Genomic DNA, 57,671 nt, shown 5'->3' with positions numbered 1-57,671 from the left:
GCTCGTCCGCGCGTACCCACCTCGTTTGATGATCTGATCGCTCAGCTCGCGGATCTCGCAGCGCAGGCGGCGGACGGCCGGCCTTTTGTCCTGGTCGGACGGTCGAGTGGCGGTCAGCTGGCGCACGCGGTGACGGCCCTGCTGGAGCGACGGGATCTGCGTCCGGCGGGGCTGGTGCTGCTCGACACCTACGAGAACGACCTGGGTGCGGTCACCCGCGAGGAGTGGCTGGCGTCCCTGCTGGCGTCGGGGCTGAGCCGGCTGCGGGACCGTCTCGACCCGGCCGCGGAGCAGGCCGCGCTACTCGCCGCGGGTGCCTATCTGCGGCTGATGCGTGGCTGGCACCCGGCACCGCTGAGCACGCCCAGCCTGCTCGTCGGCGTCGCATCACCCGTCGCGGGCATGCCGGCGGGCTGGAAGACGTCACGGTCGGGGCCGCACACCCGCGTCGAGGTGCCGGGTGATCACCTCACCATGCTCGACGAGCAGGCGGCAGCTACCGCAGCGGCCGTCCGAGCGTGGCTACTGGATCCAGACCACGATGCCGGTGAGGTTGTTCAGGACGGCGGCGACGCCGGCGCGGACGGCGGCTGAGCAGCGGTCCGCGGTGAAGGACGCCGGGTCGTAGGTCGAGGCCGAGCCGAGCCCTTCGCCGCGGAACGACGCGCCGGACCAGTCGACCGACGTGACGTTGCCGGTCGGTTCGGCGAGTTCCGCGCCGACCACCAGGAACTGCTGGCCCAGGTGGCTCGGGGTCACGAGCGCGAGCGGGTCGACCAGGCTGTTGCCCGCGGTGACGATGAGGTCCGGTTTCATGTCGAGCGCCTTGACCGTGCTCGCAACGTGGTCGCTGGTGGAAACCACAGTCCGCAGGTCGACGTCCTCGGCCTCGGCCCAGGCCTCGACCGCTTTCACCAGCGCCTTTGTCGGGGCGTCCTCCCCGGCGGTGAGCAGCACGACCCGATAACCCTTCGACGGGTGGACCCCGTCCCACGATCCCGGCGCCGGGGTGACGGTCGCCTCCGGGGTAGGAGTGGTCGACGGGTCGACAAATCCCGGGCCGAGGGTGCCGATCGCGCTCGGTGCCGCGTGCGGTTGCGACCAGTCGCTCCCGGAGCCGCATCCGGTGATCAGCGTGGCGGCCGCGGTCAGCACGACTGCGGCCTTCAGCATGGGGCGCAAGGCTTTTCCTCTTGGGTGGTGATGGGTGCGGGCTCTTTCCTATCCCAGTTCCGGCCCATCGCAAGCGTCTGGATGATCTTGTTGCCATCGGTTCGTCCGCGGGCCCCTCGCCGTTAACCCGGATCCTGCACCGTGACATCATGCCGCGCCGCGTCCATTATGTTGTTTTTATTGCTATTGCTGCGGCATTCGCCGTTCTGAACTCCGCCGGATCCGCCCTGGCCCACGGCTTCTCGTCGGTGGTCTACGCCGATGTCGCCGGCGCAGGTCAAGGCCACGTCCGGACCTCGCTGGGGCTTGAATACGACCTCTTCATCGTCTCCGTCGCCGATTCCGAAAAGGACGATCCGCTCTTCCGCACCGGAACGGATGCCTTCGAGTCGGGCGATTTCGCGGCTCAGGCCGCTGCCCTGAACGCTCACAAGGAATCGGCGCTCAAATACGTTTCCACCCGATTCTCCATAGCCACGTGTACGCCCACCCAGATCGGCGACTACACGGTCGCCGAGCGGGACGGCGTTCCGTACGCGACCCTGCTGCTCGACTGGAACTGCCCCGATGCCCGCGGCGAGCACACGGTGACCAGCTCGCTGTTCCCCGACGGTGAGGGCTACGTCAAGGGCACGAAGACGATCGTCACGTACAAGCTCGACGCCCGCGAGGGCAGCGCCGCGCTCGACGCGAGCCGCCCGTCGTTCTCCACCGGCCAGGCCTGGTACCAGCGGTTCTGGGAGTTCTTCCAGCTCGGCGCCGAGCACCTGCTGGGCGGCATCGACCACATCCTGTTCCTGCTGGCACTGATCGCCGGCTCCCGGCGACTGCGCGAGATCGTGCTCGCGGCCACGAGCTTCACCCTGGCCCACTCGGTGACCTTCATGCTCGCCGCGCTCGGCCTGGTCGAGGTCCCCGCCCGGGTCGTCGAACCGATCATCGCGCTGTCGATCGCCGTGGTCGCCGCCTGGTACCTCTACCGGCTGTGGCGCCGCGGCTCGCACGCCACCGACCTGCCCGACCGCGGCCTGGACCGGGCCGGTTGGACGCGGCTGGCCGTGGTCTTCTGCTTCGGCCTGGTGCACGGCCTCGGATTCGCGGGCGCCCTCGGCATCGACGAGGCGTTCTCCTGGACGTTGCTCTGGTCCCTGCTCGTGTTCAACATCGGCATCGAGGTCGTCCAGTTGTCGATCATCGCCGTCGTCTTCCCGCTCCTGATCGTGCTGCGGCGGCGCTCGCCGAAGGCCGGTCTCTGGGTCACCGGCCTTCTCGCCGCCGGCGTGACGGTCATGGGAGTGGTGTGGTTCATAGAACGGCTGGTCGGAGCCTGATTCTGCGGAGGTCTTCCGGGAGGCGCCACCAATCGGATCGACGTAGTTCATCGTCGGTTCATCGGACGGCGACAGCTTGATCTTGCTTCGCACCTCCTCTCATAGGGACGAAAATCTTGAGCACCTCAACGCAGGCCTACGGGCTTGTGCGGCGCCGCGTGGCCGCAGGGGCCACCGCGGCAGTACTGGGCCTGGGCGCGGTCCTCATCGTCGGACCGGCGACCCCCGCCAGTGCCGTCCTGGGTGCCGCACCCAGCAGCCTCATCCTCGGTGTGGGCGCCAACGAGACCCAGCGCATCGTGTCCTGGTACTCCTCGGTGGACACCGCACAGCAGATCCAGCTCGCGCCGACCACGTCCGTGGTCAACGGCGTGTTCCCCGCGAACTCCGCCACGTTCGCCGCGCTCGGCGCCGCGAACATCGCCACCAGCGGCGGCTTCAACCGGCACGCGACGATCACGGGGCTGCAGGAGAACACGGCGTACTCGTACCGTGCCGGCTCCGAGGGCAACTGGTCGACGGCGTACAACTTCAAGACGCAGGACTTCGAAGGCGACTACGACTTCCTGTTCTACGGTGACCCGCAGATCGGCGCCTCCGGCAACGTCGCCAAGGACCAGGCCGGCTGGCAGGACACGCTGGACGTCTCGCTGGCGGCCAACCCCGACGCCGAGCTCCTCGTGTCGGGTGGCGACCAGGTCGAGACCGCCAACACCGAATCGCAGTGGGACGCGTTCCTCGCGTCCGACAAGCTGCGCCAGTACCCGTGGGCCGCGACGATCGGTAACCACGACGTCGGCGGCAAGGCGTACGAGCAGCACCTCTACACGCCGAACACCGACCGCTCGGGTGCCTACTACTCGAACGGTGACCCGGCCTCCAACACGTCGGGCGGCGACTACTGGTACATCTACAAGGACACGCTGTTCATCGACCTGAACAGCAACTCCTACGCCACCAGCCAGGGTGGCGGCGGTGACGCGGCACACGTCGCGTATGTCACCGACATCATCAACAAGCACGGCTCCGAGGCCAAGTGGAAGGTGCTCGTCTACCACCACTCGATCTACTCGGCCGCCTCGCACGCCAAGGACGCCGACAACAAGGTCCGCCGCGTCGATTTCCCGACCACGTTCTCCAAGCTCGGCGTCGACCTGGTCCTGCAGGGCCACGACCACGTCTACACCCGTAGCTACGAGATCAAGAACGGCGCCAAGGCCAACCCGGATGAGAAGCCGGGCGACGCCGACGTGTTCACCGGTCCCGGTGGCGTCATCTACATGACGGCGAACTCCTCGTCGGGCTCGAAGTACTACGACATCACCGCCCCCGACAACAGCGGCACCAGCGGAGCCGGCAACGGCGCCGACCCGCTGAAGCCGGAGGACTACTGGTACAACTCGGTGCAGAACCAGGAGCACGTCCGCTCGTACGTCAAGGTGCAGGTCCGCAGCGACAAGCTGGTCCTGTCCAACGTCCGCAGCGGCACCTGCGCAGCCCCGAACTCCTCGGTCGAGGGCGGCCTGTCCTGCACCAACACCGCGGACGGCCAGCCCGTCGGCTCCATCGTCGACAAGGTGACGGTCCACCCGTACACCGCTGACGGCCAGGAGATCCAGGTCAACGTGCCGAACGCCGCCCCGGGCGAGTTCGGCTGGACGATCGACGGCTACAACGGCCTGGTCGACCTCGGTACCGCGCAGGACCACAACGGCGAGTACTTCGGTGCCACCGGCAAAATCAACCCGATCCTTGTCTCCGACACCCGTCGTACGCTCTCGCCCTGGTCGCTCTCGGCCAGCGTGGGTGACTTCAAGGACGCCGACAAGACGTTCTCCGGCTCGTACCTCGGCTGGACGCCGCAGGTGCTCACCGCCGGCGCCGGCGCGAAGGCCGGCTCGCCGGTCAAGTCCGCCTACGACGACGGTGGCCAGGGCCTCGCCGTCGCCCGCAGCCTCGCGGCGGGCGACCAGGGTCACCCCAAGGGCACTGCCCGCCTCGGCGCCGACCTGGATCTGAAGATCCCGGGCACGGTCGACAAGGGCAGCTACCGCGGCACCCTGACGATCACCGCACTGAGCAGCTGACCTTTCAGGAAATCGGTGGGGGCGGGCTCCGGCCCGCCCCCACCCCAGCTTTAGGACTCATAGATGTACGCCTTCGTCAGAAAATCCGCCCTGGCCCTGCTCGCCGTCGTCGCAGTCGTCGGCTCGGCGGCCGGCCCCGCCCTGGCGGACGAGGGCGACGTCACCTGGACGGTCCGGACCGCCTCGAACAACTTCGGCGAGGCCCGCTCCAGCTACACCTACTCCGTGAACCCCGGCGCCCCCACCAAGGACGCGATGGTCGTCGCCAACCGCGGCAAGGACCCGCTGACCCTCACGGTGTACGCCGCTGACGGGTTCACCACCGACACCGGGCAGCTCGATCTGCGTACCAAGGATCAGAAGCCGGTCGGCATCGGTGCCTGGCTGAAAACCGACCGGGCCACCATCTCACTCGCCCCCGGCAAGACCACCGAGGTCCCTTTCACGGTCACGGTCCCGGCCAACGCCACCCCCGGCGACTACGTGGGCGGCATCATCACCTCGCTGACCCAGCCCAGCGACCAGCCCGGCATCAACGTCGAGCGCCGCCTCGGCATCCGGGTGAAGCTGCGCGTCGGCGGAGACCTCGCCCCCAGCCTCGCGATCGAGAACTTCAACCTCGACTACAACGGCACGTTCAACCCGTTCGCCAAGGGCAACGCCACCGTCAGCTACACGATCCACAACACCGGCAACGCGGTCATGTCGACCCAGCAGTCGGTCTCCGTCGCGGGCCCCTTCGGCTGGTTCCGCACCTCCCCGGCCACACTGGCGATGCCCCCGGAGCTCCTCCCCGGCGAAAGCTGGAAGGTCACGGCCCCCGTCGAAGGCGTCACCCCCGCGATCTGGCTGGCCGCAACCGCCGACCTCTCCCCGGTGATCACCGACGCCTCCGGCTCAACCACCACGCTGAAAAAGGTCACCGCCACCGCCCACGGCTGGGCCATCCCCTGGACGCTCCTCGCCGTGCTGGTCCTCCTGATCGCCGCGGCCATCATCACCCGCATCGCCCTGCGCCGCCGCCGCGCCCAGCGCAAACTGCGCGAGGACGCCCGCGTCGAGGAAGCCGTCAAGCAGGCGCTGCTATCCCATGAGCCGGCCTAAATTCGTAAGGCTGCTGATCAGGGCCGTCGTATAACCGAGGATCCGGGCCGCCCATTTCACGACCGCAGATGCGATCTGGGCGGCCACCACCGGAATCGTCACCACCAGCAACGACTCGGCGGCCCACACAATCACCCTGGCCACCAGATCGGCAATCAGATCCCGCACGATCTCCCGGGTGAACTGAACAAGGTTGCCGGCCGCTTGCGTAGCCGACGCCATCGCATAGGAAAGCACCCCGAGCCCGTCCAACGCATCAACATTGTTGGCCATCAAGCTCTTGTACGACTCGGCCGCCGCCCCTTGCCAGTCAGGCAGATCAGCGGCGAGCGACGACTCCAGCCCGGCAGCCATGGATTGCAGCCTGCCGGCCATGTTCTCCCAGGTCGCGGCGTGCGAGGCGACCCGGTCCGGAATCCCGGCCAGCTGATCGAGAACCTGCCGCAACGGCTCAAAATACTCCATCGCCCAGCCGAGCCCATTGGACAGCAACGCGCTGAACGGGTCGAGAACGGTCGCCGCGGCCTCAACCGCGAAAGCCCCACCGGCAAGCGCCTGATCAACCCAGCTGCCGCTGTCCACAGCCTGATAGAGCCCCTGAAAACCCTCCGCCAGCGAAGCACCCGTCCACGCCGTCCGGGTCGACGTCACCGGAGCCACCAGATCGGACATCAGGACCGCCCGGAACTGCGGATCTGCTCCGCCGCAGCCTCGTCGATCTGGTCATACTCACGCCCGGTCCGCACCAGAGCATCACTGACCAACCGCAAATTCTCCTCAACGTACGCAATCAGCTCGTCCTGCCGCCGATGCCGCTCCTCGAGAATCCCGGAAACCCACCCACACAACAGCCCATAAGCAGCGTCATCCTGAGCAATCGCCGCACTGGCCCCCTTGACGTCCCCGAACTGCTGAGCCACCGCATCCACCCGCGTCGCATGCGCCCGAATCTGCTGCGCATCAACGGCAAAGCCCTCAGCCATCGCTCAGCCCTCCCCGCAGCTGCTGCTCCACCCGCGCGGTAATCGCCTGCGCCGCCACAGACTCACTGCCCATGGTGTCGGTAATAATCTGCCGAGACCGCTCAGCGGCCTTCACCTTCGCAGCCTTCAAAGCCGCCATCAACGCCCGAGAAACCACATCCGGCGCAACCCGCTGAATCCGCTCGCCGAACCGAGCATCAACCAGCACCCCACTGGAATCAACGGTGACCTCGACAAGCCCACCCTCATCCTCAGCCCTGACCCGCAACTCCCCGAGCCGATCACTCATCGCCTGCGTATCCGCAGCCACCCGATCAATCCGACTCTTCCACCCCCGCAGGTAGGCCAACGACTCATCCGGATCAAGAAACCCACCCACGCCGGCCATCAGCACCCCACCCCCGCAATGACCTCCATCAATCCCAAAATCCTAACCCGCTTCCGCCTTCCCGATCACCTCACGGATCACCCGAGCCAGTTCACCAAACGCGTCCGTAGCAGCTCAGGTAGGTCGGATTCCATGAATCTGACCTAACTAGCGAGATTCCGTCTGCTCAATCACGGCTCGAACCATGCCGGCAAGCTCGTGAAGGAACACAGCAGCCCCGGCATCTGTCGGATCGTGGTCAAGGTCCCAACCGCCATGTCCCGCAACGAGGCGGAGCAGCGTGCCCTCCGGTTGCGGCTCGACCAGGATGGCGTCGATGGCGGCCAGCGCGGTGTGCAGGGATCGGGTGCTGTAGTCCGCCGTTTGCTGAAGCCCGGTGCGTACCTCGTCAAGGCCCGAGGTGTCCGCAACGAAACCCTCGATGAAGTCACGAACGGTCTCCCACGTTGAGCGCGCGGCTTGCTGCTCCATACGCGCCCGAAGTGGTTCGGGAAGGCTCGACGTGTCCATGGTCCCTACATTAACCCGGACGGAAACGCGGTGAGAATGAAGGGCTCCACGGGATCGGAACCCGGCACTACCCTGATGACGAGCCTGACGTAACTGGTCGCCGCATACTGGGCCTGCCGCGGCCCGACGCCGTACGCACCGTTGTTGTAGTACCCCTCACCGACACGGTGCCCAGCATCAAAAGTGGCCTTGTACCAACCATCCATCGCGAGGTTGCTCCGGATGGTGTCCCAGTTGGCTCGCACGTGTTCATTGATCTCGCGATTCATGACCGTGTGGTTGTCCCACTTATACGACCAGTTCTCCGTCTTCCCTCCCCAGTCGCCATCCCCGTAGATCCGTCCTTCCACGGTCCGGTCGACAGTCAGGTCACGCTGCAGTGGAATATCCGGCCCGTGCCGTTGCACGGTATGCGCATTGCTGTTGCCGTATCTCGCGTCATTGGCAGCGAGATTGAAGGTCGGCGGCTCGTCGCCGAGCTGGTGATATTTCGCCATGATCGCGGCCATGGGATCGGGACTGGTGGGATCGGGTGCAAAGGATCCGGAGTTCGTCCCGCTGGGACCGCCGCTGGATGCGCCCTGTTCCGGACGGCCGAGTTGCGCGACCTGACCGGTCGTCGCCTGCGCCGCCCTGATGCTGTCTGCGGGAACCCCACGACGATGGCCGGCGCTCGGAGATGAGCCGCCGTCGTTCGGAGGCGTGCCCCCGTCATCGCCGCCGCGTGGTCCCCTCGGTCGCCCCGTCACCGTCTATCCGTTCGGCCGCGTCGCGAGCCGACCACCCACGACAAGTCGCCGCAGCGTAACAACTAAAGTCCATCGACATCACTCGAAGGCGACGGCACGGCGGTCGACTCGGTCAACCCCGCAACCGGCATCGGCAAGCTCACGGGCGGGTCAGCCGACGGACGAGGACTGACCGCCGAACTCGCGGTCGGAGTCGGGCTTGGACTGACCGCAGGGCTCACGATCGGAGTCGGGCCCAGCGTTTCTGGCGCGGCCGAAGGTCCAACGCTCGGAGTTACCCGCAATGGCGTGGTCACGCTCCCGACCGTCACCGTCGCACCAATCCCAGGCGCAGAAGCCCAGTTGTCCCCCACAACCGCAACAACGCCATAAACCCACCGCCCCTCAGGCACGCCACGCTCAACACACCGCGTCCCGGCAACAACCCCAAAACACCCCGCAACACTCTCGCCAGTAGCCGCGTCAATCCGAACGACCCGATACCCCCGCACCGGCAACCCCACAGCAGCAGCCCACCGCACGCTAACCACAGACCCGCGCACAGTCACCGTCGGCACAGGACCGACAGGCAGCACCACAGCCCGCACCCCCGCAGCAGCACCCGCACCCGCCGCCGACGCACCCGTATCCCAAGCAGCAAGCGCACCCCCCGGCGTGGCCAGCACCGCAACCGCGGCAATCCCCGCACCAGCCAACCCGTAAGCCATACGTCCCATAGCTGCGCTCCAGAAAATACGAATGGCGAGGCGCAGGTGTCGCTGCGCCCCGCCATCCGAGCCATCCGAAAAGGTGGATTACTTCGCGGCGCTGGCGCCGGTGACCTTGACGGGGATGCTGAAGGTGGCGCCCTGGCAGCCGTCCTCCGAGTTGTTGATCATGCGTACGGAGTCGGTGAGCTTGAAGGTCTTGGTCTCGCCGGCGCCGAGCTGGAGGGCGAGGCCGGAGAGCAGCCCGTCGCTGCCGATGGTGCCGGTGCTGAAGTCGCCGAAGTAGATGCCGGTGTTGATGCAGGTGGAGCCGCTGAGCGGGGTGGCGGTGACGCCGTCCGACTGGGTCCACTTGATGGTGTTGATCTCGACCGGGTAGCTGTTCGGGTTCTTGATTTTGATGACCGAGTCGCCGGTGGCGCCGGGGTAGAGCGTGGCGGCGGTGGTGGCTTCGGTGATTTTCAGGTCCTGCGCCTGGCCGGCCTTGGCGTACGCGTTGCCTTCGCCCTTGGCGATCCAGGCGGCGTAGGCGGCGGTGCCGGCGACGCCCACGACGGCGGCCGTGGCGGTGATGGCGATGGCCCGCTTCACAGACTTGCGCATTTGCTACTCCTCCAGAGGACAGGAAAAGCAGGCGCCGGTTTCGCTACTGACTCCCCGCCGGACTGGAGCGACCATCTTCATCGCCCAGCGGATCTTCGTCTCGCCCCAGCCCCCCGCGGGGCTGGCATAACTATGCGTGACTTGCCCGGCTTACCCCAATAGACCTTATTACCCAGAGTGATGGCGATTGGGTGGCAGGTCGGTAGCCATTCGGTTGACTCGGCCCGTTGACTTCCGCGACACATATCTGAAACCTTGAATGTCCCCCGATGAAAGAACTCAGCAGACTCAACGAAATTTCCATGGAGTCGGCTGAAAGACTGCGCGCAGAAGAGGGCGTCATGAGAAGACGAAGACTGATCAGCGGCATCCTGGCGGCGGGCCTCGTCGCCGCCGGGATCTCCCCGGGCATCGCGCACGCGGCCGGCGGCGCCAACCTGGCTCTCGGCAAGACCGTCACGGCGAGCGGCGTCAACGGCCCCTACCCCGCCTCGAATGTGAACGATGGCAACGCCGACTCCTACTGGGAGAGCCCGAGCAACGCCTTCCCTCAGTGGGTGCAGGTGGACCTGGGCAGCAGCACCGCGATCGACCAGGCGAAACTGAAGCTGCCGCCCGCGAGCGCGTGGTCCGCGCGTACCGAGAACATCGCTCTTCAAGGCAGCACCAACGGCACTTCCTGGACCGATCTGTCCGCGTCAGCGGGCCGGCTCTTCGATCCGGCGACCGCCAACACCGTCACGATCAACTTCACCGCCGCTACGGTCCACTATGTGCGCGCGACGGTCACCAGTAACACCGGATGGCCCGCTGCGCAGCTGTCGGAGCTGGAGATCTATGGCGTCGCGGGTCAGAATCCGGACCCAGATCCGCCAACCGGCACCAACCTCGCGGCCGGCAAGACGCTTGAGGCCTCGTCCGCGGCGTTCAACTTCGTCGCCGCCAACGCCAACGACGGCAACCTCGCCACCTACTGGGAGTCCAACGGCTTCCCGGCGACGCTGACCGCACGGCTGGGCTCCGACGCCGACCTCACCGGCGTCGTGGTCAAGCTCAACCCCGATCAGGCGTGGGGTACGCGTACGCAGAGCATCCAGGTCCTCGGACGCACCCAGGGCGCCACCGCATACACCTCGCTGAAGGCCCGGACCGACTACGTCTTCAACCCGTCAGCCAACCAGAACACGGTGACGATCCCGATCAGCGGGCGCGCCGCGGACCTGCAGTTGCAGGTTTTCAGCAACACCGGCGCGCCGGGTGCGCAGATCGCCGAGCTGCAGGTTCTCGGCTCGTGGGCGCCCAATCCCGACCTGGTGGTCACCGGCCTGACCTGGTCCCCGGCCACCCCCGACGAGGCCACCGCGGTCACCGTCTCGGCCACGGTCCGCAACGCGGGCACGGCCGCATCGACTGCAACCACCATTGATGTACGCCTTGGCGGCACAGTTGCCGGAAGCGCCCCGGTCGGCGCGCTGGCAGCCGGTGCCTCGACCACCGTCACAGTCAACGCCGGCCAGCGCGCGCAGGGCAGCTATCAGGTGGCGGCGACGGTCGATCCGGCCAACACCGTCCCCGAGCAGAACAACGACAACAACAGCTTCACCGCGGCCTCCCCGCTGGTCGTGGGCCAGGCACCGGGCCCGGACCTGCAGGTCCTCAGCATCACGTCAACCCCGGCGAATCCCGCGGTGGGTGCGCCGGTCACGTTCACGGTCGCAATCAATAACAGGGGTACGTCCACCGCGCCGGCCTCCGTCACCAGAGTCGTCGCCGGCAGCACGACCCTCTCCGCGAACACCGCAGCGATCGCGGCGGGTGCCACGCTCAACGTGACCCTGGGAACGTGGACCGCCACCAGCGGAGGCGCCACCATCACCGCCACCGCCGACGCCACGAACGTCGTGGCGGAGACGAACGAGAGCAACAATGGGCGTACGCAATCGATCGTGGTCGGTCGTGGCGCCGCCCTGCCCTACGTCTCGTACGAAGCGGAAGCCGCCAACTACCAGGGCTCCCTCGTGCAGGCCGACTCCCTGCGCACCTTCGGGCACACCAACTTCGGCACCGAGTCGTCCGGTCGCGCGTCGGTCCGGCTCGCGAGCACCGGCCAGTTCGTCGAGTTCACCTCGGTCAACGCCTCGAACTCCATCGTCGTCCGCAACTCGATCCCCGACGCACCGGGTGGCGGCGGGATCAACGCCACAATCAGCCTCTACATCAACGACCAGTTCGCCCAGAAGCTGACGTTGTCGTCGCGCAACAGCTGGCTCTACGGCACGTCGGACGACACGGAATCGCTGTCCAACACGCCCTCCGCGGACGCCCGCCGGCTGTTCGACGAGTCGCACGCGCTGCTGGCCCAGTCGTACCCGGCCGGCACCCGCTTCAAGCTGCAACGCGACGCCGCCGACTCGGCATCGTTCTACGTCATCGACCTGGTCGACCTCGAGCAGGTGGCCCCGGCGGCAACCCAACCGGCGGGCTGCACCTCGATCACCACGTACGGCGCGGTCCCCAACGACGGCATCGACGACACGGCCGCCATCCAGCGCGCGGTCACCGACGACGAGAACGGCGTGATCAGCTGCGTCTGGATCCCGGCCGGCCAGTGGCGCCAGGAGCAGAAGATCCTCTCCCCGGACCCGGCCCGCGGCCAGTACAACCAGAAGGGCATCCGCAACGTCGTGATCCGCGGGGCCGGCATGTGGCACACGCAGCTCTACACGAACACCGAGCCGCAGAACGTCGTCGGCAACATCAACCACCCGCATGAGGGCAACGTCGGTTTCGACATCGACGACAACACCCAGATCTCCGACCTGGCCATCTTCGGCATGACCACCAACCGCGCCAACCGCGGCCACGGCATCAACGGCCGCCTGGGCAAGAACACCAGCATCAGCAACGTCTGGATCGAACACGTCAACGTGGGTGCGTGGGTCGGCCGCGACTACTCCGACACCCCCGCCTACTGGAACCCGGGCGACAACGTCCAGTTCACCGGCATGCGCATCCGTGACACCTACGCGGACGGCATCAACTTCAGCAACGGTACGCGCAACTCACGCGTCTTCAACTCCTCGTTCCGCACCACCGGCGACGACTCCCTCGCGGTCTGGGCCAACCCCCGGGTCAAGGACACCTCGGTCGACATCGCCTCGAACAACCACTTCGTCAACAACACCGTCCAGCTCCCGTGGCGAGCCAACGGCATCGCCATCTACGGCGGCTTCAGCAACTCCATCGAGAACAACATCGTCTCCGACACGATGAACTACCCCGGCATCATGCTGGCCACCGACCACGACCCGTTGCCCTTCACAGGAACAACGCTGATCGCCAACAACGCCCTCTACCGAGCAGGCGGCGTCTTCTGGAACGAAGACCAGGAATTCGGCGCCATCACCCTCTTCCCCTCCTCCAAGGACATCGTCGGCGTCACCATCCGAGACACCGACATCATCGACTCCACCTACGACGGCATCCAATTCAAAACCGGCGGCGGCAACATGCCCAACGTCGCCGTCACCAACGTCCGAATCGACAAATCCAACAACGGAGCCGGCATCCTCGCCATGAGCGGCGCCCGAGGCAACGCCACCCTCTCCAACGTCACCATCACCAACTCCGCCGACGGCAACATCGTCATCCAACCCGGCTCCCAGTTCGTCATCACCGGCAGCTGACCTGTCTTCGAAGCGGTGCCCCGGCTCTCCTGCCGGGGCACCGCTTGTGTCAGTCGAGCAGGCCGCGGATATCAGCCGCGGTCAGTTGGGCCGACGCGAATTCGCCGCCGTCGAGGACGCTGCTGAACAACTCGGCCTTTCGGGCCTGGAGCGCCATCACCTTCTGCTCGATGGTGTCTTTGGCGACAAGGCGGTAGACCATGACTTTCCGGGTCTGGCCGATGCGGTGCACCCGGTCCACGGCTTGCGCTTCCGTCGCGGGATTCCACCAGGGGTCGAGCAGGATGCAGTAATCGGCCTCGGTCAGGTTCAATCCGAAGCCGCCCGATTTCAGGCTGACGAGGAAGACCGGCGCAGTGCCGTTCTTGAACTCGGCGATGACCTTCGCGCGTTGCCGCGTCTTGCCGTCGAGATAGCAACAGGCGATGCCGGCGTCATCGAGTCGTTGCCGTGCGGCGCCCAGGAATCGGGTGAACTGGCTGAAGACGAGAACCCGATGCCCCTCCGCTGCGAGGTCGGTGAGACGTTCGGTCAGGGCGTCGAGCTTCGTGGACGCGATCCCGTGATGTTTCGGATCGACAAGGCTCAGATCGAGGCTTGCCTGGCGGAGCAACGTCAGAGAACGGAAGATCTCAAAACGGTTCTTCTGCAGGTCACCGAGGAGACCCAGGACCTTCTGCCGTTCCCGCTGCAGGTAGGTCTGGTACATCTTGCGATGCCGGGGATTGAGATCCAGCTCGATGATCTGTTCCTGCTTGACCGGGAGTTCCGTGACGACCTCGGCCTTGCGACGCCGCAGCATGAGCGGCCGGATCCGTCGGCGCAGCTGGTCGAGCCGAGCCTCGTCGTGATCCCTCTCGATCGGCTTGCGATAGTAGTCGGTGAAACGGTCGAGTCGGGGAAGCAGCCCGGGTGCCGAAATGGACAGCAGTGCCCAGAGTTCGGCCAGGTTGTTCTCCATCGGAGTGCCGGTTATGGCCAGCTTGAACGCTACCGGCAACCGCTTCGCACACTGGTAGCTCTGCGACTGCGCGTTCTTGACAAATTGGGCCTCGTCCAGCACCAACCCCGCCCACGGCAGGGCGGCATATTCGTCGTACTCCAGCCGGAACAACGTGTAGGACGTCACCACGATGTGCGATCCCGCGACAGCCTCGCCCAGAGTCTCGAGCCGTCGCGCACCGGTCTGCACGATGGCGGTGACGGTGAGACCAGGCGCGAAGCGGGCCGCCTCATGGGCCCAGTTGCTGACAACGCTCGCGGGTGCCACCACCAGGAACGGCGCCTCGGCTCGAGACTGCTCGAAGGCGTGACAGATCAGGGCGAGTGTCTGCAGCGTCTTGCCCAGACCCATGTCGTCGGCCAGCACACCGCCGAGCTCATGCCGGTAGAGCGCGGCAAGCCATTGGAATCCGTCCAGCTGGTATGGCCGCAGGTCGGCGACCAGCCCGGCCGGCGCTGCCTCGTGATAGTTCACATCGGCTGCGTCCAGCGTGCGTACGGCCTCTTGCCACGCTGCGGCCTGACCGGTGACCTCACCCAGCTCGGACAGCTCGTTCCACAGTCCCGCCTGAAAACGACCGACCCGCAGCACACCCGCCGGGGCGTCCTGCAGTTCGCGGGCTTCGGCGATCAGGTCCCGCAGCTGGCGGAACTCGGCCTGATCGAGCCGGAAGTACCGGCCGCTCGGCAGGATCATGAATTCCTGCTCGCCCGCCAACGCGACGAACAGGTCCTCGAAGCCCACGTCCTCGCCGCCGACCGACACCTGCACCGACAGGTCGTACCAGTCCGAGGGGCCTGCGGACGCCTCGTTGGCCGAGCCGGCGAACGACAGGATCGGAGCGGCGTCCTCCTCGATGTACTCCGGCACGTCGTCGTCCATCCGGACAACCAGATCAATGCCGGGTGCCTCGATGACGCGCGGAAACACGTCACGCACGATTCGCAGCATGGCGTCACCGGCGACGGAGGCGTGACCCAGCAGGCGCGGTCCACCCGGAGCCGGCTCCGTCAATCCGTACGCTGGATCCGCCACCAGTTCCGTCACCAGTCGCAGCGTCCTTGCGCGGTCGTCGTTGCGGCCGGCGCCGGAGTGCAGCGGCTCTCGATAGGTCTCTTCTCCGATGGTGGCGAGCCACTCCCAGGTCAACGACATGCGGTGTCCCGGCAAGCGCTGTGCGGTCAACGTCAGGGTGGCCGGCTGGACAGCCGGCAGCGCCGCTGACCCGTCGAGCGACACCACTTCGGCCCGGCGAACCAGCCCCGGGTAGTACTGGCTCAGGAAACGCGGCTCGTCGGCAGCGGGAATGACGATCTCCGGAGCGGTCAGGGCCGCCAGAGCCTGCGCGCTCATCGGCCCGGCCAGGGGCGCGAGGCGCAGTGACACCGGATCGCCGGAGCTCCCCTGACCAGCTACACCCGGCCAAGCGACCCCGTGGGCCGGTTTCCCGATCACGATCAACCCGGTCGGGCTGATCTCCTCGGTACCGTTCACCAGGACCGGCCGCAGCCGCAGATCCGTACCTTCCCGGTCGGCTCGCACCGAATACCGCACGGGCTGCGCCGCGACCGTGACCAGCGACGCCAGCCGGCCGCTCTGCACAAGGGGAAGCCCCGCATCCTGTGCCTCAGCCAGGAGGTCCCACACCCGGCGGCTGCGGAATTCATCAAGGTAGATGACCCGCTGTCCTGAGCCGTAGTAGCCATAACTGTAGGAGGCAAGATCTCCGGTCCGGGCCAGCGAGTGCAGTTCATGCAGAAGGCTCAGATGATGCTTGCCCCGCGAGGTCGAGGGACGGTAGGCGTAGTCCAGCGATCCCCATGAGATGCCTCCGCGAACCCAGCCTCTCCTCCCCGGAATCACCGGCCGCAGCCCGATCCGCAGGGAGTCGTCGTCCTCGACTTCGAACTGCAGCGCGAGATCGGGTGGAACGACCCGTTCTGCCGATGACCCGGCCGCGGGGTCGGCGCCGACGAGGGCGGCCAATGCGGACTCCCACGAGGAGATCACCTGCCGATTCGAGGGATCTGCCTGATAGGCGAGGAGCACCAAGGCAGCCGCGTGCATACATCCGGGCGCCGATGTGCAGGGACATTTCCCATCGATGCTCTTCACAGCACCATCGGCGCCATTGACCACCGAGGCCGTCACCCGTTTGTTCCCCGCACCTCGCACCCTCGCGCGGCCTCGCCCAGCCGGCCGATCCCAGTGGACGTCGGTGAGGTCACCCCGCATCACCGCCGAGCGAGCCTTGGTGAAAGCCCTCGCGCCGATGGCCTGATAGACCGCCGATTCAGCTTCGGTCAGAACCAGCTTCGCCACACCAGGAACCTCCGCCGACGAGGTGACGGCGAAATCCTACCCACCAACCCGTCGCCGGCACCCGGACCGACACCCGATCGGGTTCTCTCCACAATTCGTGCCGCATGGGACGTGATCACCGAATTCGGCGGCCGGCAGCAGCAAGCATGGTCCTCATCACCACCGCACCACGATCGGAAAGAGGGACCATCATGAAGAAGCTGCTCATCGGCGCCCTGACCGCCGGCATCGTGCTCGCCCCGCTAGCGATCAGCTCCTCGGCCTCGGCCGCGGCGACCGACCCCATCCTGGCGGGCAAGCGTCAGGTGGTGATCAAGCCGATCCCGTCGTTCGAGTCGATCGTCGGGATCGACAACAAGGGCCGGCTCAACCTGACCGACGGCGAGCCTGCGTACGGGCTGTTCGTGCTCAGCCCCGTCGGCGCGAAGTGGCAGATCAAGACCGCGAAGGCGGGCGACGGTACGAAGGCCGCCTGCATCGGCATCAAGAACAACGGCAGCAACCCACTCACCGCCGTGGCCGCGACCTGTGACACCAAGCGCGCCGGTCAGCTGTTCGACATCACCAAGCAGACCGCGACGGACAACGGCCGCCCGACGTACGCGATCAGCAACGCCGGAGCCTTCCTGCAGTACTTCCCCCGCACCGGCCTCATCGCCGAGGAGCTGGGCGACGCCACCCTCGAAACGACGTACTCCTTCGTCGACAACGGCGCGGCCCCCGTCCTGGGCTGACGACCCCGTTCGGTGCCCGCCTGTGAAAGGCGGGCACCGAAGGTCAGCGGTGGTACGTCAGCTTTGCGGAGTTCCGGAGGTTGCCCGCCTTGTCGTACGCGCGCAGCTGAACCGTGAACGTCTTGCCGTACTTCTTGGGGTTGAGCACGAAGCTGTAACCGGCCTTGGCATCGGTGGCGACCACCTTGCCGTTGACCAGCAGCTGCACCTTGGCCACGCCGTTACGGTCGCTCGCCGAGGCCGCGAACGTCACTTTCTTGCTGAGCTTCGACTTGTTCTTCGGCGCCTTCGTGACCTTGACCGTCGGCGCGGTGTTGTCGACGATCACGGTCCGCGTGACGCTCGCCGAGTTGCCCAGCTTGTCGACGCCCACCCACGTGATCGCCTTGGCGCCGTCCTTGCCCGACGAGACGCGTACCGACGTCACCGATCCGCTCTTGCTCTTGAGGTTCGTGACCGCAACACCGTGCGCGTCCGAAGCCTTGACCGAGGTCACGTATGTCGTCCCCCGGATCAGCTTGTTCTGGCCCGGAGCGACGGTCATCGTGGGCCCGGCCTTGTCGATGTTCACCTTGAACGACTTCGACGAGGTATTGCCCGCCACGTCCCAGACCTGCAACTGCACGGTCGCGCTGGACCCGGAGCTGCGCGCATCCCAGGAGAAGGCCTGGCTGCTCGACTTCACAGCGCCGTTGACCTTCCACTCGGCCCGGGCGATCTTCGACCCGTCCTGAACCGTCGCCTTCAGCGTGCTGACACCGCCAACCCAGCCCGCACCCGTATCCACCCGATTCGTCGAATACGTCCCACCGAAGTCCACCCGCGCAATCACCGGCGCCTGATCGTCCACAACGTAATTGGTCGCCAGGGTGGTCGTGTTACCCGCGAAGTCGAAAAGAACGAACTGCGGCGAGACAGCTCCGCTGACCGCATTCCACGTGTACGACCGGGGCGGATCCTCCATCAGTTGTGTACGCACCCCGCCGTCGATCACATCAACCCGCCACGCGTCATCGGACACGCCCGTGAGGGTGATCGGGACCGGCCCGCTCCGCACCGGCGACCCCGCCGCCGGCAAGAACCCAGCGGTGGGCAGCACGTTGTCGACGTGCACCTTGACCGACTTGTCGGCGAAGTTGCCCGCAGCGTCAGTGGCCCGCACGACAACGGTGGCGTCGGTGTCGTTCTTGAGGCTCTTGGTAGAGACCTTGCAGCCGCCCGCCAGGGTGCAATCCGCCTTGAGCGACCCGTTGACGGTCGCCCCCACCTCGGTGACGCCGACGTTGTCAGCCGTGCCCGGTGCGAACGAAAGCTCCGCGGGGGCCCACTGACCAGCAAGAAGACCGGTGTCCACGACGACCGGTTTGCTCCGATCAGTGCCGTCGCCCGTGGTCGGGTTCGCCGCCAGCAGCGCCGCATTGTTGGACGCGTCCAGGTCCGCGAGGGGCTTGCACTGGCACGGCGGGTTCACCCGAACCGTCCCCTGCGCATCAGCCACCACCTTGTCGACCTTCAAGGTGAACGTCCAGGTCGCGGTCTCCCCCGCCTTGAACAGCGATGGCGCCCTGCACACATAGTGCGAGGCGTCCTCATCCTGCTCGCAGTCCTTCGCACTCACGAACGACGTGCCGGCCGGAATCCCCACCACAACCTCGGCCAGCGACAACCCGGCCCCATCGAGCGAAGCCGGCCCGGCATTGCGCACGCCCACCGTGGCCTGCACCTCATCGCCGACCACACCGGAGACCGTGTCCCCGATAGCGACCAGGTCCACGCCGTTCGAGCCGGTCACAGCGACATCGACAGCCTGGAAGGAGCCACTCGCACTCTCCCCGAGCTTGTCACCCTCCACCAATTGAAGGGTGCCCCCAACGCCCGCGGTGCCCCGCTCATGCTCCGCAACCTCCGCCGCGGTCAACCAACTGAACTGACCGTTCAAGCTGACCGGCGCCCGAGTGTCCGCCCGAACCTTGTACGGCAGAACGACCCGGTAACTCTTCCCCGGCTCCAACGTCTCGCCGAAGGTACAGAGCCGCGCCGACCCCTCGACGTAGTCACAGTTGGAAAACTCATCGGTGGTCTCAAAGGCCCACCCGGTATTGAGCGCAACCCCAACACCATCCAGCGCCGTGGTCCCCTTATTGGTAACTGACAGGGTGACATCGAAGTCACCACCCAGCTCAGCGCTGAGCTGCTGCGACGCCCCCGCAAGAAAAACTGAGTCACTGTCCGCAAAGGCCGGCGCCGCCAACGTGGCAGACGCCACAGCGGCAACTGTCCCCGCCATAGCCCAACGAAATATGGAATGCGTCAACGGGTTCCTCCCGCGCTAACCCGAAACATCAAAGTAGACGCATCCTAGGAGACCGAACCCCGAGCCGCTGCCCCGTTTATCGCACCCACTCAGCCGGACGTCAGTCGTCGAGCCGGCGCAGCGAATCCTGAACGTCGGCGACGCCCGGGTGGTCGAGCGCTGTCAGCAGTTTTTCCGCCTCCGTCCACGCGATGCGCGCTGCGGCGGGATGCCCGGCCGCGCAGTGTGAGTCGCCGAGGTGCACAAGCAGATCGGCGACGAACCCGTCGTGATGCAGGGTCCGGGCCAGAACGAGGCCACGCTGGTAGCAGTCGACGGCCTCGGTGAGGTGACCGAGGTGGTGGTGGGCGAACCCGAGGCTGTCCCAGGCGCTGGTGGCGCCGTGCAGGTCGTCGTCCGCCTCGAAAAGCTCGAGTGCCTGCCGGCAGTGCGACAGAGTGTGCTCGTACTCGCCGAGCAACGCGTGGTACCACCCGATCGCGTTCAGAGCCTCGGCCTGCCCGGTCCGGTCATCGGTGCCGGCGAAGAGCACCAAAGCCTGCCGGGCATGATCGAGGGCGGTCGCGGGCTGCTTCTGCTGACCCGACAGGTACGCGAGGTGGTGCTGGGTGCGGGCCTGACCGATGCGGTCGCCCATCGTCGAGAAGAGCTCCAGCGCGCGCCTCAGGTTGTCGCTTGCCTCCCCGTAGCGGCCGAGCCGGGTGTTGGCCTGAGACAGGTTGCGATGCCCGTAGGCGCGGGCCGGCAACTCGCCGAGGCGGCCTGCGCACTCGATGGCAATCTGCCAGGCCGCGACCCGATCGTGAACATGACCCTTCCGAGTGGAATAGGTGTCCAGCGACCAGGCCAGCTGCCATGCGATCCGGTCGAGCCCCACCGCAGCGGCCTGGCGCAGCGCGGCCAGCATGACGGCACGGTGCTCGCCGTACCAGCCCATGGCGGCGTTGAGATCCTTGAGCCGTTCCGGGCACGCGCCGGCTGCCGGCTCGCCGAGGGGCAGCACGACAGGCTCACGGGTCGGGTTGAGCAGTTGGTCCGCTGCATATGCGGTGTGCGTGTAATGATCGAGCAGTCGGACTATGGCCGCCCGGCGGACATCTTCCGAATCATCGCTGCGGGCGAGCTCGGCGGCGTACTCGCGCAGCAGGTCGTGCTGGCTGTAGCGGCCGGGGGCGTACTCGGTCACCAGGTTCGCACGAGTCAGCTCCCGCAGGGGCGTGCGAAGGTCCCGCTCCGGCAGCCCGGCCAGGCTGCTCAACGCAGGGACGTCGAAGTCGGGTCCAACGGCGAGCCCGAGCAGTCGAAACAGTCTGGCGGCGGGCTCGCTCAGCGCGGCGTACGACCACGAGAGCACCGCCCGGACGTCACTGGCCGGGTCGCCGACATCCAACGCGGTCAGCCGGTCGCTGGCCTCGCTGAGCTCGGCGGCGAGCGCAGTCAGCGGAAAGTTCGTCTGCCGGGTCCGGGCCACGGCAATGCTCAACGCCAGCGGCAACCGGGCGCAAGCCGTGATGACCTGATCGATGGCGTCGCGCTGCGCGGCGACCCCCGGTCCAAGCCGGTTGATCAGCAGTTCCTCGGCCTCCGCTCTGGACAGAAGGCCCAGCGGTAGGGAGGACGCTCCGTCGGCCAGCAGGCCAGTGAGGTGAGCGCGGCTGGTCACCACGACGACAACGGTAGCGGTGCCCGGCAGCAACGGCCGGACCTGCTCGACGTCACGGGCGTTGTCGAGCACCAGTAGTAGCCGCCGGCCGGCCACCACGCTGCGGTACAGGGCGGCCTGCGCATCGAGGGTGGCCGGCACGCGCTCAGGTGCGACGCCCAGCGCATCGAGCAGGCTGCGGAGCGCCTCTTGCGGGGAGACGACCTGCCCGGTGAGGTCGAAGCCGCGCAGGCTCAGGAAGATCTGACCGTCCGGGAAACGGGACCGCACCTTGTGGGACCAGTGCACGGCAAGGGCGGTCTTGCCCACCCCGGCGGTGCCGGACACCACCGCGACGGCCATCGCTGTCTCCGCAAGCAAAGTGTCCAAGGTGTGCAGTTCCGAGGTACGGCCGGCGAAACCGGGAACATCCGCCGGCAGTTGGGCCGGCATGACTACGGTTGCCCGCGCGCCGGCCACCTTTTCGGCGGTGTCCCGCGGCGCCACGGGTTCGCCGCGCAGAATGGCCTGGTGCAGCGCCTGCAGTGTGGCGCTGGGATCGGCACCCAACTCCTCGGCGAGCCGACGGCGGAACTCGGCGTAATACGCCAGCGCGTCGGCGGGCCGGCCGGCGGCGACGTAAGCACGAATCACCACATCGGCCAGCGGCTCCGTCAGTGGGTGATCAATGGCGAGTTCAGTCAGTGGTCCGAGGACCGTGAGCGGGCTGCCGACCCGCAACTCGGCGAGCCCCCAGGCCACCGTAGCGGCGAGATACTGCTCCCTGTACGCGTCACGGGAGCGTTCGACCCAGCTCCCCTTCAGACCATCGAGTGGCTTGGCTCGCCACAACCCGCGGGCCGTACGCAGCAGCGCCAGCGCAGTGGACGGGTCGGCGCCCCGGGCGCGCCGGACGTGGTCGGCGAACCGGTGGGCGTCGACTCGTTCGGGCGCCATGTCGAGGACGTAGCCGCTGGAGCGGCGCAGCAGGCGGGCCGGTGGCGTGCCTGCCGCGGAGACCAACAGCCGCCGAAGGTGAGTGATGTGCACCTGCAGAACACGGGCCGCCGTCGGCGGCGGTTCGTCCCATACGCGCATGGCAAGAGCGTCGATGGTCACCGGGCGACTCGCATCGACCGCCAAGGCCGCCAGCGTGTGCCGTCGCTGCGGTGGACCGAGCTCGACCGACCCTTCGTCCGCCCAGATCTCCACCGGACCCAGCAGTCGGACCTCCACCGCGGTCTCCCGTTCTCGAACATCTACCCATCGCGACGGCACGCCGACACTCCCCGCGGACCAGCGTCACATCCGCCGGGCCTCGGCGACAACACTTTATTAACAGTACGAGGCCAAGCTTGGCGTCGCGACGATCGAGCCGGCCGACGGAAAACGCGGACGGGCCGGGCCATGTAAATACGGGGGTGGCTCGGCCCTGTTCACGATTTCCGGCCGCTCGAGTTCGACGGCCGCGACCTCGTGGTGGCGCAGATGAAACCACCGGGCTGACAAGTCCTCCGCCACGCCCGGTGGGACCGCCGCCGGGCTGGAGCACCGCCAGCTTGTCAACCAGCACACCGCCGGAGAGTGGGATCTGCGCCATCAACGTGTGCGCCGTCTGCCCGGATGGCGATATGGCAAGGCCAGCTAATGCCGTGGCTACGGCAGCCTGGTCCGCTCCGTGTGGATCGGGGGTGCTGCGCAGAATGAGCGGGCCTACGTCCTGGTCCTCGTGCTCGGGCTGCGCAAGGGGGAGATGCTGGGCACGACGTGGGACCGCATCGACCTCGACGTCGGCGAAATCATGGTGGATGTGCAGCTCCAGCGAGCCGGCCATGAACTGCTGCACCGCGAGACGAAGACTCCCACCTCAGATGACGCGCTGCCGTCCCGGACGTCTGCTCAGTCGCTCTGCAAGAGCGGGCCGTCGCTCAGAAGGCAGCCAAAGAGGCTGCGGGCGACGCATGGCATTCGTCGGAGCTCGTCTTCACGACCCGCTTCGGAACGCCGATCGAGCCGCGCAACTTCAACCGCTACTGGGACCGGCGGTGTGACGCTGCTGGCGTCCGTCGGATCACCGTCCGGGATGCTCGGCGCACCTGCGCCTCCCTGAAGAAGCTGGGCGAGTCGCTCGACCGCTGAGCTGTTGCTGTACTTCGTTGCTGTACGCGGCGCTCAGCTATGCTGCGAGATAGCAGAACAACCCCTCTGACCAGGGCTTTAAGTGGGCCGCCCGGGACTCGAACCCGGAACCTAAGGATTAAAAGTCCTCAGCTCTGCCATTGAGCTAGCAGCCCGCGCTGATCAGATTACCCGACGCCGGGGAGCGGGGCGGGACAGCGGCAGCCCTGCCGAGCGGCGAGCCTTATGCACAGGGTTATCCACAGGCTGGCTCAGACCTCGCTCAGGGCCATTTCTACCTCGCGTTCGCGGGCGCGGTGGAGGCTTTCGGCCACCTCGAACGGGTCGATGCCGGTGTTCTCGACGTCGTCGGCGATGGTTACCCACACGCCGCGGGCGACGGTGAGGGCGTGGGTGATGGCGGTGGCGCGGTCGGGGGCGTTGATGACGCGGACGAAGCTCAGGTCGGCGACGGCGTGTGCGCAGGCGTCGGACGGTTCGGGGCAGACGGCGAGGATCTCGCAGGAGATGCCCTGGGCGAAGAGGTGCTGGGCGATCGGCCACGCGGACTCGCGCAGGCCACCGGCCGGCTGGCAGGAGGGCAGCACGACGCTGCACTCGACTCCCGCGTCCGTGGTCCGGTTCAGGCCCTGAACCACCGTCATCGAACCCCACACGACCTTGATCTCTGCGCTCATGCCTCCCTGATCGGAGCGCCGGCTCAAGCCAGGCTCAAGCCACGCTCAGATCCCGGTATGCAAATGTCGAGGCGCCCGGTAGGCAAATCCGGGACCGTGAAGTCCAATATGGAGGTGACGAACGAGCTCGACACCGGGGTCGTGCACCCCGCGCGCCGCTACAACTACTGGCTGGGCGGCACGGACAACTTCGCCGTCGACCGGGAGTCCGGGGATCTGCTGGCGAAGGCGTACCCCGCGGCTCGGACAGCCGCCCGCGCCAACAGGGCGTTTCTGCAGCGTGCCGTCCGGTTTCTCGCCGCTGAGGCCGGTGTCCGGCAGTTCCTCGACATCGGCACGGGTCTGCCGACAGCGGACAACACCCATGAGGTGGCGCAAGCCATCGACCCGGCCTGCCGAGTGGTGTACGCGGACAATGACCCGCTGGTCACCGCCCACGCCCGCGCCCTGCTGACCAGCACTCCCGAGGGCCGCACCCGTTACCTCGAAGCCGACCTGCGGGAGCCGGAGCGGATCCTCGACTCGCTGGAGATCCTCGACCTGACCCGGCCGGCGGCGTTGGTGCTGGTCGCGGTCGTGCACTTCCTGCCGGAGCAGGAGGAGGCGCGGCGGATCGTGCGGGTTCTGCTCGACGCTCTGCCCGCCGGCAGCTACCTGGCGATGTCCTGTGCCACGACCGACCTGCTGACGCCGGAGGTGAAGGCGAATTGGGACGAGTCACTGCGTACCGGAAAATCGGATGTCCATCCACGCACCCGGGCCGAATTCGCCGGGTTTTTCGCCGGCCTGGAGCTGATCGACCCGGGCATCGTCCCGGTGGGTGAGTGGCGTGCCGCGGAGCCGGTGGAGGCCTCGCTCTACGGCGCGGTCGGCCGCATGTCACCTGCCACGCTCACCCGCAGGTAGGCATCGATCCAGGCCTCGACTGCCGCGTCGCCCGGGTCGGGGCCGAGCAGCGCGGCGAGCTCCTCCATCGATGTGCCCACCCGGCGCAGACCTGTCCCCTTCAGCCTGGTCGCCGCCCCTCGCAGCCGCCCGCCCATCGTCGCCGGCGAGTGCTGCAGTCCCCGGTGCGCGACCTCCCCGAGCAGCGCCGCGGCATCGTCGAGCGCCTGCCCGATGCGGTCCGTCGACGGCTCCGGTTGGTGGTCCGGGTCCGTTCCCCTGACCGCCGGCGCCAGGTCCGGAATCACAACACCGCCCTGCACCGCGAATCCGATCGGCTCGATCAGCACCCCGCCGCCACTGCGCCGGACAGTTCCTGAGACGAAGCGGACTTCGCCCCGGAGCACTTCGGCCATGCTGTCCAGCCGCCCCGGAGCGCAGGACGCATACGTTGCCGACACGACCGCGGTCGCTCCCGTCGCGTCCGCGATCACCGCGTCGAGGCGTTGCGCACCCGGCGAGTAGCTGACCGAGCGGACCTCGGCGACCGGGATGACGCGGACGAGCTCCGCCTGCACCCGGGCCCGGATCGGCCGCGGCGGCAGGGCGTTCAGCTCGGCGGCGAGCGCGGTCAGGTCATCGGCGATCAGCGCCCGCGGCAGGTCCTGCCAGGAACCACGCGACACCATCGCCTCGGTGCGGCTGAGACGACGAGTGCCGAGCCGGACCGCCCGGCTCGCGCTGCGTGCCGCCGACTCCGTGACCACAGCCCCACCGGCGAGCGCACCGATGGTCACCCCGGCCACCCGTCGCGCTGCCAGCTGCGGTCCAGCCTCATCCGTCTCGTACGCCCGCCGCAGCACCAGCACCGTCGAACTGTCAGCATGCGCGAGGAACAGGTCGACAACTCTCTCGTCGCCGACGGCCGAGACCCGCGCCCCCAGCCCATCAAGCCGGGCCCGCCGCAGTGGCGTCTCCGAGGCCTCATCCGTCCCGAGCACCCGAGACCGCAGCCCGGACCCCCCGCCAGTCACGGCCCGGTGCCGCGCGAACAGCTCAGCGACATGATCGGCCAAGGCCTCAGGCCGATACCGAGCACTGCGATTCTGGTACGCGTCCAGCTGCCCAACCAGGTCCTCAACAGCGAGCAACGGCCACCGCATCCCCGCGCCCTCCAACTCCCGCCGCACCACAGCCACATCAGCCGCCAGCCCCGCCCCGACGTGCACCGCCCCCTCCCGCAGCACCAGCCCCGCAAGCGCCACAGCACTCTCCAGCCCAGCCCCACCAACCGCGGCCGCACCCCCGCCGACCTGCACCTGAACATCGTCCCCGCCGAGCCCCTGCTCATCAGCGGCCCGGAACGCCCACACCGCCAGCGCAAGCACATCGTCCCGAACCCCGCTAGCCGCATCGGTCCGAGCAAAACCCAGCTCATGCGGTACGAGAAAGCGCACCGTCGCCGTTGGAAGCTCCACCCCCGGCACCGGATCCGACACCCGCCCCCGATGCACCCGCGCCACATATCCGGCGTTCCTCACCCGGCGAGCAGCCGCCACCATCCGCTCCCCGAGCCGCGCCACCAGCTGCTCATCGCTGAACTCCCCCGGCGACCAGACCTCCCTCGACGCCGACACCCCACCCGTCCCGACACGCGGCAACCCGGCCCCCGCACCCGGCCGGCCAATCGCCGGAGCCGACAGGCCGGTCCCCGCACCCCGCCCGCCGGTCGCCGTAGCCGACGGCCCGGACCCCGCACTCCGCCCGCCGACCTCACCGGCCTCACCCCCGATCGGAGGTGAGGCCGTGGGCCCGACGCCTGGTCGTTGTTGCTGATAGGCCAGTACAAGACCGACCACATGCCGGCAGATCCCCGCCGCACCACAGCTGCATTTACCGAGCTCGAGCCCCCCGCCAGGCAGATCGGTGCCCACCCCGTCCGGATATGCGGCGTGCACCGTCCCGTCGTCGTCCTCGGTAAGCACCGGCACGACCCGTTCAAGCTCACGCCCGGCCCGCTTGACCAACCCCCGATTGGTCAACTCCGCCAGCGTCTCCGCAGTCAGCGCCAACAGATCCGCCCTCACCACGCCACCCGCCCGGCAACAGAAGCGGCAAGCTCCCCGGCCCTCACCGCGCCACCTGCCCCGCAACAGAAGCGGCAAGCTCCACGGGCGTCATCGCGCCACCTGCTCAGCAACGAAAGCGGCAAGCTGCCCCGGCGTCATCGCACCCATCGAAGCACCCACATCCGCGAGCCGCTGTGCCGTATCCCGGTCATACACCGGGTTGGCCTGCTCGTCGAGCGCCGCGAGCCCGAGCACCTTGGTCCCCTGCTCAACCAACTCCCGCACCGTCCGCACCAGCGTCGACGTCGACCCACCCTCGTAGAAGTCGCTGATCAACACCACGATCGCGCGCCGGGGCTGTTCGACCAGCCCGGCACCGTACCGAACGGCCCTCGCAATGTCGGTGCCCCCACCGAGCTGGACCTTCATCAGCAGCTCAACCGGATCGTCCACCTCGCTGGTCAGGTCGACCACGTCGGTGTCGAATGCAACCAGGTGGGTCCGCACGCCCGGCAGCCCCCACAGGCACGCCGCCGTGACCGCGGAATGGATCACCGATTCGACCATCGACCCCGACTGATCCACCAGCAAAATCACCTGCCACTGCTCAACATGCTTACGCGTACGCGAGAAGAAGTGCGGTGTCTCGATGAAAACGCGCCGTTCCTCGGGCCGGTAGTGCCCAAGGTTCGCCCGCAACGTACGGCGCATGTCGAAGTCCCGGGCCTGCTTCCACCGGCTCGGCCGCCGCGCCCGCGTACCCGTGAAAGCCGCCCGCACCTCGGTAGCCATCTTCGCCATGAGGTCACGCACAACGGCCTCCACGATGCGCCGCGCCAGCCGCAGCACCTCGGGATTCATCAGATGCTTCGTCTGCAGCACGGCCCGCAGCAGCGCCGGGTTCGGCTCGATGGTCTCCAGCACCGCGGCATCGGTGACGATGTCGTTGATCTCGTACCGCTCGACGGCATCCCGCTGAAGCCGCTCGATGGTCTCCTGCGGAAAGAGCCGGTTGATGTCGTTGAGCCAGTCGACGGTCGTCAATGTAGAAGCGCCGTCACCTCCGCCGGACCCCCGACGGACATCCCGCTGCTCATGGTCACCGTCGCGCCCGTAGAGCCATTCAAGCGCCGCATCCCGCGCCGCACCGTCGGCTCCCAGCGCCCCCATCGCACTCGCGGGCTCCCCCAGCACGAGCCGCCACCGTTCCAGCTCCGGATCAGTCACGCCCGCCCACCAGCCCCTCACGCAGCAGTAACGCCTCCACCTGCTCATCAAGCCGCATCCCAGCCGCCACAACCTCCGGCTCGGTCACCCCCCGCAGCAGACTCCGCCCGGTGCCCCCGAGCCCACGCCGCGCCAGCAACCGCCCAGCGATGGTCTCGCGCTCCCGCGGCGGAAAGAACTCGAAAGCCTGCCGCAGCGCCGGCAGCGCAACCAGGAAGTCGTCAGCGGACATCCCGGAGAGCAACTCGTCGAGCAACCCGACAACACCCTCGGCATGCAGCACCTCCTCCCGCGCAAGAGCAAAAAGCCCGGCCAGCCAGTCCCCCGCCGACTGCGGCACAAAAGCCCCCCGCACCACCCGCAAAGCATCAGCCCCGACCCCGGCCACATCAGCCCCGGATCCAGCCTCATCAGCCCCAAGCCCGACCGCATCTGCCCCGAGCCCGACCGCGTCAGCCCCGACCGCGTCAGCCCCGACCGCGTCAGCCCCTGCCGCGTCAGCCCCTGCCGCGTCAGCCCCTGCCCCTGCCGCGTCAGTCCCCGAACCGGGCGTGAGGTCGGCCAGCGCCCATTGCAACCCGAAGGCCGCCCCCCGCAGATCAGGAGGCGCACCGGAATCGGCAGCCACCCGCCCGGCAACCTCCAGCGCATCGGCAATGTCCAGCCCCAGCGCAACCCCCGCATGCCGCAACCCGTCCCGGCAGGCAGCGAGCGCAGCAATGCGAGGAAGATCCGCCGGAGCAGGCCCACCCCGCACGCCCTCAGCCAGCCACAGAATCCGCCGCACAGCGGCAACGATGACCCGCCCCGATGTAGCCGTCCGGGCGGTGCCAAAAATCCGGTCATGGCGCCACATGGTGAGGACCACAGCAAGCATCCGCCCCAACGCGCCCAGATCCGCAGCCGCCGCAACAGTGGCGTCGATGTCGGCAAGCGCCTGGTCAGAGACATCAGTAATGCCGGCCAAAGCCGCATCGAACAGCACAGCAGCCAGCGCATCCACATCCCGCCCAGCCGCCGCGGCGCGCTCGGCCAGAACGGCAGCGCACGCATCGCTGAGCGTCGCGCCATACGCGCCGGCTTCGATCACGGCGGTGAGGCGCCCCGGATCGGGTCGCAGCACCCACCGTTCCCGGAGCACCGGGTCGAGGCCGGTGCTCGGACCGGAGCCGCGATGAAAACCGGGCACCCCGAGCACCCGCACCCGATGCAGCACCTGGCTGCGATCCCGCTCAGCCGGCTGGGTCAGGTCGAGATCCAGATCGGCCTCCCCGTCGAGGCCGAAGCGGGCCAGCGAGACGTCGAGGTCGTGCACCAGGGGCGGCGCGGGCGTGCCGGGATGCAGCCGCCCGACGCGCGTCCCGCTGAGCGCGGCAACCATCTCCACCACGACCGGATGGCTCCCGGCTCGTAGTGTCCCCCGCGAGGACCACGGCAACGGTACGTCCAAAGCCTCGTTCACCAGCGCCGAAGCCAACCCGTCCAACACGTCGGTCCGCGCGGGATGCCGATGCCCGCGCACGGTCGCCAGCCCCTCGGCGGTCGCCCGCGCCGCGATGAGGTCCGCTGTGGACACGGCCTGCTTGCGCTCCCGCAGCCGCCCCGCAACCGACTCCACGAGATGCTGCGCCGCCCGTTCCAGCCCCGATTCCCAGAGCTCCTGGTAATAAGCCGGCGACGGCATCCCGGACTGGTACCCGTCAAACGCGTCGAGCCGCCGGAACGAATACGGCACGAGAAAACTCCCCCCGAGCGCCCCCTCCGGCAACGTCGGCACCTCCGGCCACCCCGCACCCGAGTGATCATCGGTCGCTGCGACCAGGGCAGGTCGGTGAAATCCGCCAGTGATCACGACCACCGGCCGATCCCCCGCCGCCGCAGTGGCAGCGCGGACCCACGACGCCATGTAGGCCTCCCGGGCCGTATCCGACTCCCCCGCAGCCGATTCGCCACGGACCAGGTCGAAGTAGGTGGCCAGTCGTTCGGCCAGCTCGTCCTCGGGAGCGAACTCGAACAGGTGGTCCCACAGCACGTCGACGTTGTCCACGTCGAAGCTGCGGCACAGCCGTTCCATGACGTCGGCATACCGGAGCTCGGCGTCGGCGTAGCGGTTGCTGCGGCCTTCGAGCGCCGGATGCCAGGCCGGCAGGTCGATGAACCGCAGCTCCGCACCGGCCGCCTGCCCGTGGGTGAGCGCCACCCACTCCGGCGAGTAGGCACACATAGGCGCCCACGAGCCGAGCCGGCGTTCCTCGTCGCGGTAGCTCGTGAAGATCGCGATCGGCAGCTCGTGGCCGAGCAGGAGTTCATCGATGCGGTCGTTGAGGTCGGCCGGCCCTTCGATCAGGACGTACGCCGGGCGCAGCTCGTCGATCGTGGCAGCGACCAGCCGTGCACAGGCGGGACTGTGGTGGCGGACCCCGATGAACGTGACAGCCACGGCTCAGCCCGGGAGAAGGTGGCGTGCCTGGTGCAGGGCGCGCCACTGGTCGCCGCCGCGCCAGCTGACCTGCTGGGCCAGGTAGCGGCGGAGTTTGGCCAGGTCTTCCGCGTTGTCCTTGGCCGCGGTGCCGGCGAGACAGGCGACCACGTCCTCGGCGTTGCCCGCTTCGCCGCGCAGGAACCAGCCGCGCAGGCCGACGGCGTGGGCCACCGAGACCGCCTCGGCCGTGCTCATCACCGACGAGAGGCGGTCCATGGAGTCGCCCCGAGCGGTCTCACCGGTCCGCAGTTCACGGAACGTCGTCACCAGTACCTCGAGCACATCGCGCCGTGGCTCGGCGGTGACCCCGGAGCGCCGCAGCAGCTTGGCGGCCTCCTCGGCGACGAGCGTCAACTCCGTGGTGAAGTCGGCGATCGGGAACACCGTCTCGAAGTTGAAGCGCCGCTTGAGCGCGGAACTCATGTCGTTGACCCCGCGGTCCCGGGTGTTCGCCGTGGCGATGATGTTGAAGCCGTCCCGGGCGAAGACCATCGACTCCGGCCCGGTCAGCTCGGGAATGGCCAGCACCCGGTCGGACAGCGGCGAGAGCAGGCAGTCCTGCACCTCGAGCGGGCACCGCGTGATCTCCTCGAACCGCACGGTGCGTCCCTCGGCCATCCCCCGCAGCAGCGGCGCCGGCACCAGGGACCGGGTCGACGGTCCGTCGGCGACCAGCAGCGCGTAGTTCCACGAGTAGCGGATCTGGTCCTCGGTCGTGGCCGCGCCGCCCTGGATGGTCAGCGTCGAGTCGCCGCTGACCGCCGCCGCGAGCAATTCGGAGAGCAGCGATTTCGCCGTGCCGGGCTCGCCGACCAGCATCAGCCCGCGGCTGGTGGCCAGGGTGATGAGCGCCCGGTCGATCAGCGACGGGTCGCCGACGAACTTGCGGCTCACGCCGAGCTTGTCGTCGCCGGTCACGAACCGCCGGGCGGCCTGGACGCTGAGCGCCCACCCCGGCGGCCGGGCCGCGGTGTCGGCCTCCCGCAACCGGGCCAGCTCGTCGGCGTAACGCCCCTCCGCGGAGGGGCGCTGCACCTGGTCGGCGCCCTCGGTGACCTCGACCACCTCGATGGCGGGGCGGGAACGGCCGGTCATTTCCCGCCCGCTTCCCGGTTGCCGGCAGCACACGCCGCGAAGAACGTGGCAGAGACCGTGCTGCGCAGGGCCGCCCGCGACAGCACGGGCTGGAGGGGTATGACCGGCCTCGTGGTGGAGCCGAAAGTGTTCAGCTCCGAACCGTGCATAGCCGTGGTCGGGCGGGGTGATTGCCAGGTGTTGGTGCTCATGCGGTGATCTCCGTCAGGTCGCGGATTACTTCGGAGATGGTGACGGCGTCGAGGCCGCCGAGGGGGAGGTGACCGTCGCCGCGGTTGCCCCAGCGGCTGCCGTTGGTGACGTCCCAGAGGAAGACCATGTCGAGTTTCTGCTCGGGGAAGATGTCCATGGCGCCGATGGCGATGCCCGGGTCGAGTTCGATGACGACCTCGCGCTTCGCGTCGACGGCGAGCTCGATGCGGCCCTGAATGCCGGCGTCCTGCGGTGTCTCGCGACGCCAGCCGCGGCGTTCGAGACCGATGACGCGGCCGGTCGGCACGGTGATGCCCTCGAAGCGGGTGAGCCGGCTGGTGGCCGCCTCCTCCGGGGTGAGCGCGAACGTCTGCCTGCTGAGCTGCGGGAACGGCTGCAGGATCTCGTAGTCGGCGAAGACCTCCACCCAGTCCGGCAGGCCGTCGGCGAGCTGAAGGGGGTGGGCGACCCCGACGATGGCGTCGTCGGGGAGCGTCGTCTCGTCGTCCTGAACGGTGGAGAAGGTGCGGTCCTCGGCGACCCGGACCGCGCCGGTCAGCGTGCCCGATTCGTCGTACAGCCCCCAGACCAGGCGGCGGACGATGTGCCAGACCAGCGGATGCTCGACGAACAGCTGGCGGAACTCGGCGCCCGTCCAGCGCCGCCCGGAGACCATCGCACGCTCCAGGCGGCGGATCTGATCGGCGGCGATGGTGCGCACGTCCTTCTTCAAAGCCGAAAACGTCTTGTACGCCGCAGGCGCGAGCTCGCCGTCGTCACGCGCCCCCGGTTTGGGCAGCGCCTTGAGCCGCTTGCCCGTGCTGTCCGCGACGTAGGGCCGCAGCTGCTCGTCGAAGCCGACGGTGAACTGCCGGGCGCCGTAGTCGAGGACCATGCTGCCGTCCGGTTCGAGACCGAGCTCGGGGACGAGGCGGTCGGCGAGCTGCTCGGCGCTCAATCCGAGCGCGGCGGCGACCTCGTCCATCTTCTGACCGGCCGAGGTCTTGAGGCCCTTGAACTTGGCTCGCTGGGCGATGCCGTGCAGGTGCATCAGCGCGACGTCGGAGCCGATCGCGGCCAGCACGTTGAGACCGATGACCGCCTTGGCGTGGCCACCCTCGCCGGGCCAGGTCAGGATCAGCGGGCTGAGCCGGCGCACGGTTTCGTCGTCGCCGAGCAGCCCCAGCACGTCGAGCACCCAGTTTTCCTTGGCGGCGGCGCCCGAGGTCTGCCACCGGCTGAACAGCCCCCACCCGAATTCGGCGAGGCTCTCGGGGTCGCAGGCCTGCTTGACGATCTCCAGCCCGGCATAGGGCTCATCGATCCGGGACATGGCCAGCACCATGATGACGTTGGCGACCGCCTCGGCGGGCAGGACGCCCGACCCGTCGCGCAGCTTCAGCGGCGGCAGCAGGCCAGGCACCGCCCAGGCCGGGACGGCGGGCAGCTTTGCCGGCAGCGCCGCGAGCGGGTCGGCGGCCAGCAGCGTGTCGATCGCAGCCGCGGCCTCGGGCCCGTAGGTCTGCGCCGCACCCCGGACGGTGTCGCCGTGCTCGTGCTGACGCAGGGCGAGCAGCGCATTCTCGGCTTGGCGCCGGGGAAGCCCGGGCTTGCCCAGCGCCACCGGGACGAGCGCCCGGGCGGCCTCGACGGGATGCCGCAGCAGCCAGGCGAGGGCAACGGGCCGGACTGTCTTCAGCCGTCCCAGCCAGTCGGCCATGAGCACCGCGATCTCAGGCGACGCATACGGCGCGAGCACCGGCGCAACGTCAGCAGGGGTGCGCCGGGCGAGGTCCATCGCGTTGGGCAGGGCCTCCAGCTCGAAGCGCGCGACGACGGGACGCATCCAACTGCCGGCCTGCCAGGTCTCGCGGGACCGCCACGTTGCGAGCACCGGCCGGGCGATCTCCTCGGGCGCCTCCACGAAGAACGTGGGCGGCTCGTTCCAAGCGGTCTGGTTGGTGGTGACCCGCTCCGCACGGCGCTTCCAGGTCTCGGTGCTGCGCTGGTAGCTGTGCCGGTGGAACGGGGTGTCGGCCCAGGCGTCACGCTCGCCGGCACTCCAGCTGATGGTGGCGGGATCGGTGCAGGCCAGGCCGGCGATCACCACAGGCTTGGTGGCCTTGCCCCGGTGCTGCCACGGTGGGTCGGCGAGCAGCGGCGGCACGGCGGAGAGCGGAGCGACCACGAGCGCGGCGGCATCCCCGACGATCGCCTCGATGCGCGCGGCCGCCGCCGGGGTGAGCTCGGCGAGGACCGGCTCCACGATCTCGGGGTGGGCGAGGACCTGGGCGCGCAGAAGATCGGCGACGGACCGCTTCGACGCGCCTTCGGCCAGCAGACGCAGGGCCCGAGCGGGGTAACGCTCGGCGGCGTCGAGCAGGGCGGGCGCGACGTATTTGCTGTCGACCCGATCGACCAGGCCACGCATGATGTCGTCGCCGGGCAGAGCGGCCAGCGCGGCGAGGAGCCGGCGTTGCGCGTCGGCGTCGGCCCACTCGTTGCCGAGCCAGTGGAACAGTGCCCCGGCGGCGTCGGTGCCGGCGCCGTCCAGCAGGGTGGTCAGCATCGCCAGCGTGGAGAAGATCATCGAGTCTCTGCTGACCTGGACCAGCGCATCCACCTGCGCGGCGGTCGAGGCCGCGGTCAGCAGCACCGAGCCGCGGTAGTCGTCAGCATCGGCCACCGCCGCGGCCACGTCCTCGTCGACCCACGCCAACTGCTCGGGCAGGACCAGGGAAGTGCCGGCCCGCGCATAGGCGTTGGCTCCGCGGTAGGGCGTGAGCGCCGCGACGACCTGCTCATATTCGGCCTCGGGGGCGGAGGCGAGCGCATGCCGGACCCGTAGCGCGATCATGACGGGCGCGTCCGAGTAGTAGGAGTGCCGGGTCTCGCCGGTGCGCATGTGGCGGACGCCATACTGCTCTTTGCCGTGGTGGTAACGCGGGCCGGGTGGGAGCGCGTCGTCCTGGACGATCAGGCTCATCAACTCGACGGCGGCCTCGGCGGCGAAGCGCAGGCCGTGCTCGGCGATCCAGACGTCGGCGAAGGCGATCAGGCGATCGCGATGCTGCCAGGCGCCCAGGCCCGTGGCCGCCGCCACGGCAGCGGCGCCGAGCGGGGTGGCGTCGGCGTGGCCCTCGAGCCAGGCCACCGCTTGCAAGGAGACCGCCATGTCGGTGGTGGGTGCCTGCAGGACCTTGGTCACCTGGCCCGGCGTGCGGGTCAGCTCCTCGTCGACCGCCTTGCGGGCCTTGGGGTCGGGCGTGAACCGGCCGACTCCGCTGCTGCCCCGGCGCGCAAAACGATGCCGGTGCCAGGCTTCCGGAAAGACGAACGTGTCCTCATCCCGCGCAACGGCAGGGGCGGGCGCCGGCGGGGAGACCGAGGCGGGTGCGGTGGTCGCGCTCGTTTCGGCGTACCCCTTGCGGAGTTTTTCGGCGATGAGTTTGGTCTCGTGGGCCGCGGCAGAGGCGGGGTCGTCAAAGGTCTTGACCTTGGTCTGGCCGGTCGTGCCGGACCGGCCCCACCGCACGGTGACCTCGGACCCGTCGAGGTCGATCTCCCAGAACTTCGCCGAGCTGCCCTCGACGAACTCAAAACTTCGCATGCGCCAACCTTCGTCCCGACAACGCTGACCGCACCGCTGCGACAAGGTGCATCGGCAGCAGTGCGGGAACGTTAGCGCTCCGGTACGACAGAAAACCGCCGTCAGCCGACGATCGTCCGGAAGTAACTCAGACAGGTGCTGTTGACCTTGCTGAACGGCACCCCGAAGGCCTGGCGTGCGGCGGTATCGTTGGTTTTGTGCTGCCGGAGGGCGGCGCTGACGAAGTTCATCGTCCTGGCCTCGCCATACTTGGTGGCCATGCAGTTCACGGCGAGATAGCCATATCCGTAGAGGCGAGCGGCATCGGCGCTGGTGGCGCCCTCCGTGAGCTGATCGACCCGGATGTCCTTCGGCACGGGCTTGCCGCGCAGCGCGGCGATCCGGCCATAGTTGACCTTGTTGCGGGGCAGGAGCCCGATGTAGTCGGCCACGCCCTCTTTCAGCCACTGGTTCAGGTCCAGGATCAGTTCGCCGGTCCGATCCGCGCCGTTCAGCGTCACCACGTGCCCGAACTCGTGCCGCAGCGCCTGCGCGAGCTGTCCCGCGTTGTCCATCGCGCTCATCTCGAGCACCACGTCGGTGCCGACCGTGCCGGTCGCGTGGGCGTACCCGACGGCATAGGTCTCCTTCTCGCCGCCGTACCAGGAGCCCCACTCCTTGTCGCCGGCGAGATACAAGTGGTACTTGCCGGGTTTGACGCCGGTATAGCGGGCGAATTTATCCGCTTCCGTCGCGGCCTTGTCAGCGGCGGCGACCACCTCGGGCAGGCGCCCACGCTCACTGGCCGGCGCGGCGACGACAACCCGGTCACCGGTGGCGAACGTCAGTTCGGTGTTCTGCCACGGCGGCTGGGTCTTGCCCGTCTGCTGCGACTCGACGATCTTGTAAGCGCCGTCACGCTTGTCGAGCATGAGCTTCTGGGTGACCGTCGCGAGCTCGAGATGAAGCGTGTCGTCGGCCGGGCTTGTCCGCGGACAGTCCAGCACGCCGAGACAGTACGAGACGGTGACGTTGGCCTGGATCTCGGAGGTGCCGAAATTCTCCAGCGGGTCGTAGTCGCTGAAGTAGCTCCAGCCGGTGACACCCAACGCCCGCATCGTGGCGTAAAGCCGCTGGTAGTAGCCCCGAAGCGCGGGCTGCGACGGGTCGACGGCGGCCATCCAGCCCGCTTCGTCACCGGCCACCAGAGCGGTCGACTGCGCGGCGAGCACCTTCCTGGCCTCCGGCCACGAGCCCAGCGTCGCCTGCTCGGTCGCCCAGGCCGCGACCTCGGCAGCCTCCTGATCGCCCCGCATGCCCGTGTACCACTTCTGGACCACCAGAGCACCGCCGCAGAGCACCAGGATCGCCGCCACACCGCCGGAAACCCACCACCACCTCGAACGCATACGGGAGTATCGCACCGCTCACCAGCGCACCGCTGTCCCTAACCTTCCCGGTGCCGGTAGTGATGGACGACCAGCGCGACGATGCAGGCGAGCGTGATCAGGCCGAAGCCCGCACCGATCAGGTGCGCACCCGCGCTGGAGAGCACGGTGTTGGCGACCGCGCTGACGATCAGGACCAGCCACAGAACAGGACGAGGATTCATGACCCCCACGCTACGAATCCGGTGCCGCTCGGGCGATCCAGCAGCCACATCGAGGTAAGTACAGCTAGCTGTACTGCCCCGGCTCCACGGGTGCCCTAGGGTCGCGGCATGTCCCGGCTTCGCTTCCTCGATCGCGTCCGGGCCGCGGTCGATGCCCTGGAGCATCTGGTTGGCGGTCTCGGCACCGCGGTGCTCGCCCTGGCCGCAGTCGTGTGGCTACTCGTCGTGGCCGCATCCTGCCTGGTGGTCGTCGGCCTGGTCTTCGCACCGACCACGTTGCGCATCGTCCGGTCCGTCGCCGACCGGGAGCGCGCACGCCTGTCCCGCTGGGGCCCCGAGATCATCGGCCCGGAACCGCTGCCCGCCGGCCTCAAGGACGCCCTCCGGGACGTCACGGTCCAACGCGAGCTCGGGTGGGTGGCCGCGCACGCCACCCTCGGTCTCGCCCTGGGGATCATCGGCCTGAGCCTTCCTCTGTACGCGGTCCAGGACGCAACTTTCCCGCTGTGGTTCTGGGCCGTCCCCGCCGACCAGGGCGGACCGGGAATCGTCAACTACCCCATCAACAACCTGGTCGACGCACTCGGCGTCGGCCTGATCGGCATCGGCTGGCTCGCCGTCTGCATCGGCGGCGGCCCGCTCCTGGCCAGGCTCCAGGCGGCTCCCGGCCGGGCCCTGCTCAAGCCGTCCGCCGACATCGACCTGTCCCTGCGGGTCGTCCAGCTCACCGCCACCCGGGCCGCCGCCCTCGACGCCCACGCAGTCGAACTGCGAAGAATCGAAAGATCCCTCCACGACGGTACGCAGAACCGCCTGGTCGCCGTGAACGTGCTGCTCGGCGCAGCCCGCCGAGCCCTGACCCGAGACCCGGCAACGGCCGACGAGATCCTCGCCCGAGCCCAGGACGCCGCCGAACAGGCCCTCTCCGAGCTGCGTACGGTCGTCCGCGGCATCCTCCCCCCGGTGCTGGCCGACCGCGGTTTGGAAGGCGCCCTCACCGGCCTGGCCGGCAGCTGCGCCGTCCCCTGCCACCTCGACGTGAACGTCCCGGGCCGCTGCGCGGTCTCGGTGGAAGCCACCGCGTACTTCGTCGTGGCCGAAGCCCTCACCAACGTCACCAAACACAGTGGAGCGACAGCGGCCACGGTCACGGTCCGCCGCGACCACGACCGCCTGATACTTGAAATGGACGACAACGGCCACGGCGGCGCGGACGAAACCAAGGGCTCGGGACTCGGCGGTATCCGCCGCCGCGTCGAAGCCTGCGACGGCACCCTCACCCTGACCAGCCCACCCGGCGGTCCGACATCAATGCACGTGGAGCTCCCATGCGGATCGTGATCGCGGAAGACGACCCCTTACTGCGCGAAGGCCTGGCCCTGCTCCTGCGCGCCGAATCCCTCGACGTCGCCGCCACCACCGACGGCCCAGCAACATTCCTGGAAGCCATCGACCTGCACAAACCCGACGTAGCAATCGTCGACGTCCGCATGCCCCCCACCCACACCGACGAGGGCATCATCGCCGCCGTCGAAGCCCGCCGCCGCCAGCCCGGCCTGGCGGTGCTGGTCCTCTCGGCGTACGTGGAACAGGCCTTCGCCACCGACCTGCTGGCCGGCGGAGCAGCCGGCCTGGGCTACCTGCTCAAGGAACGCGTTGGCCGCGTCGAGCAGTTCCTCGAGGCCCTGCACCGGGTCGCAGACGGAGGCACCGCCATCGACCCCGAGGTCGTGGGCCAACTCCTGACCCGCACCCGCCCCGACAGCGGCCTCGAAAGACTGAGCCCCCGCGAGCGCGACGTCCTCACCCTCATGGCCGAGGGCCTGGGAAACACAGCGATCGCCGAACGCCTCTTCGTCACCGAAGGCGCCGTCCACAAACACATCCGCAGCATCTTCTCCAAGCTCGACTTATCTCCCGACGACCGCGCCGACCGGAGAGTCACCGCCGTCCTCCGTTACCTGGAGGACATCCAGCGCCGCGGCTGAACTTTGCACTGATGAACGGTCAAACACGATCTTCTGGTGCCAGCGGGCCGCTCCTGCTGGAAGAAGAGGAGATCGCGGTGCCCAAGCCCCACCAGGACCCCGACACGGCCAGTTTGGTGACGCTCACCAACATCGGACTGGTGGGTGTGCCGCTGGCGTACACCACGTCGAAGTCCATCGTGATCACGCTGCTCGCTGTCGCTCTGGCCATCATCTCGGTGGTCACCTACACGGTGGTGCGGCGACACCACTGAAAAATGTTCGGGCGGGCTTTGCACACCAGAGCCCGCTCGAACGACTTCATAGCGACAAAGGCTGCGGAGAGCCGGTCTGAGAACTGCGGGACACCTTGTTCCCGGCCCTCAGCCCGGTTGTCCGGGGCCTTTGCCCCTCGCACCCAGCCGCCCTGATCGGGCGGCGCCCCAACCCAGGGAGATCGAAATGCAAGCGAGACAAACACGGCTTCCTCATCCACCGCCGCGGTGGAGAAGCAGAGCGACAGGAGTTCCCCCCGATGTTCGACAACGCGAAAGCGATCACGAGCACCCTCGGCCAGGAGCGCGACGAGTTCGTACGGGATGACTTCCTTCCGGTCGTGTGGTCGTTGGTGGCCCAGGGCGCCTCGGTAGAGGAAGCGACCGACGCGACCCAGCAGGCGATGATCGTTGCGTGCCAGAAGTGGCCGCACCCTTCGCCGCATGCCTTCGTGCGACTCGTCGCGAAGCGGGTCTTCATCGACGCCACCCGCAAGGCCCGCACGGCCCGCAAGCTGCACGAGCGGCTCTCCTCGCTGTACGACCGCACGCCGGCACCCGCTGCGGACACCAAAGCCATCTTCGATGCCGAGACGACCTATGTGCACGGCTTGCTGGCCCAGCTCCCGAAGAGGCAGCGCGAGGTCATGGTCCACACGATGGAGGGCCTCTCCGCCGAGGAGATCGCCGACCTGACCGGCCAGAACTTCGCCACCGTGCGCTCGAACCTGCGCCACGCCCGCATCAAGCTGAAGCACCTCATCCGCATCAGAAAGGAGTGACCATGGACCACGACGAGATGCCGGAGCTCGACGAACTGCTCGCCAGAACGCGTGTGTCCGCACTCGCGTCCCTAACCGAGCACATTGACGTCGAGCATCACCTGGAGATCATTCGCCGTGCCTGCACGGCCGACCAGGACGAGAAAGCCGCCGCGCCGACAACGACGCCGCCATAGCCGAGCACACGCTGGTGTGGGATCCGGCTGATGGCCGGGTCCCCGGCCAGACGGGTAGTGCCTGCTGTACCAAGCTTCCGCCCGCAGGCTGCATAGCTCGGAATCGATCCGCTCAATAGCGTTTGACCTGTGAAAACAGAAGCCGTACGCATAGAGCGCCTCACCCGGATCTACGAAACCGGCGGCCAGACAGTCACCGCGCTCGCCGGCGTGGATCTCGCCTTCGACCGTGGCACGTTCACCGCGGTGATGGGCCCCTCCGGTTCCGGGAAGAGCACCCTTCTCCAAGCCGCCGCCGGCCTGGACCGCCCCACCGAGGGCCAGGTCTGGGTGGGCGACGTCGAGCTGTCCAAATTGTCCGAGACGAAGTTGACGAAGCTCCGCCGCGACCGGATCGGCTTTGTGTTCCAGGCGTTCAACCTGATCGGCGCGCTGACCGTCGAGGAGAACATCCTGTTGCCGCTGCGTCTGGCCGGGGTGCAGCCCGACCGTGCCTGGCTGGCCGAGGTCATCGAGCGGGTGGGTCTGGGCGAGCGGTTGCGGCACCGGCCGGCGGCGTTGTCGGGGGGTCAGCAGCAGCGGGTGGCGATCGCCCGCGCGCTGGCCACGCGCCCTGATGTCATTTTCTGTGATGAGCCGACCGGTGCTCTCGACACCCAGACCGCGGCGGATGTGCTGGCGCTGCTGCGCTCAGTTGTCGACGATCACGCGCAGACAGTGGTGATGGTGACCCACGATCCAGTCGCCGCTTCGTACGCCGACCGCGTCGTGGTCCTGGCCGACGGCCGGATCCGCCAGGACATGCCGCAGCCCGGAGCCGAGCGGATCGCCGAGCAGCTCGCGGCGCTCGGCCGGCGTACCCGTGTCGCGCAGGAGGCCTGAGTCCGATGGTGAAGCTTGCCGTGAAGAATCTCCGCGCGGGTAGCGTGATCGCCACCCTGGTCGCGCTCGCCGCCGGTGTCATGATCCTGATGAGCATGGGCACCCTGGTCGAGTCCGGGCTCCGCTACCACCCCGAGCCCCATAAGTACGCCCACGCCGATGTCGTCGTCGCCCACCAGAACATCACGTTCACCAGCAAGGACTTCGACGGCGAGACCACGTCGGAAACGCTCCCGCTGCCTGAGGGCGGCCGGCTCCCCGCGGACCTGGCCGGCAAGATCCGCGGGGTTCCCGGGGTGACGGCGGTCGAGGAGGAGCCGGACGCCATCGCGGTGACCGGCGCGGGCATCGTGGAGCCGGTTCGGCGTCTGGCGAAAGAGGCCGGAGTCGAGGCGTACACGGGAAATGATCGTGGCTTGTTGGAGCAGCCGGAGGGTGCCGCGACCCGCAGCCTGCTGATCCAGATCGGTGGCTCGTTCGGTGGTTATGTCGTTCTGCTGATCATCTTCGTGGTCGCCGGCACCGTCGGGCTCTCCGTGCGGCATCGCCGTCGTGACCTGGCGCTGCTTCGCGCTGTTGCCGCCACTCCGGGTCAGGTCCGGCGCATGATCGTGGCGGAGTCGGCGCTGCTGGGCGTGGTCGCGTCGGTGCTCGGCGTTCCCGCCGGGGTGTTCGCGACCGGCTGGGTGCACGATCAACTGGCCGCCCGGGGCTTCCTTCCCAGCAGCTTCCCGATGTCGCACGGCGTAGTCGCCGCCGCGGCCGCCGTGGGTCTGACGGTGCTCGTCGCGGTGTGCGCCGCCCTGATCGCCGCCCGCCGGGTGACCGCGATCCGGCCGGCCGAGGCGCTCGGCGAGATCTCCATCGAGCCTGCGCGCAGCGGCAAGGTCCGGCTGGTGTTCGGGTTGCTGACGCTGGCCGGTGCCGTGACCGCCAGTACGTTCGCCGTCAGCGGCAGCGGGGAGGCCGCGCTGACCGGGGCGCTCGGGATGCTCTACCTGTTCGTGCTCGCGGTGGCCCTGCTCGCGCCGTGGATCAACGCTTTCGCCGCCCGTCTGCTCACCCCGGTGCTGCGCGCCACGTTCGGGACCAGCGGATATCTCGCCGCGGCAAACCTGCGGGCGAACTCGAAGGGCATGGCCACCGTACTGACCGCACTGGTCCTGTCGGTCGGGTTCGGTGGCTCGGTCTGGTTCCTGCAGAACAACCTCGAGCGCGGCGCGGCCCATGATCGGGCCGAGGGCGTGCTTGCCGACTTCGCGATGGTCGCGCCGGGTGGCCTGCCGCCGGCCGCTGCCGAGCAGACCGCCGCAATTCCGGGGGTACGCGCGGTGACCGCGATCCGCCGTACCGCCGTCCTCGTGAAGGTCTTCGACGGCGCTGAGCAGGTCGAGGCCCAGGCGATCGACCCGCGGTCCGCGTCCGGAACGCTTGATCTGGGCGTACGGGAGGGAAGTCTGCAAGATCTGACCAGCACCTCGATCGCGGTGTCCCGGATGCGCGCCGGCACGCAGAACTGGAAGATCGGCGACGAGGTCGGGCTGTGGCTGGGCGACGGGACGCCGATCACCGTACGCGTAGCAGCCATCTACGACCGCGGCCTGGGCTTCGGCGACGTGACCCTGAACCGCGAGACCGTCGCCGGCCACACCCGCACCGGCCGCGACGATCAGCTCCTGATCAGCACGGACGACGGCAGTTCCCTCGCTCCCGCCGCGGCCCGCTACCCCGGCAGCAGCATCGTCAGCGCGGCCGGCCTGAACGGCAAGCTCGCGAAGGATCTGGCCCTCGGCGCCTGGCTGAACCGCCTGCTCATCGGCGTCATGGTCGGCTACGCCGCGCTCGCCGCCGCCAACACCATGATCATGGCGGCCCTGGCCCGGCGTCGCGAGTTGTCCCTGCTACGCCTGGTCGGCGTCACCCGGCGCCAGATCAAGAACATGGTCCACGCCGAGCAGGCCGGTCTGCTGGGTGTCGCCCTGGTCGTCGGCGTGGCGATCGCGGGAGCGACCCTCACCGCCGTGGTCCACTCGCTGACCGGCGACCCGGTCCCGTACATTCCGCCGCTGGGCTGGGTAACGGTGCTGGGCGGGGCGACGCTACTCGCGCTGGTGGCCACGATCCTGCCGATCGGCCGCCTCCTGAGGGTCTCCCCGCTCGAGCACCTCGGCACCAAGGAATGAGCGGCACGACCCCCCATGATCCCCTGTGGAGCATGGGGGGTCGGAACGGGTCGTTCGGTCAGCTCACCAGCACGCTACGGACAATTCAGCTCACGGCCGAGCGAAATCGCTGTTCATCGGTCATTTGGCCGTGCCACGCTCAAGTCGTGACAAGCTTTCCGACACCCGCACCCAGGGTGTTCACTCAGGACCAGACCGACGCCGGATGGCGTTCGATGTCTCTGCTCGCCCGCTTCGTTCAGCGCGGCGGGCACCCCGCTCCGGTAACCCCGACCGTGCCGCTGCACCCCGGGGAGAAGCAGTACGGATCCTTCCTCGTCGACGTGCTGACGTACCTCTCCGAGGGTGTCTTCACCGACAACGGCCTGCTCTGGAGCGGCACCGGCAACGGCTGGCAGTCCCGGGGCCGGGTGCCGGCGACGATCACCAGCGAGCGGTTGGTCGTCGACGAGGCGCAGTACTTCTTCCGTGACCTCGTCATGGTCCAGCCCAACCCGCTCGACTGGTCGGTGAACCTCTACTTCCAGGGACACCCGCCGCTCATGCTGCACAGCCCGTGGGTGCCGTGGATGACCGTCGTGATGTGCGCCGAGCTCTACGGTTCGCCGTGGCCGCCCGGGCACGTTTCGGGCTCGGAGATCCCGATCACGGCCATGTGTGAAAACACGCAATAGCGCGGGCGGTGGTGATCCTGCACGCTGGGCCTTGTGCATGACTATGACCTGATAGTGCTGGGATCCGGCCCGAGCGGGCAGAAGGCCGCGATCGCTGCGGCAAAGCTAGGTAAACGCGTCGGGATCGTCGAGCGGCGCGACTCGATCGGCGGGGTCTGCATCAACACGGGCACGGTGCCCTCCAAGACCCTGCGGGAGGCCGTGCTCTATCTGACCGGCCTCAGTCAACGCGATCTGTACGGCAGCAGCTACCGCGTCAAGGACGAGATCACCGTCTCCGACCTGGCAGCGCGCACCCAGCACGTGATCAGCCGCCAGACCGACGTCATCCGCAACCAGCTGGCCCGCAACCGGGTAGTCATGATCACCGGCACCGGCCGCTTCGCCGACGCCCACTCGATCTGGGTCGACGGCGGCGACGGCGGCGGCCGGGACACCAAGATCACCGCCGACAAGTTCATCATCGCCGCGGGCACCCGCCCCGCCCGCCCGGACAGCGTCGACTTCGACGACCGCACCATCGTCGACTCCGACGGCGTCATCAACCTCGAAGCCGTCCCCCGCAGCATGGTCGTGGTCGGCGCCGGCGTCATCGGCATGGAGTACGCCTCCATGTTCGCCGCCCTGGGCACCAAGGTCACCGTGGTCGAACGCCGCGAGAAGATGCTCGACTTCTGCGACGAAGAGATCATCGAGTCCCTCAAATACCACCTACGGGACCTGTCGGTGACGTTCCGCTTCGGCGAGGAGGTCGCCGCCGTCGAACGCCACCAGACCGCCGCCCTCTGCATCCTCAAGAGCGGCAAGAAGATCGTCGCCGACACGGTCATGTATTCCGCCGGCCGCCAGGGCCAGACCGACGACCTCGCCCTGGAAGCAGCCGGCCTCACCGCCGACCGTCGGGGCCGCATCGAAGTCGACAGCAACTACCGCACGGCAGTCGAGAACATCTACGCGGTAGGCGACGTCATCGGCTTCCCCGCCCTCGCCTCCACCTCCATGGAACAGGGCCGCCTGGCCGCCCACCACGCCTGCGGCGAACCCACCCGCACCATGGGCGCCCTGCAACCGATCGGCATCTACACGATCCCCGAAATCAGCTACGTCGGCGCCACCGAGGACGACCTGACCGAAAACGCCACCCCCTTCGAGGTCGGCATAGCCCGCTACCGAGAACTGGCCCGAGGCCAGATCGTCGGCGACTCGTACGGCATGCTCAAACTCCTCGTCTCCCCCGAAACCGGCAAACTCCTCGGCGTCCACGTCTTCGGCACCGGAGCAACCGAAATCGTCCACATCGGCCAGGCCGTCATGGGCTGCGGCGGCACAGTCGACTACCTGGTCGACGCCGTCTTCAACTACCCCACCCTGTCCGAGGCCTACAAGGTCGCCGCCCTCGACGCCTCCAACAAAATCCGAAACATCACCCGCATCGACGGCTAGCGTTCACCTGGATCGACGAGGGTCGCTGCCATGCGTAGAACTCTCGCGATCGCCGCTGCCGGCTTGATCCTGCTCAGCGGCAGTCCCGCCCATGCGAGCACCCAAGAACGCCAGGTCACCGCAAGTGCCGAGACGCCCGCCCTATTCGACGACGAGGCGGGCGGCGATGCCGACGCGGATGACCCCGCGATCTGGGTGCACCCGTGGGACCGCACCCGCAGCCGGGTGATCGGCACTGCCAAGAACGGCGGGCTGCGGGTCTACGACCTGGCCGGGCGGGAGGTGCAGGCAATCCCCGCCGGCGTGGACGGCAGGTTCAACAACGTCGACATCACGAACGGCAACCTCGTAGTTGTCACCGATCGTGGCCGCGACCAGCTGCGGTTCTACCGGATCGACCCGGTCACCGCGCTGCTCACCGATGTCACCGTGGACTCTCCGCCGCTGCTGTTCTCGGCGAACCAGGACGAGGTGGCGCAGCAGGCGACGGGGTACGGGCTGGCCGCGTACGGAAATCTGCTCGTAGTGAGCCGGCGGCACACCACCCACCTGGGCTTTTTCGAGGTTGTCACCCGCGGCGGCAGGATCTCCTACCGCAAGCGGGAGACCCTGGACCTGCCGTCGGCTTTCACCCTGCGCAACGGCACCTCCTGGACCCCGTGCGAAGACCCGGGCGAGGCCCCGCAGGTCGAGGGCATGGTCATCGACCCCAAAACCAACGCCCTGTACGCAAGCCAGGAAGACGTCGCCCTCTGGCGCATCGACCTCCGCACCAAACACCGCACCGCAGTCGAGTACGTAACCGAATTCGGCGCCCCCTACAACGCCGACTGCATCCCCACCGGCCCAGGAGAAGGCGGCCGCATCCACGCCGACGTCGAGGGCGCCACCATCTACGGCGACTACCTGCTCGCCTCGAGCCAGGGCGACAGCCGCTTCTTCGTCTACGACCGTCGCACCAACAAGCCCCTGACCAGCTTCACCGTCACCGACGCAGAAAACGGAATCGACGGCGTCCAGCACTCCGACGGCGCCGCGGCAACCTCAACCCCGCTCCCGGGCTACCCACACGGCCTCCTGGTCCTGCACGACGGCGAGAACACCCCGAACGAGGGCCGTACCAGCACCAACTTCAAATTCATCGACTGGCGCCGGCTAGGTTCTGCCACGAACAAATCGTGAAGGCCGCGGTCACTCGGCTTCAGCAGGCTCCCGGTCCGGGGTAAGGACGATCAGGGCGACGCCCAGGGCGATCACCACGGTTCCGGCGATCGTCCGGGCGTCGAGCTCCTCACCCAGCAGCCACCACCCGAGCAACACGGCAACGACCGGGTTCACAAACGCGTAGGTGCCGACGATCCGCGCCGCAACATGATCCAACAGCCACGTGTACGCCGTGTACGCGATCAAACTTCCAAAAACCACCAGGTACCCGAGTGCCACCAAAGACCGCCCAGTGACCTCAACCCGCCCGAACTCCCCGAAGATCGCGCCCAGCACACCGAGCAGAACTCCCGCACTGACCATCTCCACCGCGCTGGCCATCAGGGCATGCGAAGGCCGCGCAGCATGCATCCCGTAAACCGAGCCGAGCCCCCAGCACATGGCCCCACCCAACGCGACAGCGATCGCCACCGCATCGGAAGCACCTGAGGGCCGCACCAGAATCGCCACCCCGGCAACCCCGAGAACGAGCCCCGCCCCCACCACCACCCGGATCCGCTCATGGTCCACGACCCGCCGCCCGATCACGATCCACAGTGGGATCGTGGCCAGGAACAACGCGGTGGTCCCCGACGGCAGGGTCTGCTCGGCCCAGCAGGCACCCCCGGTGCCCGCGGCCGGCAGCAGCAGCCCTTGGATCGCCCCGGACCGCCACTCACGCCGTGACGGCATGGCCCACCGCCGATACAGGCAGTACGCGAACAGCACCAACCCCGCGACCAGGAACCGGACAGCGTTGAGGGTCAGCGGAGGCAGCCCCTCCAGCCCCACCTTCAGCGCCAGATAGGTCGATCCCCACACCACGTACACGATGAGCAGCGGTCCGACGAACGTCATACGAGAACACTTGCTCCACCCCGGCTGGCACATCTGCCATGCACCCGGCAGTTAGTGCCAAACTGGGGAATGCTGACCGACGTCGCCGTGGTCGTGGCCGAGCCGGTGCCCGCGTTCGAGCTGGGCATCGTCAGCGAGATCTTCGGTCTCCCCCGCATCGACCCGTCGTTACCCCGATACAGGTACGCCGTCTGCGCCGAAACCCGCACCGAGATGCGCACGTCAACGGGCTTCACCGTGATCCCGACCGACGACCTGACCCGCTTGCGCACCGCCGACCTGATCATCGTCACCGGTGCGTCCCCGCCCGTCCCGGACCCGGCTCCGAAGACGCTGGCCGCCCTGCGCGAGGCGGCCGATCGCGGCGCCACCGTGGCCGCCGTCTGCACCGGCGCGTTCGTGGTGGCGGCGGCCGGCCTGCTCGATGGGCGAAAGGCGACCACCCACTGGGCGTACGCGAAGGACCTGGCCCGGCGCGGCATCACGATCGACCCGGACAGCATCTACGTCCTCGACGGCCCGATCGCGACCAGCGCCGGCGCGTCCGCCGCGATCGACCTCTGCCTGCACCTGATCCGCCGCGAGCACGGCGCCGACATCGCCAACCGCGTCGCCCGCGAGCTGGTGGTCCCCGCGCACCGCAGCGGCGGTCAGGCCCAGTTCTCCCGGATGCCCGTCGCGGACAGCAACCGACCCGGCACCGACGGCCTGGCCACCCTGCTGGACTGGGCTGCCGACCACCTCGCGGACGACCTGTCGGTGCAGGCCCTCGCCCAGCGAGCCGCCATGTCCACCCGCACCTTCATCCGCCGTTTCACCGACGCGACCGGCGCCACCCCCGCGGCCTGGGTCCGTGAGCAACGCGTCCGCCGCGCCGAGCAGCTCCTGGAACGCGACAACACGACCGTCGCCGCGATCGCGCGCCGCACCGGTTTCGGCAGCCCCGACACCTTGCGGCGACAATTCCGGCGAGTCCGGGGCATCAGTCCCGAGGCCTACCGCGCAGCGTTCCACCAGGCACCATGAACGAAGAAGCGCCCATGGCGGCGAGAAATCCGTCCACCGACGCCGACCAGGGGAACTGTTCCGCTCGCGCCCGGGCCGCCTCGCGCCGCGATGGACGTTCGAGCAGCGTCTGAACGGCCCGCGCCATCGAGCGCCCGTCACTGGCGGCCAACCCCGCATCCCCGATCACCTCGGGAAGCGCACTCGCGGAATTGACCACAGCGGGCGTACCACTGGCCAGAGCTTCCAACGCACCCAGCCCGAACGTCTCGATCGGCCCAGGAGCAACAGCGACGTCAGCCGTGGCAAGCAGATCGGCAAGCTCATCCCGATCACGCAAATGCCCGAGGAACCGCACTGGCAACCCCAGCGAGGCCGCCTCAGCCTGCAAAACGGACCGCAAAGGCCCACCCCCGGCCACCACCAAAACAGCTGGAACCCCCTTTGCCCGCAACGCAGCCAAAGTCTGAACAGACAACTGCGGCCGTTTCTCCGCCGACAACCTCCCGCAATGCACGAGCAGGACATCCCCGGGGGCCGCCCACCGCTGCCGCAGCGCCGGGTCGTGCCGTCCCGGCGAGAAAACCTCAAGGTCCACTCCGAGGGGTACGCGCACCACGTCGCGAACCCCCACCCGCTCGAACTCCGCAGCAGCCCACCCCGTGGTAGCCACAATCCGATCGAACGACGCCGCACTACGCGCATTGAGCCGATCAGCGACCCACCGCGACCGCCCACCCCCGAAGATCCGCAGCAACCCGTCCAGACTCTCGTGCGACACCATCATGGACGGCACCCCGCACCCCCGAGCCCACCGCCCGACCCACCGCAACGTGCTCCGATCGGAGACCTCAAGATGGTCCGGCCGCAGCCCCCGCAGCGTGTCCATGACCCGGGCCCGATCAAGCAGCACCCGATACCCACCCATCCGCGGCACCTCAGGCCCCGGCAGCGTGATGACCAGCCCCTGCTCGGTCTCCACCTCGCTGTACCGAGCCCCCGGATAAACAAGCACGGCCTCATGCCCAGCCCGCTGATACCCGATCCCCAACTCCCGCAACGCCGTCCGCAACCCCCCGGACCGCTCGGTAATGAAGTTCGCCAACCTGACAATCCTCATGCGGCCACCAGATTCCTCGTCATCGCGGCCTCGTAATGGCCGATCAACTCGTCGCCGACGGCGGCCCAGGTGCGGCCCTCGATGGCGACGCGCCCGGCGGCACCGAAGAGCGCCCGTCGTTCCGGATCCGCGACCAGCCCGGCAACCGCGGCCGTGAAGCCCGCAGCCCGGAACGGCGGGACAAGATGCCCGGTCCGCCCCTCCTGCACGAGATCAAGCGGCCCACCCGCAGCCGGCGCGACCACCGGCAACCCGCTAGCCATGGCCTCCTGGATCGCCTGCCCGAACGTCTCATACGGCCCGGTGTGCGCAAAGACATCCAGGCTCGCGTAGATCCGGGCCAACTGCTCCCCGTGCCGCGCCCCCAGAAACACAGCACCCGGCAAAGCCCGTCGCAACGTAGCGGCATGGGGACCATCACCCACCACCACCAGCCGTACGCCCGGAATGCGCGAAGTCTCCGCCAGCAACTCGACCTGCTTCTCCACCGCGAGCCGCCCCACGAACCCGACCAGTGTCTCTCCGTTCGGAGCCAGCGCGCGCCGGATCCCCGCATTGCGCTTGCGTGGATGGAACCGCACGTCGTCGACGCCGCGTCGCCACAGATGCACCCGCCGCACGCCGTGCGTGTCGAGCGCGGCGACAGACTCCGTCGAGGGCGCCAGCGTGCGGAACGCCGAGTTGTGCACGGTCCGGATCCACGCCCACGCGGCGGCTTCCGTCATGCCGACCTTGTAGGCACGCGCGTACGCCGCGACATCGGTCTGATAGACGGCGACCGACGGCAGCTTCAGCGACCGGGCAGCGGCCGCACCCCATGCCCCGAGCACGAACGGGCTCGCGAGATGCACAACGTCGGTGCCGTGCGCACGCAGTGCGGAGCTCAGCGCGGGCGTCGGCAGCCCGAGCCGGATCTGGGGGTAACCGGGCATCGGCAGCGAGGGGATACGCACCACCGGCCAGGGCAGCTGGGGCGTAGGTCCGGTCGAGGCACGCGGGGCCACCACCATCGGTTCATGGCCACGCTGCGCGAGGTGTTCGGCCGCCCTCAGCACTGAGTGGGCGACCCCGTTGACGTCCGGCAGGAAGGACTCCGTCACCAGGGCGATTCGCATGGGCTGAGAATGATCGGCGGTCCGCTCCCGGCAGAGAACGAGTTCGTGTCCGGAAAGGGAACTCACGGCGACAAGAACGCTGTTCGCTCCCTCTTCGCCTGATGTCTCCTCGGTGTTGCCCATGACCAGGCAAAAGTGATCTTCGTGGATCGACGTAACCTACTCCGCGCGGCCGTTGCCGCCCCCCTCGTAGCCGCGGCCGTGCCCGCCCTCCCGGCAACCGAAGCGGCCGCCAAAGACAAGGCCAAGGCCAAGACCAAGGCAGAAGACAGCCGTTTCGCACTCGCCGTGCTGCCGGACACGCAGTACCTCTTCGACGCGGACAGCGCCGACCCGGCACCCCTGCGCGAGACCTTCCGCTATCTCACCGAGGAACGCGACGTCGCGTTCATGACGCACCTCGGCGACGTCACCGAGCACGGCACCGACGCCGAGATCAAGCTCGCCAGCGAGACGTTCCGGCGCATCGACGGCAAGCTCCCGTACAGCGTGCTCGCCGGCAACCACGACGTGAACGGCAGCACCGACGACCAGCGGGGCTCCACGGCGTACCTGAAGGCTTTCGGTCCGGCCCGTTTCGCCAAGATGCCGACGTACGCGGGCTCCTCAGCCGACGGTTACAACAGCGCGCACGTGCTCGAAGCCGGCAACCGTAAGTGGCTCATCCTGGCCCTCGACTGGCGCATCTCCGACGCCGGGCTGGCCTGGGCCGACGGTGTCCTCAAGAAGTACCCGAAGCTCCCCGCGATCGTGACCACCCACGACCTCGCCTACTCCGACGACGCGGGCAACGCCTCGCTCTCCGGCAACGGCCAGCGGCTCTGGGACAAGCTCATCAAGAGCCACGACCAGATCTTCCTCACGCTCAACGGCCACTACTGGCCGCCCGGGCGCACGGTGCTCAAGAACGACGCCGGCCATGACGTCCATGTGCACATCACGAACTACCAGGACCGCTACTACGGCGGCGCCGCGATGATCCGGCTCTACAACTTCGACCTCGCGCGCAATGTGATCGACGTCGAGACGTTCTCGCCGTGGTTCCTCAGCAAGCGCGACGACACGCGTACCCCGCTGGAGAAGGAAACCCTCGAGCTCACCGGCCCCACCGACCGGTTCAGCCTCGCGATCGACTTCGACGAGCGGTTCGCGGGTTTCGCCCCGCCGGTGCTGCCCCCGGCCCGGCCGGCCTCGGCGGTCGTCAGCCGTGACACGGTCGCCTACTGGCGGTTCGACGGCTCCGGCCAGGCGGTCACCGACGGCTCCAAAGTGCGGGACCTGAGCGGTCACAACAACGATCTCTTTGTACGCCGCCTGGCGAACAGCGGTCAGGACGTGCTCGCTGTCTCGGCGGAACACCACGACGCACAGCCCGCCCACGCCAGTCTCCACTTCGACGGCGGGAAGAACCCGGACCACGGAGCAATTCTGCGTACGTCCGAAGCCGCCCCCTTGAACAGTATGAAGTTCCTCGGCGGCTACACGATCGAGGTCTTCCTGAAGCTGCCCGAGCCGTTCGAGGGCGACCATGCCTGGATGGGAATCTTCAGCTGGGAAGGCCGGATGGGTGACGCCGGCAAGACCAACGGCTACGACCCGAACGAGCCGACGTGCAGCCTCAACCTGTCGTCGGAACGCTTCCTGCAGTACGTCGTCTACCCGTCGGTCGAGGACGCCAGCCCGACCTCGTGGAGCCACGCCCTGCCCACCGGCCGCTGGATGCACGTCGCCGTCGTCAACAACGGCAGCCGCACGATCGTCTACGTGGACGGCTCGAAGATCGCCCGCAACCCCGCCCAGCCGTCCCACGGCATCGCCACCCTCGGCCTGCCGTTCGTGCTCGGCGCCACCTCGTACAACCTCGGCTACAGCCAGGGCTTCTACGGCTGGATGGGCGACGTACGCATCACAAACCGGGCATTGACCCCCGGACAGTTCCTGATCGGCTGACGATTCCGAAGTCGTAGTGTCAGGGGTATGTCGACGTTCACCACCAACGACGGAGTGACCCTGCACTACACCGACGAGGGCGGTGGCCCGGTGATCGTGCTGATCCCCGGGTTCACCGCCTCCGTCGACAGCTGGGAGTTGCAGCGCCTGGCCCTGGTCAAGGACGGCTACCGGGTGCTGGCGCTCGACCGGCGCGGGCACGGCGACTCCGAGACCCCCGCGTGGGGCTGGCGGCTGTCCCGGCACGGCAAGGACCTGCACGACTTCCTCGACGCCCTCGACCTGCAGCGCGTCGTGCTCGTCGGCGGTTCGATGGGCGCCAGCACGATCTGGGCCTACTACGACCTGTTCGGCGCCGACCGGCTCGCCGGCATCGTCACCGTCGACCAGACCCCGCGCCTGATCAACGAGGCCGGGTGGGAGCACGGCTTCTACGGGCTGACCGCTGACAACGCCGGCACCTTCTTCGCCGACGGCGTACCCCTCACCGGTAAGGGCCTGTCCTTCGAGACGACCGCCGAGCGACTTCCCAGGCTCGTCGAGGCGCTGGGCCGCCCGCCCAAGAACGCCGACTGGCGACCGATGGCGGCGCTGCTGCAGGACCACGCCAACCAGGACTGGCGCGACGTGATCGCCCGCATCTCGGTGCCGTCGCTGTTCCTCGCCGGCCACGACAGCCAGCTCTGGCCCTGGGCCCACGCCACCGACGCCGCCGCCCTCAACGACCTGGCTGAGGCCCTGATCCTCGAGGACTGCGGTCACGCCATGAACATCGACCAGGCCGACGAGGTCAGCCAGGCGATCAGTACGTTCGCGAGCGCGCTGTGACAACCAATCCGCTCGCCGCGGCCCTGCCCGGCCTGGACTTCGTCACCGACACCGACGTGCTCGACTCGCTCAGCCACGACGACGCCGAATGGGCGCCGGTCGGCAAGGCCCTCGCGGCGGTCCGCCCCCGCAGCACGGCAGAGGTCCAGGCGGTCGTCGCCGAGTGCGCGACCAGGGGCATCCCGGTGGTCACCCGAGGCGCGGGAACCGGGCTCTCCGGCGGCGCGAACGCGGTCGACGGCTGCCTGGTCCTCGACCTGTCGAAGATGAACCGCATCCTCGAGATCGACCCCGACAACATGATCGCCGTCGTGCAGCCCGGCGTCGTCAACAACGACCTCAAGGCCGCGGTCGCCGAGCACGGCCTCTGGTATCCGCCCGACCCTGCGAGTGCCCCCTGGTCGACGATCGGCGGCAACGCGTCGACCAACGCCGGCGGTCTCTGCTGCCTCAAGTACGGCGTGACCCGCGACTATGTGCTCGGCCTCGAAGCCGTGGTCGGTGGCCCGGCCGGCGCTTACGGCACCGCGGTCCGGCTCGGTCACCGGACCACCAAGGGCGTCGCCGGCTACGACATGGTCGGGCTGTTCGTCGGCTCGGAAGGCACCCTCGGCGTCCTGACCGAGATCACGCTGCGGCTGCGTCCGGCAAGGGCGGAGTCTCCGCGTACGGTGGTCGGCGCCTTCGGCAGCATCGTGGCCGCGGGCAACGCGGTGGCCGCGACCACCCGCCTCGGTCTGCTCCCCACCGCGCTGGAGTTGCTGGACAAAGCGTGCCTCAAGGCGGTCGAGGAGTGGAAACACCTCGGCCTGTCAGCGACCGCGGAGGCGCTGCTGCTGGCTCAGATCGACACTCCCGGCAAAGCAGGCGACGACGAGGCAGCAGCGCTCGCCCAGTGTTTCCGCGACGCCGGAGCCGAATGGGCGGAGCAGTCCACCGACGAGTTCGAGGCAGAGGCCCTGTTCTCGGCCCGCCGCCTCGCCTACCCCGCCCTCGAACGACTCGGCCCGGTCCTCACCGAGGACATCTGCGTGCCCCGCTCAGCCGTGCCCCGGATGCTCGCCGCCATCGAGGACATCGCCTCCCGCCACCAGGTCGCCATCGCGACCATCGCTCACGCGGGCGACGGCAACCTGCACCCCTTGATCCGTACGCCCGCAGGTGACGACGCCGCCCACACCGCGGCCCAGGCAGCATTCGAGGAGATGCTGACCGCCGCGATCGACATGGGCGGCACCGTCACCGGCGAACACGGCGTCGGCCTGCTCAAACGCGCCGGCCTGCGCCAGGAGCAGGAGCCCGGCGTCCTCGCCATGCAGCAGGCGCTCAAGCAGACCCTCGACCCCCTGAACCTCTTCAACCCCGGCAAGGTCCTCGGCGACCCCGCTGCCTAGGCCCCGACAGCCCCCATCGCCCGATCGAGGATCTTGCCGAGCTCCTGCTCGTGATCGCTCGATGTCCACGCGATCAGCGTCGCCTCGACACAACCCAGCGCGGCAGCGATCACGGCACCGGCGGCGGGATCAGAGGCGTCCTCCGGGTCAATCCCGAGCCGTCGCGCGATCTCGGGCCGCAGCAACTCCTGCCACCGCCCGTTCTTCTCCCGATGGCTCGCGGCCAGCACCGGCGTCGTCACGACGAGCCGGGTAAGACGCCGCACCCGCTCGTCATGCGCGGCGTACTGCTCGATGAGCGGATCGAGCGCGCGCCGCATCGCAACCCACGCCGTCTCCCCCTCGGGCCGGGCAACGAGCGCCTCGAGCAGCCGCTCCCCGGCATCGGCCGACGCCCCGAACAGGGCAGCCTCCTTCGACGGGAAGTAGCGGAAGAACGTGCTGCGCGAGATCTCGGCGGCCGCGCAGATGTCCTCCACCGTCGTCTCCTCGTAGCCTCGCTCGAGCACCAGATCCATGACGATGTCGGCCACCTGGGCCTGCATCGCCTGACGCGCCCGGGCCCGCGCACCACCCCCGCTGCGGTTCATGGTCATGACCTCACGGTACTACAACCCTAAAGTGGTACCGTGTCTCACGAACGAAACCCAGTACCGATTGAGGAGTACGCCATGAAGGTCATCGTCATCACCGGCGCGAGCGACGGCATCGGCGCGGCCGCAGCGCGCAGACTCCATCGGGACGGCCACACCGTTGTGGTCGTCGGCCGCTCACCCGAAAAGACCCGCGCGGTCGCCACGGAGCTCGGCGTCGACAGCTACGTCGCGGACTTCACCCGCCTGGACGACGTCACCCGGCTGGCAGCAGAGCTCAAGTCCGCCTATCCCCGCATCGACGTGCTGGCCAACAATGCGGGCGGCGTCTTCGGCGGCAAGCCGAAAACCGTCGACGGCTTCGAGATGACGTTCCAGATCAACCACCTCGCGCCATACCTGCTGACCCGCCTGCTCCTCGACACGCTCATCGCATCGCGCGCATCGGTGCTGCAGACCTCGAGCACCGTCCGCTTCTCCGGCACGATCGACCTGGACGACCTCGACAACGACAAGAACTTCGAAGCATCCCGCGCGTACGGAGCGGCGAAGTTGGAGAACATCCTCTTCACCACCGAACTCCACCGCCGCTACCACGCTCTGGGTCTCTCGGCTGCGTCGTTCTACCCCGGCAACGTCGCCACGAACTTCGGCTCGGACACCACGAACCCGATCATCCGCCTGGTCGTGGCCATCGGCAGCAACCCGATCGGCCGGCGCATCCTGCTCCGCACCCCTGACCAGGGCGCCGAACAGATCGTGTGGCTCTCCGAGGGGACGCCGGGACGCGACTGGCAGTCCGGCGCGTACTACTACAAGAGCAAGGTCGCCAAGCCGGCCAACAAGCAGGCATTCGACGCCGATCTCGCCCGCGGCCTGTGGGACCGCTCGGAGGAACTCCTCGGCGACCGCTTGAAGCCCTAGCTCCGTCCCACGGACAGATCGGAAACACCCGCGGTGGCGTCCACATCGAATCGGTCCTTCGCCGTATCCCACCCGGCCGGGGTGAACACCGATCCGCCGGGTACGCCGTTCCGCGTCTGCCCGTCGATCGTCACGTCAGCCGCCCCATTACGAGCAGCGACCCGCACCGGCGCGTTCCCACCGAGATGCACGAGGAGCCGCCCGGCGCCCCCGCTCATCGTCACGCTCTGAGTCCCGGAAGCCGCAGGCAGAAACACCTCCGCCCGGCTGGTCCCCGCCGTGAGCTCAACATCGCCCCCAGCCCCACCGGTCAGATCCACAGCCTCGTCACTGGCCCCACCCGACAACCGCACCTGCCACCGAACATCCGTGGCCAGCACAACGTTCACGATCGCGGGCCCACCAACCCCGCTGTCCCGCAACCCGGCCACCACGGTGTTCCCGTCAACGGACACCGCCGGAACAACCCGGGACTCAGCCGGCGTGGAAACGCTGAACAGATCCCCACCGAGATCACCGACGCTCACCCGCACCACATCGGACCCGTTGATCAGCTGGAACACAGCAGGCGAAGCCGCATACCCCGAGCCGCCCCGAACCTCATGATCGGGCTGGCTAGGCTCCCCCTGCCCCACCCCGGGCAACCCCAGCCCCGACCCACTCCCCGGCCAGGTCGGCACCGGCGTAGCACCCTCACGCCCGGGCGCCACGTATCCCGGCTGATGATCGGGATTCCAGTCCCGTCCCCCATCATCCACCGCAGAACACCCCGCAACCGCCAGCACCGCAGCCACCGAGCCGACCCTGAGCACCCGGACAATCATGCCCACCTATTACCCGATGCCCCGACCCGCTACACAGCCCCCACGCGAGCCCGAGCACCAGACGCAAAAAGGCCGGCCCCGATACGCCGGGTCCGGCCTCAACAACCACGCTGAACTATAACCACGCTGAAACGCAGAATGGCCCACCCCTGAAAGGGGTGGGCCATTCATC

At 68.3% G+C, this 57,671-nt stretch carries 46 protein-coding genes and 1 tRNA gene (1 of these 47 running past the window's edge); 22 read left to right on the top strand and 25 right to left on the bottom strand.

Annotated features, from left to right (window positions below; translation table 11 throughout):
* Positions 1 to 594, top strand: partial view of a type I polyketide synthase gene (locus Ahu01nite_RS13065; RefSeq protein WP_203836752.1) — the 3' end only. The gene continues 6,240 nt to the left of window position 1, outside the view; 594 of the gene's 6,834 nt are visible here — the last part of the coding sequence; the start codon falls outside the window, past its left edge; the stop codon is at positions 592 to 594.
* On the opposite strand, the gene Ahu01nite_RS13060 is transcribed toward Ahu01nite_RS13065, so the two are convergent.
* Positions 523 to 1,173, bottom strand: coding sequence for a type 1 periplasmic-binding domain-containing protein (locus tag Ahu01nite_RS13060; protein ID WP_203836751.1), 651 nt, complete (start codon positions 1,171 to 1,173; stop codon positions 523 to 525). The two genes, Ahu01nite_RS13065 and Ahu01nite_RS13060, sit on opposite strands and share 72 nt — an antisense overlap.
* A 149-nt stretch (positions 1,174 to 1,322) precedes the next feature.
* Here Ahu01nite_RS13060 and Ahu01nite_RS13055 point away from each other — a divergent pair, with 149 nt between their 5' ends.
* From Ahu01nite_RS13055 to Ahu01nite_RS13045, 3 genes are all read left to right on the top strand, one after another.
* On the top strand, positions 1,323 to 2,504 hold the full coding sequence (locus Ahu01nite_RS13055) for a HupE/UreJ family protein (protein WP_203836750.1): 1,182 nt from the start codon (positions 1,323 to 1,325) through the stop codon (positions 2,502 to 2,504).
* 116 nt (positions 2,505 to 2,620) lie between these two features.
* On the top strand, positions 2,621 to 4,591 hold the full coding sequence (locus Ahu01nite_RS13050) for a fibronectin type III domain-containing protein (RefSeq protein ID WP_239158815.1): 1,971 nt from the start codon (positions 2,621 to 2,623) through the stop codon (positions 4,589 to 4,591).
* 63 nt (positions 4,592 to 4,654) lie between these two features.
* Positions 4,655 to 5,695: a WxL protein peptidoglycan domain-containing protein gene (locus tag Ahu01nite_RS13045; RefSeq protein ID WP_203836749.1), complete on the top strand. Its 1,041-nt coding sequence runs from the start codon at positions 4,655 to 4,657 to the stop codon at positions 5,693 to 5,695.
* On the opposite strand, the gene Ahu01nite_RS13040 is transcribed toward Ahu01nite_RS13045, so the two are convergent.
* The 6 genes from Ahu01nite_RS13040 to Ahu01nite_RS13015 form a co-directional block, all read right to left on the bottom strand.
* Positions 5,675 to 6,367 carry a WXG100 family type VII secretion target gene (locus tag Ahu01nite_RS13040; RefSeq protein WP_203836748.1) on the bottom strand — a complete coding sequence of 231 codons (693 nt, stop codon included), beginning with the start codon at positions 6,365 to 6,367 and terminating at the stop codon, positions 5,675 to 5,677. The two genes, Ahu01nite_RS13045 and Ahu01nite_RS13040, sit on opposite strands and share 21 nt — an antisense overlap.
* Positions 6,367 to 6,678 carry a type VII secretion target gene (locus Ahu01nite_RS13035; RefSeq protein WP_203836747.1) on the bottom strand — a complete coding sequence of 104 codons (312 nt, stop codon included), beginning with the start codon at positions 6,676 to 6,678 and terminating at the stop codon, positions 6,367 to 6,369. The genes Ahu01nite_RS13040 and Ahu01nite_RS13035 overlap by 1 nt, the downstream gene beginning before the upstream one ends.
* A complete protein-coding gene (locus tag Ahu01nite_RS13030; protein ID WP_203836746.1) occupies positions 6,671 to 7,066 on the bottom strand; it encodes a YbaB/EbfC family nucleoid-associated protein in 396 nt (131 codons plus the stop codon). Before Ahu01nite_RS13030 ends, Ahu01nite_RS13035 begins: the two co-directional genes overlap by 8 nt.
* A 147-nt stretch (positions 7,067 to 7,213) precedes the next feature.
* The gene (locus Ahu01nite_RS13025) at positions 7,214 to 7,576 is read right to left on the bottom strand and encodes a hypothetical protein (RefSeq protein ID WP_239158814.1); all 363 of its coding nucleotides are present in this window, start codon (positions 7,574 to 7,576) and stop codon (positions 7,214 to 7,216) included.
* A 5-nt stretch (positions 7,577 to 7,581) separates the two neighbouring features.
* On the bottom strand, positions 7,582 to 8,085 hold the full coding sequence (locus Ahu01nite_RS13020) for a hypothetical protein (RefSeq protein WP_203836745.1): 504 nt from the start codon (positions 8,083 to 8,085) through the stop codon (positions 7,582 to 7,584).
* 1,034 nt (positions 8,086 to 9,119) lie between these two features.
* Positions 9,120 to 9,635 carry a hypothetical protein gene (locus Ahu01nite_RS13015; protein ID WP_203836744.1) on the bottom strand — a complete coding sequence of 172 codons (516 nt, stop codon included), beginning with the start codon at positions 9,633 to 9,635 and terminating at the stop codon, positions 9,120 to 9,122.
* Between the two features lie 341 nt (positions 9,636 to 9,976).
* On the opposite strand from Ahu01nite_RS13015, the gene Ahu01nite_RS13010 reads away from it, so the two are divergent.
* Positions 9,977 to 13,321, top strand: coding sequence for a CARDB domain-containing protein (locus tag Ahu01nite_RS13010; RefSeq protein WP_203836743.1), 3,345 nt, complete (start codon positions 9,977 to 9,979; stop codon positions 13,319 to 13,321).
* Between the two features lie 49 nt (positions 13,322 to 13,370).
* On the opposite strand, the gene Ahu01nite_RS13005 is transcribed toward Ahu01nite_RS13010, so the two are convergent.
* Entirely contained in the window at positions 13,371 to 16,334 is a 2,964-nt protein-coding gene (locus tag Ahu01nite_RS13005) for a DEAD/DEAH box helicase (protein ID WP_203836742.1), read from the bottom strand.
* A 503-nt stretch (positions 16,335 to 16,837) separates the two neighbouring features.
* Between Ahu01nite_RS13005 and Ahu01nite_RS13000 the strand changes: the two genes are divergently transcribed.
* Positions 16,838 to 17,380: a hypothetical protein gene (locus Ahu01nite_RS13000; protein ID WP_203836741.1), complete on the top strand. Its 543-nt coding sequence runs from the start codon at positions 16,838 to 16,840 to the stop codon at positions 17,378 to 17,380.
* A gap of 43 nt (positions 17,381 to 17,423) precedes the next feature.
* Here the strand turns inward: Ahu01nite_RS13000 and Ahu01nite_RS12995 are convergent, their stop codons facing one another.
* From Ahu01nite_RS12995 to Ahu01nite_RS12980, 4 genes are all read right to left on the bottom strand, one after another.
* Complete coding sequence (locus tag Ahu01nite_RS12995) at positions 17,424 to 19,232, bottom strand: Ig-like domain-containing protein (protein ID WP_203836740.1); 1,809 nt, start codon at positions 19,230 to 19,232, stop codon at positions 17,424 to 17,426.
* A 562-nt stretch (positions 19,233 to 19,794) separates the two neighbouring features.
* Positions 19,795 to 22,572, bottom strand: coding sequence for an AfsR/SARP family transcriptional regulator (locus tag Ahu01nite_RS12990; RefSeq protein WP_203836739.1), 2,778 nt, complete (start codon positions 22,570 to 22,572; stop codon positions 19,795 to 19,797).
* Positions 22,573 to 23,558: 986 nt separating this feature from the next.
* Positions 23,559 to 23,630: transfer RNA gene (locus Ahu01nite_RS12985), tRNA-Lys, on the bottom strand.
* 96 nt (positions 23,631 to 23,726) lie between these two features.
* Positions 23,727 to 24,152 carry a hypothetical protein gene (locus tag Ahu01nite_RS12980; RefSeq protein ID WP_203836738.1) on the bottom strand — a complete coding sequence of 142 codons (426 nt, stop codon included), beginning with the start codon at positions 24,150 to 24,152 and terminating at the stop codon, positions 23,727 to 23,729.
* Between the two features lie 108 nt (positions 24,153 to 24,260).
* Here Ahu01nite_RS12980 and Ahu01nite_RS12975 point away from each other — a divergent pair, with 108 nt between their 5' ends.
* Complete coding sequence (locus tag Ahu01nite_RS12975) at positions 24,261 to 25,058, top strand: SAM-dependent methyltransferase (protein ID WP_203836737.1); 798 nt, start codon at positions 24,261 to 24,263, stop codon at positions 25,056 to 25,058.
* On the opposite strand, the gene Ahu01nite_RS12970 is transcribed toward Ahu01nite_RS12975, so the two are convergent.
* The 8 genes from Ahu01nite_RS12970 to Ahu01nite_RS12935 form a co-directional block, all read right to left on the bottom strand.
* The gene (locus tag Ahu01nite_RS12970) at positions 25,010 to 27,124 is read right to left on the bottom strand and encodes a YehQ family protein (protein WP_438874771.1); all 2,115 of its coding nucleotides are present in this window, start codon (positions 27,122 to 27,124) and stop codon (positions 25,010 to 25,012) included. The two genes, Ahu01nite_RS12975 and Ahu01nite_RS12970, sit on opposite strands and share 49 nt — an antisense overlap.
* 90 nt (positions 27,125 to 27,214) lie before the next feature.
* A complete protein-coding gene (locus Ahu01nite_RS12965; RefSeq protein WP_203836735.1) occupies positions 27,215 to 28,333 on the bottom strand; it encodes a VWA domain-containing protein in 1,119 nt (372 codons plus the stop codon).
* Complete coding sequence (locus Ahu01nite_RS12960; protein WP_239158813.1) at positions 28,326 to 30,773, bottom strand: DUF5682 family protein; 2,448 nt, start codon at positions 30,771 to 30,773, stop codon at positions 28,326 to 28,328. The genes Ahu01nite_RS12965 and Ahu01nite_RS12960 overlap by 8 nt, the downstream gene beginning before the upstream one ends.
* A 3-nt stretch (positions 30,774 to 30,776) precedes the next feature.
* Positions 30,777 to 31,910: an ATP-binding protein gene (locus Ahu01nite_RS12955; RefSeq protein ID WP_203836734.1), complete on the bottom strand. Its 1,134-nt coding sequence runs from the start codon at positions 31,908 to 31,910 to the stop codon at positions 30,777 to 30,779.
* On the bottom strand, positions 31,907 to 32,101 hold the full coding sequence (locus tag Ahu01nite_RS12950; protein ID WP_203836733.1) for a hypothetical protein: 195 nt from the start codon (positions 32,099 to 32,101) through the stop codon (positions 31,907 to 31,909). The genes Ahu01nite_RS12955 and Ahu01nite_RS12950 overlap by 4 nt, the downstream gene beginning before the upstream one ends.
* Positions 32,098 to 35,712 (bottom strand): DUF4132 domain-containing protein, encoded by a 3,615-nt coding sequence (locus Ahu01nite_RS12945; RefSeq protein WP_203836732.1) that lies wholly within the window; start codon positions 35,710 to 35,712, stop codon positions 32,098 to 32,100. The genes Ahu01nite_RS12950 and Ahu01nite_RS12945 overlap by 4 nt, the downstream gene beginning before the upstream one ends.
* 101 nt (positions 35,713 to 35,813) lie before the next feature.
* A complete protein-coding gene (locus Ahu01nite_RS12940; RefSeq protein ID WP_203836731.1) occupies positions 35,814 to 37,100 on the bottom strand; it encodes a gluzincin family metallopeptidase in 1,287 nt (428 codons plus the stop codon).
* A 38-nt stretch (positions 37,101 to 37,138) separates the two neighbouring features.
* The gene (locus Ahu01nite_RS12935) at positions 37,139 to 37,303 is read right to left on the bottom strand and encodes a hypothetical protein (RefSeq protein ID WP_203836790.1); all 165 of its coding nucleotides are present in this window, start codon (positions 37,301 to 37,303) and stop codon (positions 37,139 to 37,141) included.
* A 108-nt stretch (positions 37,304 to 37,411) separates the two neighbouring features.
* Between Ahu01nite_RS12935 and Ahu01nite_RS12930 the strand changes: the two genes are divergently transcribed.
* The 10 genes from Ahu01nite_RS12930 to Ahu01nite_RS12885 all read left to right on the top strand — a co-directional run bounded on the left by Ahu01nite_RS12930 (position 37,412) and on the right by Ahu01nite_RS12885 (position 46,867).
* The gene (locus Ahu01nite_RS12930) at positions 37,412 to 38,644 is read left to right on the top strand and encodes a sensor histidine kinase (protein ID WP_203836730.1); all 1,233 of its coding nucleotides are present in this window, start codon (positions 37,412 to 37,414) and stop codon (positions 38,642 to 38,644) included.
* The gene (locus tag Ahu01nite_RS12925; protein WP_203836729.1) at positions 38,632 to 39,291 is read left to right on the top strand and encodes a response regulator transcription factor; all 660 of its coding nucleotides are present in this window, start codon (positions 38,632 to 38,634) and stop codon (positions 39,289 to 39,291) included. Before Ahu01nite_RS12930 ends, Ahu01nite_RS12925 begins: the two co-directional genes overlap by 13 nt.
* 11 nt (positions 39,292 to 39,302) lie before the next feature.
* On the top strand, positions 39,303 to 39,545 hold the full coding sequence (locus tag Ahu01nite_RS12920) for a hypothetical protein (protein ID WP_203836728.1): 243 nt from the start codon (positions 39,303 to 39,305) through the stop codon (positions 39,543 to 39,545).
* 260 nt (positions 39,546 to 39,805) lie between these two features.
* Positions 39,806 to 40,327 (top strand): RNA polymerase sigma factor, encoded by a 522-nt coding sequence (locus Ahu01nite_RS12915; protein ID WP_203836727.1) that lies wholly within the window; start codon positions 39,806 to 39,808, stop codon positions 40,325 to 40,327.
* A gap of 2 nt (positions 40,328 to 40,329) precedes the next feature.
* Entirely contained in the window at positions 40,330 to 40,503 is a 174-nt protein-coding gene (locus Ahu01nite_RS12910; protein WP_203836726.1) for a hypothetical protein, read from the top strand.
* A 129-nt stretch (positions 40,504 to 40,632) separates the two neighbouring features.
* Positions 40,633 to 41,385 carry an ABC transporter ATP-binding protein gene (locus tag Ahu01nite_RS12905; protein WP_203836725.1) on the top strand — a complete coding sequence of 251 codons (753 nt, stop codon included), beginning with the start codon at positions 40,633 to 40,635 and terminating at the stop codon, positions 41,383 to 41,385.
* Between the two features lie 20 nt (positions 41,386 to 41,405).
* Positions 41,406 to 43,568, top strand: a complete 2,163-nt coding sequence (locus Ahu01nite_RS12900; protein WP_307794522.1) for an FtsX-like permease family protein — start codon at positions 41,406 to 41,408, stop codon at positions 43,566 to 43,568.
* 146 nt (positions 43,569 to 43,714) lie between these two features.
* A complete protein-coding gene (locus Ahu01nite_RS12895; protein WP_203836723.1) occupies positions 43,715 to 44,242 on the top strand; it encodes a hypothetical protein in 528 nt (175 codons plus the stop codon).
* 33 nt (positions 44,243 to 44,275) lie between these two features.
* Positions 44,276 to 45,685, top strand: a complete 1,410-nt coding sequence (sthA, locus tag Ahu01nite_RS12890) for a Si-specific NAD(P)(+) transhydrogenase (RefSeq protein WP_203836722.1) — start codon at positions 44,276 to 44,278, stop codon at positions 45,683 to 45,685.
* Between the two features lie 30 nt (positions 45,686 to 45,715).
* Positions 45,716 to 46,867 carry a phytase gene (locus tag Ahu01nite_RS12885; RefSeq protein WP_203836721.1) on the top strand — a complete coding sequence of 384 codons (1,152 nt, stop codon included), beginning with the start codon at positions 45,716 to 45,718 and terminating at the stop codon, positions 46,865 to 46,867.
* Positions 46,868 to 46,876: 9 nt separating this feature from the next.
* On the opposite strand, the gene Ahu01nite_RS12880 is transcribed toward Ahu01nite_RS12885, so the two are convergent.
* Positions 46,877 to 47,746, bottom strand: coding sequence for an EamA family transporter (locus Ahu01nite_RS12880; RefSeq protein ID WP_203836720.1), 870 nt, complete (start codon positions 47,744 to 47,746; stop codon positions 46,877 to 46,879).
* A 69-nt stretch (positions 47,747 to 47,815) separates the two neighbouring features.
* Here Ahu01nite_RS12880 and Ahu01nite_RS12875 point away from each other — a divergent pair, with 69 nt between their 5' ends.
* On the top strand, positions 47,816 to 48,772 hold the full coding sequence (locus Ahu01nite_RS12875) for a GlxA family transcriptional regulator (RefSeq protein ID WP_203836719.1): 957 nt from the start codon (positions 47,816 to 47,818) through the stop codon (positions 48,770 to 48,772).
* On the opposite strand, the gene Ahu01nite_RS12870 is transcribed toward Ahu01nite_RS12875, so the two are convergent.
* Positions 48,729 to 49,871, bottom strand: coding sequence for a glycosyltransferase (locus Ahu01nite_RS12870; protein ID WP_203836718.1), 1,143 nt, complete (start codon positions 49,869 to 49,871; stop codon positions 48,729 to 48,731). The two genes, Ahu01nite_RS12875 and Ahu01nite_RS12870, sit on opposite strands and share 44 nt — an antisense overlap.
* Positions 49,868 to 50,986 carry a glycosyltransferase family 4 protein gene (locus tag Ahu01nite_RS12865; RefSeq protein ID WP_203836717.1) on the bottom strand — a complete coding sequence of 373 codons (1,119 nt, stop codon included), beginning with the start codon at positions 50,984 to 50,986 and terminating at the stop codon, positions 49,868 to 49,870. The genes Ahu01nite_RS12870 and Ahu01nite_RS12865 overlap by 4 nt, the downstream gene beginning before the upstream one ends.
* A gap of 144 nt (positions 50,987 to 51,130) precedes the next feature.
* Here Ahu01nite_RS12865 and Ahu01nite_RS12860 point away from each other — a divergent pair, with 144 nt between their 5' ends.
* The 3 genes from Ahu01nite_RS12860 to Ahu01nite_RS12850 are packed head-to-tail and all read left to right on the top strand — an operon-like array spanning position 51,131 to position 55,158.
* On the top strand, positions 51,131 to 52,936 hold the full coding sequence (locus Ahu01nite_RS12860) for a laminin G domain-containing metallophosphoesterase family protein (protein WP_203836716.1): 1,806 nt from the start codon (positions 51,131 to 51,133) through the stop codon (positions 52,934 to 52,936).
* A 27-nt stretch (positions 52,937 to 52,963) separates the two neighbouring features.
* Positions 52,964 to 53,764 (top strand): alpha/beta fold hydrolase, encoded by an 801-nt coding sequence (locus tag Ahu01nite_RS12855; protein ID WP_203836715.1) that lies wholly within the window; start codon positions 52,964 to 52,966, stop codon positions 53,762 to 53,764.
* Complete coding sequence (locus Ahu01nite_RS12850; protein ID WP_203836714.1) at positions 53,761 to 55,158, top strand: FAD-binding oxidoreductase; 1,398 nt, start codon at positions 53,761 to 53,763, stop codon at positions 55,156 to 55,158. Before Ahu01nite_RS12855 ends, Ahu01nite_RS12850 begins: the two co-directional genes overlap by 4 nt.
* On the opposite strand, the gene Ahu01nite_RS12845 is transcribed toward Ahu01nite_RS12850, so the two are convergent.
* Positions 55,155 to 55,754, bottom strand: a complete 600-nt coding sequence (locus Ahu01nite_RS12845; protein ID WP_203836713.1) for a TetR family transcriptional regulator — start codon at positions 55,752 to 55,754, stop codon at positions 55,155 to 55,157. The genes Ahu01nite_RS12850 and Ahu01nite_RS12845 overlap by 4 nt on opposite strands.
* A 75-nt stretch (positions 55,755 to 55,829) precedes the next feature.
* Here Ahu01nite_RS12845 and Ahu01nite_RS12840 point away from each other — a divergent pair, with 75 nt between their 5' ends.
* Positions 55,830 to 56,675, top strand: a complete 846-nt coding sequence (locus Ahu01nite_RS12840; protein WP_203836712.1) for an SDR family NAD(P)-dependent oxidoreductase — start codon at positions 55,830 to 55,832, stop codon at positions 56,673 to 56,675.
* Here the strand turns inward: Ahu01nite_RS12840 and Ahu01nite_RS12835 are convergent.
* Positions 56,672 to 57,202, bottom strand: a complete 531-nt coding sequence (locus Ahu01nite_RS12835) for a hypothetical protein (protein WP_203836711.1) — start codon at positions 57,200 to 57,202, stop codon at positions 56,672 to 56,674. The genes Ahu01nite_RS12840 and Ahu01nite_RS12835 overlap by 4 nt on opposite strands.
* Positions 57,203 to 57,671 lie beyond the last annotated feature (469 nt).

The organism is Winogradskya humida (assembly GCF_016862215.1).
In the GTDB taxonomy this organism is placed as follows: domain Bacteria; phylum Actinomycetota; class Actinomycetes; order Mycobacteriales; family Micromonosporaceae; genus Actinoplanes; species Actinoplanes humidus.
Note: the sequence above shows the minus strand (reverse complement) of the source record. Positions and strands in the feature narration are given on the sequence as shown.

Coding starts and splice junctions, on each gene's coding strand:
- Ahu01nite_RS13060 (WP_203836751.1), bottom strand. CDS start 1,173: ATGCTGAAGGCCGCAGTCGTGCTGACCGCGGCCGCCACGCTGATCACC.
- Ahu01nite_RS13055 (WP_203836750.1), top strand. CDS start 1,323: ATGCCGCGCCGCGTCCATTATGTTGTTTTTATTGCTATTGCTGCGGCA.
- Ahu01nite_RS13045 (WP_203836749.1), top strand. CDS start 4,655: ATGTACGCCTTCGTCAGAAAATCCGCCCTGGCCCTGCTCGCCGTCGTC.
- Ahu01nite_RS13040 (WP_203836748.1), bottom strand. CDS start 6,367: ATGTCCGATCTGGTGGCTCCGGTGACGTCGACCCGGACGGCGTGGACG.
- Ahu01nite_RS13035 (WP_203836747.1), bottom strand. CDS start 6,678: ATGGCTGAGGGCTTTGCCGTTGATGCGCAGCAGATTCGGGCGCATGCG.
- Ahu01nite_RS13030 (WP_203836746.1), bottom strand. CDS start 7,066: ATGGCCGGCGTGGGTGGGTTTCTTGATCCGGATGAGTCGTTGGCCTAC.
- Ahu01nite_RS13025 (WP_239158814.1), bottom strand. CDS start 7,576: ATGGACACGTCGAGCCTTCCCGAACCACTTCGGGCGCGTATGGAGCAG.
- Ahu01nite_RS13020 (WP_203836745.1), bottom strand. CDS start 8,085: ATGGCCGCGATCATGGCGAAATATCACCAGCTCGGCGACGAGCCGCCG.
- Ahu01nite_RS13015 (WP_203836744.1), bottom strand. CDS start 9,635: ATGCGCAAGTCTGTGAAGCGGGCCATCGCCATCACCGCCACGGCCGCC.
- Ahu01nite_RS13010 (WP_203836743.1), top strand. CDS start 9,977: ATGAGAAGACGAAGACTGATCAGCGGCATCCTGGCGGCGGGCCTCGTC.
- Ahu01nite_RS13000 (WP_203836741.1), top strand. CDS start 16,838: ATGAAGAAGCTGCTCATCGGCGCCCTGACCGCCGGCATCGTGCTCGCC.
- Ahu01nite_RS12980 (WP_203836738.1), bottom strand. CDS start 24,152: ATGAGCGCAGAGATCAAGGTCGTGTGGGGTTCGATGACGGTGGTTCAG.
- Ahu01nite_RS12975 (WP_203836737.1), top strand. CDS start 24,261: ATGGAGGTGACGAACGAGCTCGACACCGGGGTCGTGCACCCCGCGCGC.
- Ahu01nite_RS12955 (WP_203836734.1), bottom strand. CDS start 31,910: ATGACCGGCCGTTCCCGCCCCGCCATCGAGGTGGTCGAGGTCACCGAG.
- Ahu01nite_RS12950 (WP_203836733.1), bottom strand. CDS start 32,101: ATGAGCACCAACACCTGGCAATCACCCCGCCCGACCACGGCTATGCAC.
- Ahu01nite_RS12945 (WP_203836732.1), bottom strand. CDS start 35,712: ATGCGAAGTTTTGAGTTCGTCGAGGGCAGCTCGGCGAAGTTCTGGGAG.
- Ahu01nite_RS12940 (WP_203836731.1), bottom strand. CDS start 37,100: ATGCGTTCGAGGTGGTGGTGGGTTTCCGGCGGTGTGGCGGCGATCCTG.
- Ahu01nite_RS12935 (WP_203836790.1), bottom strand. CDS start 37,303: ATGAATCCTCGTCCTGTTCTGTGGCTGGTCCTGATCGTCAGCGCGGTC.
- Ahu01nite_RS12930 (WP_203836730.1), top strand. CDS start 37,412: ATGTCCCGGCTTCGCTTCCTCGATCGCGTCCGGGCCGCGGTCGATGCC.
- Ahu01nite_RS12925 (WP_203836729.1), top strand. CDS start 38,632: ATGCGGATCGTGATCGCGGAAGACGACCCCTTACTGCGCGAAGGCCTG.
- Ahu01nite_RS12920 (WP_203836728.1), top strand. CDS start 39,303: ATGAACGGTCAAACACGATCTTCTGGTGCCAGCGGGCCGCTCCTGCTG.
- Ahu01nite_RS12915 (WP_203836727.1), top strand. CDS start 39,806: ATGTTCGACAACGCGAAAGCGATCACGAGCACCCTCGGCCAGGAGCGC.
- Ahu01nite_RS12910 (WP_203836726.1), top strand. CDS start 40,330: ATGGACCACGACGAGATGCCGGAGCTCGACGAACTGCTCGCCAGAACG.
- Ahu01nite_RS12885 (WP_203836721.1), top strand. CDS start 45,716: ATGCGTAGAACTCTCGCGATCGCCGCTGCCGGCTTGATCCTGCTCAGC.
- Ahu01nite_RS12880 (WP_203836720.1), bottom strand. CDS start 47,746: ATGACGTTCGTCGGACCGCTGCTCATCGTGTACGTGGTGTGGGGATCG.
- Ahu01nite_RS12875 (WP_203836719.1), top strand. CDS start 47,816: ATGCTGACCGACGTCGCCGTGGTCGTGGCCGAGCCGGTGCCCGCGTTC.
- Ahu01nite_RS12870 (WP_203836718.1), bottom strand. CDS start 49,871: ATGAGGATTGTCAGGTTGGCGAACTTCATTACCGAGCGGTCCGGGGGG.
- Ahu01nite_RS12865 (WP_203836717.1), bottom strand. CDS start 50,986: ATGCGAATCGCCCTGGTGACGGAGTCCTTCCTGCCGGACGTCAACGGG.
- Ahu01nite_RS12855 (WP_203836715.1), top strand. CDS start 52,964: ATGTCGACGTTCACCACCAACGACGGAGTGACCCTGCACTACACCGAC.
- Ahu01nite_RS12845 (WP_203836713.1), bottom strand. CDS start 55,754: ATGACCATGAACCGCAGCGGGGGTGGTGCGCGGGCCCGGGCGCGTCAG.
- Ahu01nite_RS12840 (WP_203836712.1), top strand. CDS start 55,830: ATGAAGGTCATCGTCATCACCGGCGCGAGCGACGGCATCGGCGCGGCC.